A 57,671-nucleotide genomic window follows, 5' to 3' on the forward strand; every position below is an offset into this window, starting at 1 on the left:
GGGGACTGCGTTGGTGACGGGTGGTACGGGTGGTTTGGGGGTGTGTGTTGCGCGGTGGTTGGTGGGTTGTGGTGCTGAGCATGTGGTGTTGGTGAGTCGTCGTGGTGCGGGGGCGGTTGGTGTGGAGGGGGTGCGGGCGGAGCTTGAGGGGTTGGGTGCGCGGGTGAGTGTGGTGGCGTGTGATGTGGCTGATCGGGATGGTTTGGCGGGGGTGATCGCGGGGATCGGGGAGGAGGTGCCGCTGCGCACCGTCGTCCACGCCGCCGGTGTGAACACCGGGACCGTCGCCCTGGAATCCCTGACACGGGAGAGGCTGCACGAGGAACTCGCGGTGAAGGTGGACGGTGCCTGGCATCTGGACGCGTTGACGGCGGGTATGGAGCTGGACGCGTTCGTGTTGTTCTCGTCGGGTGCGGCGGCTTGGGGCAGTGGTGGTCAGGCGGGTTACGCGGCCGCCAATGCCTGTTTGGACTCCCTTGCCGCGCATCGCCGTGCCCGGGGCCGCACGGCCACCTCCATCGCCTGGGGCGCTTGGAGCGGGGCCGGCATGGTCGGGGCCACTCCCGGACAGGACGCCCTTCTCAGGCGGCTCGGGGTCGTGCCCATGCGGCCGGACCTCGCCGTCTCCGCGCTTCAACAGGCCCTGGACGACGACGAGACCGCGATCGTCGTGGCGGACCTGGACTGGCCCCGCTTCCTCCCGACGTTCACCGCGACGCGTCCGAGCCCGCTGCTGTCGGCCCTCCCCGAAGCCGCCCGCCCGGCCGCGCCCGCCGAGGAGGAGAGCCCGGCCGGGGACCCCGGGCTCTCCGCACGCCTCGTGGACCTGTCGGCGCGGGAACGCTCGGTGTTCCTGGTGGAACTCGTCCTCCGGGAGGCCGCCGAGGTCCTGGGCCACACCTCGGGGCAGGCGATCGTCGCCGATCAGACCTTCCGGGACATCGGCTTCGACTCCTTCACCGCCGTCGAACTCCGCGACCGGATCGCCCGGACGACCGGCCTGACCCTGCCCGCCACGACCGTCTTCGACCACCCCTCGGCGCTGCGGCTGGCCGCGCACCTCGGCTCCCTGCTCGACGGCACCGGAACGAACGAGGACACCGCCGCCCCCGGGGCGCCGGTGGGGCCGGCGGCCGACGACCCCGTCGTGATCGTGGGAATGGCCTGCCGGTACCCGGGCGGGGTGATGGGTCCCGAGGACCTGTGGCGGCTCATCGCCGAGGGCACGGACGCGATCACACCGTTCCCGGCCGACCGCGGCTGGGACCTGGCGGCGCTCTCCGCCCCCGGCGGGTCCGGGTTCTCCACCACCCGCAGCGGCGGATTCCTCCACGACGCGGGCGGGTTCGACGCCGACTTCTTCGGCATCTCCCCGCGTGAGGCGCTGACCATGGACCCGCAGCAGCGGCTGCTGCTGGAGACGAGCTGGGAGGCACTGGAGCGGGCGGGCATCGACCCGCGCGCCACGCGCGGCAGCCGTACCGGTGTCTTCGCCGGCGTGACCGACCAGGGCTACGGACCCCCGCTGCACCAGCCGGCCGAGGACGGCGATCCGTACGCGCTCACCGGCACGGCGGCCAGCGTGGCCTCCGGACGGGTCTCCTACGTCCTGGGACTGGAGGGTCCGGCCCTGTCGGTGGACACGGCGTGCTCGTCGTCGCTGGTCGCCATGCACCTGGCGGCGCAGTCCCTCCGGCGCGATGAGTGCTCCCTGGCGCTCGCCGGCGGCGTGACCGTGATGGCGACCCCCGGACCCTTCGTGGCGTTCACCCGCCAGGGCGGCCTGTCACCGGACGGCAGGTGCAAGTCCTTCTCCCAGGAGGCCGATGGAACGGGCTGGTCGGAGGGCGTGGGCATGCTCGTCCTCGAGCGGCAGTCCGACGCGCGGCGCAACGGCCACCGGATCCTGGCGGTCCTGCGCGGCTCCGCGGTGAACCAGGACGGCGCGTCCAACGGACTGACCGCGCCGAACGGCCTCGCCCAGGAGCGGGTCATCCGGCAGGCGCTGGCCGACGCCGGACTGCGGCCGGCCGAGGTGGCCACGGTGGAGGCCCACGGCACCGGGACCCGGCTCGGCGACCCGATCGAGGGGCGCGCACTGCTGGCGACCTACGGTCAGGACCGGCCCGGTGAAGAGCCGCTGTGGCTCGGTTCGCTGAAGTCCAATATCGGCCACGCCCAGGCCGCCGCGGGCGTGGGGGGTGTGATCAAGATGGTCAAGGCCATGGAACACGGGGTGCTGCCGAGGACACTGCACGCGGACCGGCCCAGCTCCGAGGTGGACTGGGCGGCGGGCGCGGTACGCCTGCTGGCCGAGGCGCGCCCATGGGACGGGCCGCGGCGCGCGGGCGTGTCGTCGTTCGGGATCAGCGGCACCAACGCGCATCTGATCCTGGAGGCCGGACCCGACACATCGGTGTCCGCGGAACGCCGCCCCGGTGCCGACGGCCCCCGCGGGCCCGTCCCCTGGATGGTGTCGGGACACACGGAGGGCGCGCTGCGCGACCAGGCGCGCGCCCTGCTGGACCGGACGGGGGAAGCCGACGTCCACGACATCGGGCTCTCCCTGGCCACCACGCGCGCCCTGCTGCACCACCGTGCGGTCGTGGTCGCTCGCGACGCGGAGGGCTTCCGGGCGGGCCTGGCGGCGCTCGCGGCAGGCGATCCGGCGCAGCCCGTCGTGACGACTCCCCCGGCGCCGGGCGGGCTGGGTTTCCTCTTCTCGGGGCAGGGCGCGCAGCTGCCCGGAATGGGGCAGGAACTGGCCGCCGCCTTCCCGGCGTTCGCCTCGGCCTTCGCCGAAGCGAGCGCGGGCGTCGGCGGCGTCTGCGTGGACGACGCGGACGTGCTGCGCGGCACCGCCATGGCGCAACGGGCCCTGTTCGCCTTCCAGGTGGCCCTGTACCGCCTGTGGGAGTCATGGGGCGTGGTGCCCGACGCCGTGATCGGGCACTCCGTCGGCGAGGTGGCGGCCGCACATGTGGCCGGTGTTCTGTCGCTGGAGGACGCGTGCCGTCTGGTCGCCGCGCGGGCCGACCTGATGGAACGGCTGGCCGAGGGCGGCGGCGTGATGATGTCGGTGCGCGCGTCGGAGGACGAGGTGACCGGCACGCTCGCGGACGGCGTGTCCCTGGCCGCGGTCAACGGCCCCCGGTCGGTGGTCCTGTCGGGTGACGCGGAAGCCGTGGAGGCGTACGCCGCCCGCTGGCCCGGCGCCCGTGGACTCCGGGTGAGCCACGCCTTCCACTCCCACCACATGGACGGCATGCTCGACGCGTTCGCCGCCGTCGTCCGCGAGCTGACGTTCCACCCGCCGTCCCTTCCGATGCCCGCCGCGGGTGATGTGTCGGACCCCGATCACTGGGTCCGACAGGTCAGGGAGCCGGTGCGGTTCCTCGACGGTGTGCGTCAGCTGCTGGCACGCGGAGTGCGCACGTTCTGCGAGATCGGGCCGGACGCGGTGCTGACGGGCCTGGGCGAGGAGTGCGCCGACGACGTCCCCGGCGTCCGCTTCGTGCCCAGCGCCCGGCGCGGCAGTCCGGAGGAGATCCGGACGGTGCGGGCACTGGGGGAGCTGGCCGCACACGGAGTGACCCCCCGGTGGGACAGGGTGTTCCCCGGTGCGCGCCCGACCGATCTGCCGACCTACGCCTTCCAGCGCCGCCGCTACTGGCTCGGACCCCGGCAACCGGACGGCGACTTCTGGGCTCTGGTACGACAGCAGGATCTGAGCGCCCTGACCGAGAGCCTGCGTGTCGACGGCGACCCCCGGCTGAGCGAGGTGCTGCCCGCACTGGCGCGCTGGCACCGCAGGGGCGAGGACAGTGCGGCGCTGGGCCGCTGGCGCTACGAACTCACGTGGCACCCCGTAGCCGCCGATCCGCCCGCGGAGGTGACCGGCACCTGGCTCGTCGCACCGGCCACCGCCGGCGACCCGCTCGCGGACGCCGTGGTGCTGGCACTGGCCGAGCGGGGCGCCGATCCGGCGGTGGTACGGCCCGAGGACGTGCCCGCCCGGGTCGCGCGGCGGCCGGTCGCCGGCGTCGTCGTCCTGCTGCCGGCCGCCGACGGACCCGGCGAGGCGGACGGGGGATCCCCCGCGGTGCCCGGTCTCGACGAGGCGGCCGCCACCGTGGAACTGGTGCGGCGGATCGCCGCCGAAGAGACCGGCGCCCCCCTGTGGCTCGTCACCCGGGGCGCCGTCGCCGTCGACGGCGAGGTACCGCTGAGCGGTCCGGGGCACTCGCTGCTGTGGGGCCTCGGCCCGGTTCTCCGAGACGAGCGCCCGGAGCTGTGGGGCGGTGTCGTGGACGTGCCCGCCGAACCGTCCGCCACCGCGGCCGAACTGCTCGTCACCGCGCTCACGTCCGGCTGGGATCAGCTCGCCGTGACCGACGGCGGACTGCGCACCCGCCGCCTCGTCCGTGCCCCCTACGACCGCACGGTCTGGCGCCCGTCCGGGACCGTGCTGGTCACCGGGGGCACGGGGGCCCTGGGCCGGCACGTGGCGCGGTGGCTCGCGGCCGAGGGAGCCGGACACGTGGTACTGGCCGGACGCCGCGGCGGCGACGCCCCCGGTGTCGCGGAGCTGTGCGCGGAACTGACGGCAGGCGGCGTCACGGCGACCGCCGTCAGCTGCGACATACGGGACCGCGCCGCGCTGGCCGAGCTGCTGGACCGCTGTTCGCCGGACGCCGTCGTACACGCGGCGGCCGTCGTCGACGACACCACCCTGGACGGGCTGACCCCGCACCGCGTGGACCAGGTGCTGCGCACCAAGGCCCTCCCGGCCTGGCACCTCCACCAGCTCACCCGGGACCGCCCGCTCTCGGCGTTCGTGCTGTTCTCCTCGGTCGCGGGCACACTCGGTACCGCGGGCCAGGGCAACTACGCGCCGGGCAACGCCTTCCTCGACGCGCTCGCCGCCCACCGGCATGCCCTCGGGCTGCCCGCCACCTCGATCGCCTGGGGCCCCTGGGCAGGGGACGGGCTCGCCGCGGCGGACGCCGTCGCCGGAGCGGCCGGCCGGCACGGCTTCACTCCGATGGACCCGGCGCTCGCCGTCCGGGCGCTCGCGGCCACCGAAGTCCCGTTCGCCCTCGTCATGGACGCCGACTGGGAACGCTTCCCGGCCGAGCGGGCCCCGTCCGTGGTCGCCGGGCTCGTTCCCGACCGCGCGGCGGAGCCGGCACCGGGCCTCCTCGACCGGCTGTCCGGGCTGTCCGAAGCGGAGCAGGCGCGCCTGGTACGGCAGACGGTGCGATCGGCCCTGGCCGCCGTACTGGGCCACCGCGACCCGGGCACCCTCGGCGAGGACCGTACCCTCACCGAACTCGGACTGGACTCCATGACGGCCGTGGAACTGCGCAACCGGCTGCGCGCCCAGACCGGTCTTCACCTGTCCGCGACCCTCGCCTACAACCACCCGACCGCCGAGGAGCTGGCCCGCCACCTGCACGACCGGCTCCGCGAACGGACGGCTCCGGCCGCGTCGTCGGTCACCGCGGAACTGGACCGGCTCGAGGCGGCCGTGGCCGCTCTCCCGCCCGGCGGCGACGAGCGCGGCGCGGTGGCGGAGCGCCTCCGGGCGCTGCTGGGCGAGATCGCGCCGGACCCGGCACACGAGCGTGACCTGGACGACGTCACGCAGGACGAACTGCTGGCCCTCATCGATGACGAATTCGGAAGGTAGCAACCCGCCCATGGCGAACGAAGAACGGCTCGTGGAGTACCTCAAGCGGGTCACCTCCGACCTGCGCGAGGCACGCCGGCAACTGTCCGCACGAAGCGAGCCCGTCGCGATCGTGGGCATGGCCTGCCGCTTCCCCGGCGCGGTGGCGTCCCCAGGACAGCTGTGGGACCTGGTGGCGGGGGAGGTCGACGCGCTGTCCGACGTACCCGCGGGCCGGGCCTGGGACCTGGAGTCGCTGTACGACGCCGACCCGGACGCGCCGGGCCGCTCCTATGTCCGCGCCGGCGGCTTCGTCACGGAGGCGGCCGGATTCGACGCGGACTTCTTCGGCATCTCGCCCCGCGAGGCGACGGCGATGGACCCGCAGCAGCGGCTGCTCCTGGAGACCTCCTGGGAGGCCCTGGAACGCGCCACCGTCGTGCCCGGCTCGCTGCGCGGCGCCCAGGTGGGCGTGTTCGTGGGCACCAACGGACAGGACTACGGCCGTCTGCCGCTCCCCGACGGTCTGGAGGGCTACGTCGGCACGGGCAGCTCCGCGAGCGTGATGTCCGGGCGGATCGCCTACACACTCGGTCTGACGGGCCCCGCCGTCACCGTGGACACGGCCTGTTCGTCCTCGCTGGTCGCACTCCACCTCGCCGCCCATGCGCTGCGCCAGGACGAATGCGAGCTGGCACTGGTCGGCGGCGTGACCGTGATGTCCACCCCGCACGCATTCGTCGGACTCAGCAGACAGCGTGCGCTCTCCGCGGACGGCCGGTGCAAGGCGTTCGCCGAGGCGGCCGACGGCACCGGCTGGGGAGAGGGCGCGGCGACGCTGGTGGTGGAGCGGCTGTCGGACGCCCGGCGGCTGGGCCACCCGGTCCTGGCCGTGGTCCGCGGCTCCGCGGTCAACCAGGACGGCGCCTCGAACGGTCTGACCGCCCCCAACGGGCCCGCCCAGGAACGTGTGATCCGCGCGGCCCTCGCCCAGGCCGGCCTGCGGGCGTCCGATGTCGACGCGGTGGAGGCGCACGGCACCGGCACCCGCCTCGGCGACCCCATCGAGGCCGAGGCGCTCCTGGCCACCTACGGCCAGGAGCGCGACCGGCCGCTGTGGCTCGGGTCGGTGAAGTCGAACATCGGCCACACCCAGGCGGCGGCGGGGCTCGCCGGTGTGATCAAGACGGTGCTGGCCATGCGTCACGGCCTGCTGCCCAGAACCCTGCACGTGGACGCCCCGACCTCGCACGTCGACTGGACCACGGGGCGGGTCGAGCTGCTGACCAAGGCGCGGCCGTGGCCCAAGGCCGACGTCCCGCGGCGGGCCGGGGTGTCCTCCTTCGGCATCAGCGGCACCAACGCCCACGTCATCATCGAGGAACCGACCGAGCCCCCGGCCGAGGAGGCCCCCGTCGGCCGACCGGCTCACGGACCCGTTCCCTGGGTACTGACGGCCCGGGGGAACACCGCCCTGCGGGAACAGGCACGCAACATCTCCGCCCTGGCCGACCGCCACGCCCCCGGCGACATCGGCCACGCACTGGCGACGACCCGGGCGGCCCTCACCGACCGCGCGGTGGTGGTCGCGGAGACCGCCGAGGAGTTCAGGACCGCCCTGTCCGCGCTGGCCGAAGGCAGTGTGCCGCAGAACGTGGTGTGCGGCACCGTCGGCCAGGTGAGCCGGACGGTGTTCGTGTTTCCCGGTCAGGGTGCGCAGTGGGTGGGTATGGCGGTGGAGTTGCTGGAGTCGTCGCCGGTGTTCGCGGCGCGGTTCGCGGAGTGTGAGCGTGCGCTGTCCCCGTTCGTGGACTGGTCGTTGGTGGATGTGGTGCGGGCTGGTGATTTCGGTCGGGTGGATGTGGTGCAGCCGGTGTTGTGGGCGGTGATGGTGTCGTTGGCGGCGTTGTGGGAGTCGGTGGGTGTGCGGCCGGATGCGGTGGTGGGTCATTCGCAGGGTGAGATCGCTGCCGCTGTGGTGGCGGGTGTGTTGTCGTTGGAGGACGGTGCGCGGGTGGTGGCGTTGCGGTCGAAGGCGATCGCTGGGTTGGTGGGTCGTGGTGGGATGGTGTCGGTGCCGTTGCCGGTGGGGGAGGTGCGGGGGCTGTTGCCGGAGGGTGTGTCGGTGGCCGCGGTGAACGGTCCGTCCTCGGTGGTGGTGTCGGGTGATGTGGCGGGGCTGGAGCAGGTGCTGGGGGTCGTGGAGCGTGCTCGGCGGATTCCGGTGGACTACGCCTCGCACTCGGTGCGGGTGGAGGAGATCCGCGAGGATGTTCTGCGGGCCTGTGAGGGGATATCCCCCCGGCGGGCCACTGTTCCGTTCTATTCCACGGTGGACGGTGAGTGGGTCACCGGGGATGAGTTGGACGCGGGGTATTGGTACCGCAACCTGCGGCAGACCGTGGAGTTCGAAGCCGGCGTACGGGCCCTGGCGGATGCGGAGTTCACGACCTTCGTGGAGGTCAGCACCCACCCCGTGCTGACCGTCGGTATCGAGGACTCGGCACCCGGCGCCGTGGTGGTGGGCACCCTGCGGCGGGACCAGGGAGGCCGGGACCGGCTGCTGCGCTCGGCCGCTGAACTTTTCGTACAGGGCGTGCCGGTGGAATGGTCGTCGTTGTTCCCCGACGCGCGGCCGGTGGAGCTGCCGACCTACCCCTTCCAGCACGCGTCGTACTGGCTGGACGGCGTGCCGGGACGTGACGGTGATGTCGGTGCCCTCGGCCTCGCGGCCGGCGGCCACCCGCTGCTGGGCGCGCTCGTCGACCTGGGCGACGAGGGCTGTGTCTGGACCGGGCGGCCGGCGTCCGGGGCACATCCGTGGCTGGCCGACCATGCGGTCGCCGGGTCCGTGTTTCTGCCGGGGACGGCCGTCGTCGAGCTGGCGGTGAGCGCGGGGCGCCGGACCGGGTATCCCCGGCTCGCCGAACTCACCCAGTACGCGCCCTGCGTTCTGCCGGACCGGGGCGGTGTGACGCTTCAGGTCCGCCTGGGCCCGGAGACGGAAGGCGCCCGGCCGGTCGCGGTCCTGTCCCGGCGCGGCGAGGACGACGACTGGACACGGCATGCGGACGGCCTCCTGACCGCGGGTGGCCCGCTGCCCGACGACGGGGAACTCGCCGCGTGGCCGCCGCCCGGCGCGGCGCCCGTCGACACCACGGACCTGTACCGGCGACTGGACGAGGCGGGCTACGGCTACGGGCCCGCCTTCCAAGGGCTGCGCGCCGCCTGGCGACTGGGCGACACGCTGTACGCCGAGGTGGCCGCGCCCGGCGGCGCGGACTCCGGCGGATTCCTGGTGCACCCGGCGGCCCTGGACGCCGCCCTGCACGCCCTCTTCCTCGACCGTGACCTCGACGGGATCCAGGTCCCCTTCTCCTGGAGCGGTGTGGAGCTGAGCCCCGCCGGCCCCGGCGCGCTGCGGGTGCGGCTCTCCGTGCCGGGACCGGACGAGGCGTCCGTGCTCATCGCCGACGACACCGGCCGGCCGGTCTGCTCGGTCGGCCGGTTCGTCGGCCGGCCGCTGTCGGCCGGTCAGCTCGCTGCCGGCCGGACGGGCGCCGCCGACCGGCTCTTCCGGCCGGAGTGGACACCCGTACCGGCCCGGGCGTCCGCGACCCCCGCTCCGGTTCTCCTCGGCCCCGACCTCGACCTGTCCGTGGTGGCCGGCGCACCCGACGCGGTGGTGGCGGCCGTCGGCGTCGCACCGGGGCACGAGGAGGACCCGGTGGGGGCCGCGCACGAGACCGTGCGGCGATTCCTCACCCTGCTCCAGGACTGGTTGGCGGACGACCGGTTCGCCTCCTCCTGCCTCGTCGTCCTGACCCGCCCCGGAGACCTCGTCGCCGGTGCCGTCCAGGGACTCGTCCGCTCCGCGCAGTCGGAGCACCCCGGCCGGTTCGTCCTCCTCGAAGCGGACGGCCCGGACGCGGTGCCCGCCGCTCTGGCCTCCGGCGAGCCGCATGTCGCCGTACGCGGTGACCAGGTGCTGGCGCCCCGTCTGACCCGCGTGACGCACGGCGTCGAGAAGTCCTGCCTCGCCCCGGGCGGCACGGTGCTGATCACCGGGGCCACCGGACTGCTGGGCGGCCTGGTGGCCCGCCACCTGGTCCGCGAACACGGCGTCCGGCATCTGCTCCTGCTGGGCCGCCGGGGCCGGGTGGCGGCCCTGGACGACCTCGATGCCGAGGTGACATGGGCCGCGTGCGACGTGTCGGACCGTACGGCTCTGGCCGACGTGCTGGCCGCCGTACCCGCCGAGCACCCGCTCACCGCGGTCGTCCACATGGCCGGGGTGCTCGACGACGCCACCGTGCTGTCCCTGACCCCCGAGCGGATCGGGCCGGTGCTCGCGCCGAAGGCCGACGGGGCCTGGCACCTGCACGAACTGACCAAGGACCTCGGGCTGGCCGCGTTCGTCCTGTTCTCCTCCACTGCCGGGCTGCTCGGCTCCCCGGGCCAGGGCAACTACGCGGCCGCCAACGGCTTCCTGGACGCCCTGGCCCGGCACCGCCGTGCCGCCGGGTTGCCCGCACAGTCGATCGCCTGGGGACTCTGGCAGGATCCCAGTGCGATGACCGGCCACCTCACGGCGGCCGACATCGCCGGCCGGATGGGACGCAGCGGCGTGCTGCCCCTGACCGCCGAGGCGGGGCTGGCGCTGTTCGACGCCGCACTCACCGTGGACGCCCCGGTGCTCGCCGCCGTCCGCATCGACCCCGCCCGCCTGCCCGACGCGGCGCCGCCGCTGCTCCGCACGCTGGCCGAGGGCGGCGCGGCCGGTACGTCGCGACCTCGTCCGCCCGTCGGCGCGGGCGACTGGGCCGAGGGCTTCCTGCGGCTGCCCGAGGACGAGCGCGAACGCGGCGTCCTCGCCCTGGTGCTCGCCGAGGTCGCCACCGTCCTCGGTCACGACGCCCGGCGCGTGGACCCCCAGCGGGCGTTCAAGGACTTCGGATTCGACTCGCTCACGGCGGTGGATCTGCGCAACCGCCTCAGCGCCGTCACCGGCATCCGCCTGCCCGTCACCCTCGTCTTCGACCACCCCTCCCCGCGCATGCTGTCGAAGTGGCTCGGGGAACAGCTGGAGCGCAACGCGCCGGCCGACCCGCCCGAGGCCGCGCGGACCGTACCCCGCACGCCCGCCGACGAGCCCGTCGCGATCATCGGCATGGCCTGCCGGTTCCCCGGCGGAGTGACGTCGGCGGAGCAGCTGTGGGACCTGGTCCTCGCGGGCGGCGAAGCCATCACACCCTTCCCGCAGGACCGGGGCTGGGACCTGGACGCGCTCTTCGGCACCGGCCCCGACCGGCCCGGACGCAGCCACACGCGGCACGGCGGGTTCCTGGACGACGTGTCCGGCTTCGACCCCGAGTTCTTCGGCATCTCCGCCCGTGAGGCACTGGCCATGGACCCGCAGCAGCGACTTCTGCTGGAGGCCGCCTGGGAGGCTCTGGAGGACGCCGGCATCGACCCGGCCGGACTCCGGGGCAGCCCGACGGGCGTCTTCGCGGGCGTGATGCACCACGACTACGCCGAGCGCCTGCGCGACGCGCCACCGGAGATCGAGCCGTACGTCGGCAACGGCAGCGCCGGCAGCATCGCGTCCGGACGCGTCGCCTACACCTTCGGCTTCGAGGGGCCCGCGCTGTCGGTGGACACGGCCTGTTCCTCCTCCCTCGTGGCACTGCATCTCGCCGCGCGGGCCCTGCGCGCGGGGGAGTGCTCGCTCGCACTGGCCGGCGGCGTCTCGGTGATGGCGACCCCCGAACTGTTCGTGCAGTACAGCCGGCAGCGCGGCCTGTCCGAGGACGGGCGCTGCCGGGCCTTCGCCGACTCCGCCGACGGCACGGGCTTCGCCGAAGGCGTCGGGATGCTCCTGGTGGAGCGGCTGTCCGACGCGCGGCGCAACGGCCACCGGGTACTGGCCGTGGTGCGCGGCAGCGCCGTCAACCAGGACGGCGCGTCCAACGGGCTGACCGCGCCGAACGGCCCGTCCCAGGAGCGGGTGATCCGCGCCGCGCTGGCCGACGCCGGGTTGCGCACCGGCGACGTGGACGTGGTCGAGGCACACGGCACCGGAACCCGCCTCGGCGACCCGATCGAGGCGCGGGCCCTGCTGGCCACCTACGGCCGGGACCGTCCCGCGGACCGGCCGTTGTGGCTGGGCTCGGTGAAGTCCAACATCGGCCACACACAGGCCGCGGCCGGGGCCGCGGGCATCATCAAGATGGTCATGGCGATGCGGCACAACACCATTCCGCGGACCCTGCACGCGGACACCCCGACGAGCCGGGTCGACTGGGACGCGGGTGCCGTGCGACTGCTGTCCGAGACCCGGCCCTGGCAGGGACCGCGCCGCGTGGGGGTGTCCTCGTTCGGGGCGAGCGGCACCAACGCGCACATCATCCTGGAGGGCGCCACTTCCGACGCCGCCGCCGGGGAGAGCGCACAGCGCCCGCGCTGGCCCGCCCCCGACGGGGCGGCCGGCCCGCCCTTGGCTCTGCCGCTGTCCGCGCACGGCCCGGCGGCCCTGCGCGGCCAGGCCGGCAACCTGCTGCCCGCACTGGCCCGGCACGACCCCCGCGATGTCGCGCACTCGCTGGCCACCACCCGCACCACCTTCCCGCACCGTGCCGTCGTCCTCGGCGGCGACCCGCGGGAGCTGCGGCGCGCCCTGGACGCCCTGCACCAGGGAGAGCCGGACGGCAGCCTGGTGACCGGGGAGGCGGTCGCCGACCCCCGGCCGGTCTTCGTCTTCCCCGGCCAGGGCGGCCAGTGGACGGGCATGGCGCTGGAACTCCTCGACCACTCACCGGAGTTCGCCGACCGCATGGCCCAGTGCGCCCGCGCGCTGGCGCCCTACCTGGAGTGCGGCCTCGACGACGTGCTGCGCCGCGCGGAGTACGACCGCGTGGACCTCGTACAGCCCGCGCTGTGGGCGGTGATGGTCTCGCTGGCCGAAGTGTGGCGCGCGCACGGCGTGGAACCCGTCGCCGTGCTCGGCCACAGCCAGGGCGAGATCGCCGCCGCGGTGGTCGCCGGGGCGCTGTCCCTGGAGGACGGTGCCCGCGTGGTGGCCCTGCGCTCGCGCGAACTGGCCGCCCTCGCCGGGCACGGCGGCATGGTCTCGCTCCCCCTTCCGGTGGCCGATGTCCGCGACCTGCTGAAACACTGGCCGGGCCGACTCGACGTCGCCGCAGTCAACGGCCCCCGCTCCACGGTGGTCTCCGGCGACGCGGACGCGCTCATGGAACTCCTCGCCCACGACGAACGGGCGCGCGCGATCCCGGTGGACTACGCCTCCCACTCCCGGCATGTGGAACCGCTGCGCGCCCGCATCCTCGACGCCCTGTCCGCCATCGCGCCGTGCACCGCCGGGATCCCTCTGCTGTCCACCGTCGACGGCGACTGGCCGGACACCGCCGGCCTCGGCCCGGAGTACTGGTACCGCAACCTGCGGCAACCCGTGGAGTTCGAGGCCGCGACGCGCACCCTGCTGGACCGGCCGGGCACCGTCTTCATCGAGATCAGCCCGCATCCGACGCTCGTCGTACCGATCCGGGAGACCGCCGAGCAGGCCGGGACACCGGTGCCGGTGCTCAGCACACTGCGGCGCGACGACGGCGGCCCGCGACGCCTGGCCCTGGCCCTCGCGGACGCCCATGTGCACGGGCTGCCCGCACGGCTGCCCGTGCCGCGGGGGCACCGGGTCGACCTGCCTCGCTACGCCTTCCAGCGCGAGCGCTACTGGCCCGAGCCGCCCAGGGAGCGCGCCGATGTGGCCGGGGCGGGCCTGGCCCCCGCGAACCACCCGCTCCTCGGCGCCGCGGTCGACCTGGACGAGGACGGCTGCGTGCTGACCGGCCGGATTTCTCTGGCCACCCACCCCTGGCTGGCCGATCACACCGCCCTCGGCGTGGTGCTGCTGCCCGGTACCGCCCTGCTGGACCTCGCCGTCAGCGCGGGCCGTCGCGTCGGCCACGGGCGGATCGCCGAACTCACCCTCACCGCCCCGCTGACCCTGCCGGCCACGGGCGCGGTGCGGCTGCGGGTACGTGTGGGATCCGCCGGGCCCGATGGGCGGCCGGTGACGGTCTCCTCCTGCCCGGAGGAGTCGGCCGACTGGACCCGCAACGCGGAGGGCACCCTCGCGCCCGAGCAGCCGCTCACCGGCGCCCTCGCCGCATGGCCTCCGGCCGGGGCCGAGTCCGTCGACGTCGCGGCGCTGTACGACACCTACGCCCGTGCCGGGCTCGACTACGGACCCGCCTTCCGCGGGCTGCGCGCGGCCTGGCGACGTGGGGACGAGGTCTACGCCGAGGTCGCGCACGACGGACTTCCCCGCGAGGAGTTCGGTGTCCACCCCGCCCTGCTGGACGCCGCCGTACAGGCCATGGCCGTCCACGACCGCCGCGAAGCACTGTGCCTCCCCTTCACCTGGCGTGATGTCACCCTCTCCGGAGAGGCACCGACGGCGTTGCGGGTCCGCATCGCACCGGCGGGTGAGAACGCCGTCTCCCTGGAGGCCGCCGACAGCGCGGGCAACGCCGTGGCCTCCGTCGGCTCACTGACCGTCCGGGAGGTCCCCGCGGCGGCATTGCCCGGAGCCGCCCCCGTCGCCGACTCCCTGCTCCGCCGTACCTGGACCGACCTCACCACGCCGTCCGTGTCGCCGCGGCGCTGGGTCGCCGTCGGCGAGGGAGCCTCCGCACTGGCCGCCGCCCTGCCCGGCGCACGTACCGCGGACACGCTGGAGGCGCTGCTCGGCCAGGACGACCTGCCCGACACGATCGTCGTGACGCCGCGGTGCGACGGACCCGATCCCGCCCGGGCCGCGCACCGGGCCACGGCCCGTGCCCTGGCCCTGCTCGGCGCCCATCTGGCGGCACCGGGCCTGACGGACACCAGGATGGTCCTCCTGCTGCCCCGGGACGACCTGGCGGCGGCCGCCGTCGCCGGGCTCGTGAGGTCCGCGCAGACGGAACACCCGGACCGCCTGGTGCTGGTGCACTGTGACCCGGCCGACCCCGTCGACCTGGCGCTGGTGCCCGCGGCGGTGGCGAGTGGCGAACCCGAACTGGCCGTCGAGTCGGGCCGGCTGCGCGCCCCCCGCCTCGTGCCGGCCGTTCCGGCCCCTGAACGGCCCGCTCTCGATTCCTCCGGCACCGTTCTGGTCACCGGAGCGGGCGGTGCGCTGGGCACCCTCGTGACCCGTCATCTGGTGCAGGCGTACGGAGCGCGGCATCTGCTGCTGGTGGGCCGCACGGCTCCCGTGGTTCCCGAGGGGCTGGACGCCGACATCCGGGCCGTCGCCTGCGACGTGGCCGACCGCACCGCCACGGCCGCCCTCCTCCGTACGATCGACACGGCCCACCCGCTGACCGCTGTGTTCCACACGGCCGGTGTGCTGGACGACGCCACCATGACCACCCTCACCGAGGACCGGCTGCACCCGGTTCTCGCACCGAAGGTCGACGGCGCGTGGAATCTGCACGAACTGTGCGGCGATGTCGGTCTGTTCGTGCTGTACTCCTCCGTGGCGGGCCTTCTCGGCGCCCCTGGGCAGGGCAACTACGCGGCCGCCAACGCCTTCCTGGACGCGCTGGCCCTCCACCGGAGGAACCTCGGCCTGGCCGCCCAGTCCCTCGCCTGGGGCTGGTGGGCGGAGACCAGTGGCCTGACCGCCGCCCTCGGCGACGACGGCCGGGCACGGCTGACCGGAGCGGGCGTCGTTCCGATGAGCAGCGAGGGGGGTCTCGCTCTGCTCGACGCCGCGCTCGCCTGCGGCGACGCGCTCCTGGCGCCTCTGCGGCTGGACCGCGCCGTGGCGCGCGGCCTCGACCGGCCGCTGCTCCGTGACCTCCTCGGCGGCCGGCGCCGCACCCACACCCCCGGGACCGGAGCCGCCGGTCCGGAGGAACGGCTGGCGCGGGCCACCGGCCGCGAGCGCGGCCGTCTGCTGCTCGACCTGGTCCGCCGCCGCGCCGCCGCACTGCTGGGACGTTCCGAGGTGCACCCCGCGCGCGGATTCCTCGAGCTCGGTTTCGACTCGCTGACCGCCGTCGAGCTGCGCAACCAGCTCAGCACGGCGACGGGACTGAGCCTGCCCACCACGCTCACCTTCGACCACCCATCACCGGTGGAGCTGGCCGAGCATCTGGACGCCCTCCTGGAGGCCCGTGACCCCACCCGCCCGGACGGTCTGCTGACGACCCTGAGCGAACTGGAGCACCTCGCCGGCTCGCTGCCGCCGGACGACGCGGACCATGGCGAACTGCGGTCCCGGCTGGCCGCCCTGCTCGCCTCCCTGCCGGATGCCGCCCGTGACGAGCCGCCGCGGGAAACCGGCTCCGAGACGTCCGACCTCGACAGGGCGGGTCTGGCGGAGATGCTCGCGATCATCGACAACGAACTGGAGTAGCCGTGCCGCCGCTGAAACTGTCGCCGCCCGGCAGGGTGGGCCGCGTGGGCGGGGCCGTTCGGGTGGCGGGGGTCGTGTCCAGGACGCGTGGCCGCTCGCGGCTGCCCGGGGGATGAGCGAGGAGGCCGCCGAGCGGAGGGAAAGGTGTCAGTCCTGGCGGCTGGGGAGCATGGCCAGGGCCTGGGAGCGCTGTGCGACGAGGTCGTCGTAGGCGCCGTCGCGCTCGGCCCAGCGGTGCACGAGGACGCCCTTCACGAGAATCTCGTGGGGGGTGGGGTCCTGCGAGAGCAGCTGCATGACCTCGGTGGCGAAGTCGTCGAGCGGCAGCGCGTGCGGGTTCACCTTTTCCTGTCCTGCCGTGGCGACGGCCGGGGGGACGAGCTCGACGACACCGACACCGGTGCCGTCGAGCTGCGCGCGCAGTGCCTCGGAGTAGGCGTGCACCGCGGCCTTCGACGCGGCGTAGCTGGGCATGGGCGGGAACGGCAGGAAGGCGATGCCGGAGGTGACGGTGATCAAGGTGCCGGCACCCCGCCGGACCAGGTGCGGGGTGAAGGCGTCGATGACCCGGATGGTGCCGAGCAGGTTGGTGTCGATCGTCGTTGCCGCCGCCTCGAAGTGCGCGGGGTCGCGCAGGTCCTCCAGGAGCATGACGCCCGACATCGTCACCACGGTGTCCAGCTCGGGGTACCGGGCGAGCGCGGTGTCACGGGCAGACGCGACGGAGACACTGTCGGTGACGTCGATGCTGATGGTGCCGAAGCCTTCTTCGGCCAGTTCCGAGAGCGCCTCCGGGCTGCGGCCGCCAACGGCCACGGTGCTGCCCGCCGCGGCGAACCGCCGGGCCAGCTCTCGCCCGATACCCGAGGTTCCACCGACGATGAGAACGGTGCGGTTGGAGAGATCCATGAGGTCTTCCCTTCAGTCCGGGGCGCCGCCGGCGTTCAGGCCCGCGGCGCAGACAAAGACGCTCTTTGCCTTTTTCGAAACAGTGCTTTTCAAAACAGTGCTATCGCAGTCTTGACGGCATCCGCCGGGTGTGGCAGGGCCCCCGTCTTCCCTGGTCCTGCCAGGGCCCCCGCTGAGACACGCGCACCGCATTACGGTGGCGGTATGAAGGATGAGGAATCCGGCAACCGGCTCGGCAGCTACCTTCGCGCCCGGCGTGAGCTGGTCTCCCCGGCGCAGGCAGGACTCCCGGCCGGCGGCAACCGCCGCGTGCCCGGTCTGCGCCGCGAGGAAGTCGCCCTGCTCGCCGGAATCAGTCCCGACTACTACCTGCGCCTGGAACGCGGCCGTGACAAGAACCCCTCACCGCAGGTCCTCGAATCACTCGCGCGCGTCCTGCAACTCGACGACATCGAACGGGCGTATCTGCTCGGCCTCGCGGCGGCACGCCCCAGGGCGCCGCGCCGCAAGCGGCCCGAGCACGTACCGGCGCGGGTGCACGAGCTGCTCGCCCACCTTCAGATCCCCGCGTTCGTCGAAGGGCGCGCGTTCGATGTCCTGGCCTCCAACCCCATGGCGGTCGCGCTCTCCCCTCGCCTGCGGCCCGGCCAGAACCGGCTTCGTTCCCTCCTCCTCGATCCTGAGGAACAAGCCTTCCACCAGGACTGGACGAAAGCCACCGCCGACTTCATCGCCGCCCTTCGCACCACCATCGGGGACGACACCGACAACCCCCGGTTCGTCGAACTCGTCGGAGAACTCGCGCTGTCCAGTCAGCGGTTCCGCACCCTGTGGGCCCGCCACGACGTCCGCAGTCTCGACGGAGGCACCACCACCGTCCACCACCCCGTCGTCGGTGAACTACGCCTCCACCGCGACAAACTCCCCATCGACGACGTCATCCTCGTCGTTTACTACCCCGACAAGGACAGCGACAGCGACGAGAAGCTGCGGCTCCTCGCCGCACTCTCACACACCGGGTCCGCCGGCACAGAGCACGGCAGAAGGGCGGACGACTCGCGCCCAAAGACACCCTGACGAACACATGCCACCCCGGGGTGCCGGTAAGAACGCTGCCACCAGCCGCGGACGACGGGTGTCCGGGTGTCACGCGCGGCGGGGTCGCACTGCGCGACGTGTCGGGGCCGGGGCCGTGTGCCAAAACTGCCGCCCGCGGCCCGATCGCATCTGCACCCACGACAACCCGCACCGCCCCACCGGCGAAGTGGAACCCGGCGCCCACCCGACACGAGAGCCGGGCCCTCACCCTGCCCCAACCCTGGAAAGACGGCACCTCGCAACCGCAAAGTCCCCGTCACCACACCGACGAGGACTCATGAACGATCGAGGCTAGGATGCTGAACAGAGTTGATCGAGGCTGTGCGATGTGGGAGGAAAGCCATGGGCGAGACAAGGGACGGAATCAGTCAGCAGTGGGACCCACAAAGCAGCGGTATCGCGGCCCGCCTGCAAACCCATAGGGCTCACGGAGCACGGGTTTACGACTACATCCTCGGCGGCAAGGACAACTACATCGTCGACCGCGAAGTCGGCGATGCCTCCCTTCAGATCTGGCCCGCCCTGCGTGTTCACATGCAGGAAGGGCGTGCTTTCATGCACCGATCCGCACGGTACCTGGCTACCGAAAAGGGCATACGACAGTTTCTCGACATCGGTACCGGCCTCCCCACCTCCCCCAACCTCCACGAAACGGTCCAGGCGGTCGCCCCCACCTCACGCATCGTCTACGTCGACAACGACCCCATCGTTCTCGCCCACGCGCGCGCCCTCATGCAGGGGAGCTCGGAAGGTAAAATCAGCTACCTCGACGCGGACATGCGGGATCCCGAACGCATCATCAACTCTCCGGAACTGGCCGCTACGCTCAACCTCACCCAGCCCGTCGCGCTGACCATTATCTCCGTAGTTCACTTCATCCTCGATGCTGACGAGGCATATCGCGTCGTCAGGCAACTCATCGACATCCTTCCCTCTGGCAGTTGGGTCGCCCTGACTGTGGCCACCGACGAGTTCGCACCCGAGGTGCTTACCGGGGTCGCGAAGCAGTACGCCGATCACGGTGAGCCACTGGTATGGCGGACAAAGGCCGAAGCCGAACGCTTCTTCGATGGGCTCGAACTCGAAGAACCCGGCGTGGTCCAGATGCACAAGTGGCGCCGCGACCCGGCCGAGATCGCCAACATCGCCGACCAGGACATTGCCATGTACGGAGGTGTTGCCTACAAACCCTGAAGTCGCTCCAGACAAGTACATAGTGCACCGCGACACCAGGTCCAGAAAATCGTGGACGAGGGTCCTCCGCACGGCTGGCTCTTCCGCCCTGAACCGTGGGGCCCCGTACGGTCGCTCGGGCGGTGCTCACCCTCCGCTTCAACTGGCCGTCAAGGCAAGTTGCTTCGTCATCAGGCGCACTCGATCGAGCGGTGGTCCAGTAATCCGGCATTTACCGCGGCACCACCCTGGCGAGCCGTCAGGCGCGCCGGAAGTCCGATCAGCGGAATCGCCGCTACCGCTGATCGCTGTACCGTCGACCCTCGCGCCCGGTCCAGCCCCCAGTGTCACCCTGCGCTCGCAGCCGGTCGTAGGAATCGCGGTGTGCCACCGGGCCGGGCGCGGAGCCACGCGCCCGGCCCGGTGCGCTTACGCGCGGCCGCGCAGCAGCAGCGCGGCCGCCGTGGCCGCGGGAGCCACCATCGCCGCGACGGGCGGCGCCCACACGAGGAGCAGTCCGCCCGCCACGCCGCCCGCGAGCAGGGCGGCGAGGACGGCGGTGCGCAGGCCCGCGTGGGTGCGGTCGCCGCCGGCCAGGCCGGAGACGAGCGACGTGAGGGTGCCGGTCACGAACGTGGTGGTGATCCCGGCCCGGTCCATCCGGCGGGCGGCGGCGGTTTGCAGGCCCATGGCCGCGGCCGACACCAGGATGAGGCCGGCGCCCACGGCGGTGCCGGGGTCGGTGCCCGTCGCAGCCCAGCCGGTCAGGAAGAGCAGGTGCAGGACGAGGGTGCCGTACAGCGCGGCCGAGCCGGTGCGGGCGGGGAGGCGGAAGCCTGCCAGCATGCCCGCCGTGAAGCCGGCGAAGGACGCGGTGCAGCGCAGCACGTCGCCGTGCAGGATCTCCGTCCAGGACTCGCCCCGGCCGGCGGCCATGCCGACCATGACCAGGTTGCCGGTCATGTTGGCCGTGAAGACGCTGCCGAGGCCGAGGAAGGACACCGCGTCGGTGACCCCGGCGGCGAGGGTGAGGAGCAGGAGTGCGAGGTCGGTACGGCGGTGAGCGGCCCGCGCCGGAGAGGGGGGATGATCTCTCCGGCGCGGGCCGGGTCGCGCCGGGGGCCCCGTCGGGGCCGTGGTGGAGGCGGCGGTCATGCGGACTGTATGGCGACCTTCCGCTCGAAGGCCGCGAGCGCCGCGGCACCGACCGCCTTGTCCTGCTCGCCGTTGCCGCCGCTGACGCCGACGGCACCGATCACCTGGCCCTCGTACACCACCGGGAAGCCGCCGACGAACGCGGCGAAGCGGCCGGGGTGCATGTGCTGGATGCCGAACGCCTCGTTGCCGGGCAGGGCCGGGCCCTTCGGCTCCTCGTTGAACAGGTGGGTGGCGCGCTGGTGGCCCGCGGCTGTGAACGCCTTCGCTATGGCGATCTCGACACCCGTCAGCCGGGCGCCGGTCATCCGGTGCAGGGCGATCGGGTGGGCGCCGTCGTCGGCGATGCAGATGGTCTGCCTGACGCCGATCCGGGCGGCCTCGGCCTCGGCGGCCTCCAGCATGATCAGGGCGTCCTCGAGGGTCAGGCGCTGGACGGTGTGCATGGTTCTCCCGTCGGGTGAGGGTGGTTCAGGCGCTTTCGTACGGGCCGTCGTCAGGCCAGGACGTTGCAGTACACGGTCTTGGTGTCGGTGAGGAAGTCGAGCGCGGTGCGGCCCCCCTCGGGGAAGGCGCCGGAGCTGGAGGCGCCCCAGCCACCGAAGGGGGGTGCCACGCCGTTGCCGGTGGTGCGCTCGTTCACCTTGACAAGCCCGCAGCGGGCCTCGCGGACGAAGCGGCCCGCGGTGGCCAGGTCGCGGGTGTGGATGGCGGTGACGAGGCGGTGGTCGTCGGCGTTGATCTCGGCCAGGGCCTGGTCCGGGCCATCGATGGGGACGACGGACAGCAGCGGGCCGAAGATCTCGCCGGTGATCGCCGGATGGTCGGCCGGTACGTCCGTGAGCACCGTCGGAAGCAGCCAGTGGCCGGCCGGGTCGGTGCCGGGGGCGAGGGTGCCCTGGCCGGCGATCTTGGCCCCGGCGGCCGTCGCGGAGTCCAGGAGGGCGGTGATGCGGTCCCGCTGCGCCGCCGTGGCCGCGGGGCCCATCGCCGCGGCCGAGTCGTCGCCACGGCCCGCGGTCAGCTTCGCGGCCAGCTCGGCCAGCAGCTCCGTGAACTCCGCCGCCACCGCGCGGTCCACCAGCACCCGGTCCGTCGCCGTGCACACCTGGCCGGTGAGCCCGAAGGCGCCCGCGGCGACCTCGGCGGCGGCGCGCGGCAGATCCGCGTCCGCGCAGACCAGAGCGGCGTTGTGGCCACCCAGCTCGAACTGGACGCGCACCCCGGGCCGCACCGCGCGGTGCAGCGCGGCGCCGGTGCGGTCCGAGCCGGTGAACGTGACCGCGCGTACCTCCGGGGCGCCGGCCAGCGCCGCCATGGCCTCCGGGTCGTCGCCCTGGACGACGCGCAGCGCCTCCTCGGGCACACCGCCGCGGTGGCAGGCGGCGGCCAGCCGCTCGCCCGCGCCCGGCGTGACCGGCGACGGCTTGAAGACGACGGTGTTGCCAGCCGCCAGCGCCGGAGCGATCTTGCGGGCGGCGAGGGACAACGGGAAGTTCCACGGGGTGATGGCCACGACGACGCCGAGCGGCACCCGCAGCGTCCACGCGGACACCCCGGCCGACTCCGCGGGGTAGGTGCTGCCCTCGGCGAGGAAGGCGAGCTGCGCGGCCAGCCGGAACTGCTCGACGGTTTTGGCGACCTCGGTGCGGGCGGCACCGAGCAGCTTGCCCTCCTCCCGGGAGATCAGCTCGGCCAGCTCCGCCGACTCGGCGGCCAGCTGGGCCGCGGCGCCGTGCAGCGCCTCGGCCCGCTTGCCCGCGGGGGCGGCGGACCAGCCGTCGAAGGCGCTTTGGGCACTACGCACTGCCTCCGCGGCGTCCGCGGGGCCGGCGGCCGGCACCTCGGTGACCAGTTCGGACGGATTTGCCGGGTTATAGGACCTGAGTGCCGTCATGGAGTGGTCCTGGGGGCGGTCTGGTGCGCAAGTAGGTTTCCCGTCAAGATGACCTCCACGTCCTCGTCGGCCGTGACCCGGCGTCGCTGGCTCGTATCGCTGTCTTCGTACGACCCAGCATTCGCCGCGCACGACCGGGCCGCTTCGTACAAACCGCATTTTCGCCGCAGGAGGATGTAGGCAGATGGCACAAGACGTACTGCACAAGAGGGGCTACGAACAGGGGCTTACGGTCGAGTCGCTGCTGGCCGAGCCAGTGCTGCGCGGGCGGCTGCTCGGCGGCAAGGCGGGGCTGAGGCGTCCGGTCACCTGGTGCCTGCCGCTGGCCGAGCTGCCGCCGGGACCCGGCCCGCAGCGGCTGGCGGCCGGGGCGGACCTGGCCGGGATAGCCGTATACGCGACGGCCGCCGAGCTGGTCGCCGCGCCCGACTGCCGGCGGCTGCTGGCCGGGCTCGCGGCGCGCGGGGCGGCCGTGGTGCTGGCCCGGCTGCGGCCCGGGACCGAGCCGGACTTCGGCCCGCTGATGCGGGGGGCGGACAGCGCCGGGCTGCCGCTCGTCCGGCTGGCGCCGGAGGCCGACTACCACCGCGTCAGCCGGCTGGTGGCGGTCAAGGCGATCGCCGACACGGCGCATGTGCTGGAGTACAGCGTGCGCGTGCACCGCACCCTCGGCGAGGTCTTCGCCGCCGGCTCCGGGCTGCCCGCGCTGGCCCGGGCCATGGCCACGCTCTCCGGCGGCTCGGTGATGATCACGGACCAGCACGGCGAGCTGCTGGCCCGGGCCGAGCGAGACCGGGCGGCCTCCGACGCGGAGTGGCAGGAGCTGTCAAAGGCGGTGCACGAGCAACAGGGATACGCCGCCGGGCCGGTGGACGTCCCGCCGGCCGACTATACGTCCGACCACGCGTCCGGGCACGGCCATCCGGGTGCCCACGACCTCGTCGCCGCCGCGCCCTGGGGCGAGCGGCTGCACGTCGTCACCGCACCGGTGCGGGTGGCCGGCGAGCCGTACGGCACCGTCGCCGTCGTCGAGCCCGTGCTGCCGCCCGGGGAGCACGCGCTGGCCCAGCACCGGGTGATCGTCGAGCAGGGCGCGCCGCTGGTGGCGTCCGAGATCCTGCGGCAGCGCTCGGTCACCGAGGCGGAGGAGCGCTCCCGGGACGACTTCCTGGACACGCTGGTGCACGGGCGGTTCACCGACGCGCATGAGCTCCAGGCCCGCTCCCGGCACTACCGGTTCGACACCGAGGCGGCGCACGCGGTTTTCGTCATCCCGATGCAGGCGGTGGGCCCGGCCGCATGGGCGCAGTCGCTGCCGCGCGCGGTGGGCGCGCTGCGCGGGATGTCGGGCTTCACGATGGCGGCGCTGATGGGTCAGCTGCTGGTGGTCGTCGCGGAGTTCGGCGATCTGGGCGAGAAGGCGGAGCTGCGGCGCTTCGGACGGCAGCTGCACCGGCTGGTGGCGGATCGTACGGACGGCGCGGCGCAGGTGGCGTACGGACGGGCGGCGCAGGGCGCGGCGGGGGTGGCCGCGGGCTACCGCGAGGCGCGGATCGCGCTGGAGCTGTCGGGGCGGGTGCCGGTGCCGGAGGTGTGCGGGTACGAGGAGCTGCGGGTGTTCGCGGCGGTCGAGGCGGCCGCGAACTCCGCGCAGGGGCGGGAGTTCGCGGCCGAGGTGCTGGAGCCGCTGCGGCGGGCTGATGGGCAGACCGGGAATCTGGAGGAGGTCGTGCTGGCGTATATCGCGGAGTCCGGGAATTTGAATGCCGCCGCGCGGCGGCTGCAATTGCATCGGAACACGATGCTGTACAAGTTGGAGCGGGCGTCGCGGGCTTTGCAGATGGATGTGCGGTCGGCGGAGACCCAGTTCACGGTGTGGCTGGCCCACCGCATCGAAACCCTCAACGATTCCCTGCGAGTTCTACAGGCCGAGTTGTCGCCGCCGGCGTAGGTGTTGCGGTCAGCCTCTTCGCACGGCTGCGCCGCCCGGTGGCTCGGGCCACCCCTCTTTGGGCGGCTGGGCCGCCCGGAGGGCGGGGGCCGGCTCGTGGGCCTCTTTGCCCGCCCGCCGGTTGTGTGCGCCACGGTCAGTCCCGGTGCCGGGAATGTTGGCGGCCGCCGGAGGCCATGCCCACCCGTTCCGGCCCCCCGGGCGGACCCGTTTGCCCACCGCCCTGGGCGCCGCTGCGCCCAAAGCCTGGGCGACCCCTGCCGTACCCACAGCCTTGGGCGCTACCCGCTCCTCAAGTGGACCGGTTGCCCACAGCCTTGATGTCCATCGCCCCTCCGGCGGGCCGATTGCCCGCGGACGGGGTGGTGCCGCCTGTCTTCGGGGTGGCGAAGAGTGCTGCCGCTGCCGTCAGAGCGGCGCAGGTGAGGTAGACACGGACCAGCGCTGGTGGCGATGTGCCCAGCAGGGCCACGCACGCCGCGCCCAAAGCGCTCGCGCCGAAGCGGGTTGTGCTGAACAGGCCCAGGCCCGCGCCCGTGCGGCCGGATCTGGAGCGGGAGGCGCCCGTGGCCGCGGGGGTCTGGACGAACGCGACGCCCGCGCCGGCCAGGAACAGTGAGGCCACCACCGGTACGGGGCCCGCACGCAGCCCGGTCGCGACGGCGAGCAGCACCAGCGCGGTGACCAGCGCCAGCAGGCCGCAGCACATCACCGGCCGCCCACCGAAGCGCTCGGTGGCCCGTCCGGCAGGCGTAGCCAGGCCCACCATGGCGAGCGGCAGCGCCAGCACGGCCACCCCCGTGGTGGACTCCGCCATCCCCAGGGTGCCGACAAGGTACGCGGGCGTAGCCAGCAGCATCGCCCCCAGCGCGAACATCTGCGTCCCGGCGGCAGCCGACGACCGCAGATAACGCAGCTCCAACAGCTGACGAGGACGCAGGAACGCCGCGGGCCGCCCGCGCTCGACAAGGACGAACGCGACCAGTGCGAGCAGCCCGGCCAAGGCCGTCCCCCACACCACGGGCGCGCCCACCCCCTGCGAGGGCACGGCCGACATCGACACCAGGAACAGCGCGGCGGCACCGGTGATCGTCAGCGCACCCGACCAGTCCAGCCGCAGACGGGGCACCGTCCGGTCGTCGGCGGGGAGCAGCAGCCGTCCACCCAGCACCACCAGCGCGGCCAGCGGCACGATCTGCCAGAACACCGCCCGCCAGCCGAAGAGCTCCGACAGCAGTCCGCCCGTCGTCGGGCCGAGCGCCTGCCCGGCGCCGTTCGCGGCGGCCCACAGCGACATCGCCCGGCCGCGCCGCTCCTCGCCGAGGACCTGCACCACCAGCACCATCACCCCCGGCAGCACGGGCGCCGCGGCCAGCCCCTGCACCATCCGGAAGGCCACCAGCACCGGCAGATTCGGCGCCAGCGCCGCGCCCGCCGCGCCGACGACCATGCACAGCATGGCCGCGGACAGCACCCGCCGGTGCCCGAACCGGTCGCCGAGCCAGCCGGAGAGCGGCATCAGCGCGGCCAGCGTCACCGGGAAGGCGGTGGCGACGAGGACGCCGCGGCTGAGCGGCGCGTGCAGCTCGGCGAGGATCGACGTCATGGGGACGTTGACGACGGTGTTGGCCATCGTCGTGGTGAGCGTCGCGGTGAGCAGCGGGAGCAGCCCCCAGCGGGCGGCGTTCACGGGCGTGTGCCGAAGGGCGCTTGCGATGGTGCGCCGTTACCGTCCACCGCCGCCGTGAGCTCGACCTCGACCGGCGCGCCGCCGGGCAGTGAGCGGACGCCGATGGCGGACCGTACGGGGAGCGCCGCGTCCGGCAGCACCGCGCGCAGACCCGCGGACGCCCCGTCGGCGACCTTCGACAGCTCGTGGAAGCCGTCCGCGCAGGCCACATACACCGTCATACGCAGCAGCCGGCGTATCCGGCCGGGGGCGCCGCCCAGCTCGACGGCGATCGCCGTGACCGCGTTGCGGGCCGCGAGGCCCGCCGCCTCCTGCGCCGCCGACAGGGCGATGTCGAGGCCGACGACGCCGGTGACCGTGAGCCGGCCGTCGACCCGCGGCGTCATCCCGGCGCTCATCGCCAGGCCGCCCTCCACGACGGCGGCCCGGTAGTCGCCCTGCGGGCGGGGAGCCGTGTCAGACACCGAGCGCCACCCCGTCCTGCCGCGAGTCCGCGCCGCCGAGCAGGCAGCCGCTCCCGGCGTCCGCCGAGATCACCATGCCGCTGCCGCCGGCGTCCCAGGCGCCGCTCTCCCGTACGGCGTGCCCGCGGGCGCGCAGCGCGTCCAGCACGCTGCCGCCGAGCCGGGCCTCGCAGCGCAGCTCGTCGGGCCGGCCGAGGACGTCGGCATCGCTGCCGGGGTGGACGGTGAAGCGGGGGGCGTCCACCGCGGCCTGCGGGTCGAGGCCGTGGTCGAGAAGGTGGGAGAGCATCTGGGTGTTCCACTGCACCTGGCCGTCGCCGCCCGGCGTGTTGCCGACGTGCTCCAGCTCGCCGGCGGCGTTCGTCACGAGCCACGCGTTGAGGGTGTGCAGCGGGCGGCGCCGGGGCTTGACCCCGTTGGGGTGGCCGGGGATGAGGTACGCGCCGCGGCCGAGCCGGTTGTTGAGGAGCACGCCCGTGCCGGGGAGCGTCGTCTTCGAGCCGAAGGTGAAGGCGAGGGAGTGGATGAGGCTCACGGCGCGGCCCTCGGCGTCCACCGCGACCATGGAGGTGGTGTCGCCGTCGGCGGCGCGTGCGTACCCGCGGGGGATGTCGCCGAGGGAGATCCGCTTGCGGGCCACTTCGACCGCCTCGGGCGTGAGCGACTCCCGCCAGGTCCCGCTGTCGCTGCCGCAGCGCTCCACCCGCTCGGCGAAGGCCAGCCGCGCGGCGGAGGCCAGCAGGTGCACGGCCTCCGCGCCGAGCCACTCCAGGTCGGCGAGGCGGCCGTCGCAGAGCGCCGCCTGCTGCACCACCATCCAGCCGGGGGAGGGCGGCGGCGTCTGGTGGACGGTGCGGCCCGCGTAGCTCCCGGTAACCGCGGGCTGCGGCGTGACATCGCCGCACAGCGCCCACTCCTCGCCGCTGAACGGCGCGCCCGCGTCCTTGAGCGCGGCGACGGCGCGCTCGGCGAAGGCGCCGGTGTAGAAGCCGGCCGGATCGGCGGCCAGCTCCCGGATCGTCCGCGCGAGGTCCGGCTGCGGCAGCCGCTGTCCGACCTCCGGCAGCCGGTTCCCGGGCAGCAGCGCCCGGGCGGCCCCCACATCGGCCCTGAGCGCCATCACCGTGTCCGCGATGTCGCCGCGGGTCTTCGCGGTGCAGGGCAGGCCCTCCTCCGCCGTGCGCGCCGCCCGCTCCCACAGCGCGGGCAGCTCCCGCGAACCGCTCTCGACGTGCAGCGCGGCGAGCGCGGCCGGCACGCCGGGGACGGCGACGGACAGCGGGCCGGTCGCCGGCACGGCGGTCAGGCCCCGGTCCGTATAGAAGGCGTGGTCGCCGCCGTCCGGCCCGTAGCCGCTGCCGCACACCGTCCACACCCGGCCGTCCGGCTCCCGGACCACCGCGAAGGCGTCGCCGCCGACGCCGCACTGGCCGGGCAGCGCGATCCAGGATTGGGCGGCCATGGCGAGGGCGGCGTCCACGGCGTTGCCGCCGTCGGCGAGGACGGCGGCGCCGGCGAACGTGACGGCGGGGTGGGCGGAGGCGGCCATGCCGCCGGCGGACAGCACCGGGGCGCGCCGGGGAGCGCTGTCCCGCGGCGAGGCGGCGTACGTCTGCGACTCGAACATGCCCGGAGTATCCGCCAGCCCGTCCGCGGGGGGCCATGTGCAGAGTGACCTCGGGTGATGAGACGGGCTGGGCACCGTGCACATTTCGCACCGCTGGAAACCCTCTGGTGCCTCGCGGGAAATACCGCAAAAACACTGGCCCCTTCCGGCACGCACTCTGCACAAATAATCTGCCGGACAATGTGCATCGTCTCCCTGGGGACCCGCGGTACGTCTCGCCAGCATGCCCGTCAACTATTGGACGTCGGCCCCGTACAGCCGGGCGCCGGGTAGGGAGTGCGGATGTGGACCTCACTGCTGCGCACTGGACTTATCTAGCGGGGGTAGTCGTCATCATCGCCGTGATGATCGCTCGCCGGAACGTTGTCGTACCGGCCGTCATCGCGACCTTCTTGACGGCTTGGTTCTACAGCGGCAACCTGATCAAAGGGTTGGCCGCGATCTTTGGCGCGAGCCTGACCGCCGCAGGCGAATTGTTCTCCATCTTCCTGATCATCGCGATCATCACGGCCCTGCTCGGCGGCCTGCGCGCCATGGGCGCGGAGCGGCGCATGGTGCGGCCGTTCCGCGCGCTGATGCGCAACGGCCGCATGGCCTTCCTGACCATCGCGGCCGCCACGTACTTCATCAGCCTCTTCTTCTGGCCGACCCCGGCCGTCCCGCTGATCGGGGCGCTGCTGCTGCCCGCGGCGATACGTGCCGGGCTGCCGGCGATGAGCGGTGCCGCGGTGATGGCCATCGCAGGCCAGGGGATGGCGCTCTCCAGCGACTACGTGATCCAGGTCGCGCCCGGCCTGTCCGCGAAGGCGGCCGGGACGGACACCGGCTCGGTCGCGGACCGGGCCATGATGCTGTCGCTGATCGTGGGCATCGTGGCGCTGGTGTTCGTCTACTTCCGCGGCCGGCGCGGCTTCGGCACCGTCAGCGACGAGAACGAGCTGCGCTGGAGGTCGGAGTCGACGGAGGTACCGCTCGAGATGCAGCTGGGCTCGGCGGGCGACCGGGGCTTCAGCAAGGGCGTCGTGACGGCCAGGGCGGCGCGTGCCGCCACCGCGGGTGGCTCGGGCTCGGGTGGCTCGGGCTCGGCCGGGGGCGACGCCTCCGGCGCCGGCACCACGGTGCTCGCCCCGCCCGGTGAGGGCGACGGCGACGACGCGGTGGGGGAGGGGCATGTGCGGCGCTCGCAGGTCTTCGCCGTCCTGGTGCCGCTGGCCTTCGCGGTGCTCGTCGGCTACATGCTGCTGGGCAAGTTCACCGGCGTGGTCCCCGAGGTGGAGAGCAACGACTCCACCGGGCTGGTCGGCGGCGTGGCGATGCTGCTGCTGTTCGCCACGGTCTTCGCCCGCGACGGCGCCCACGGGCTGACCAGCGCCGCGGGGCACGTCGTGGACGGCCTGGTGTTCGCGTTCAAGGCGATGGGCGTCGTGATCCCGATCGCCGGCTTCTTCTTCCTGGGCAACGCCGACTTCATCTCGCAGATCACCGGCACGCAGGAGTCCAAGCCCCCGTCGCTGCTGTTCGACCTGGTGCAGTCCGTCGACCACTACATCCCGGCCAATGGCTTCATCCTCGGCTTCGCCATCCTCATCATCGGCATGATCACCGGCCTGGAGGGCTCCGGCTTCGCCGGCCTGCCGCTCACCGGGTCGCTCTCCGGCGCGCTCGGCCCGGCCGCGCACACCGACCCGGCGACGCTGGCCGCCGTCGGCCAGATGGGCTCGGTGTGGACCGGCGGCGGCACGCTCATCGCCTGGTCCTCGCTGCTGGCGGTCGCGGGCGTGGCCCGGGTGCCGGTGCAGGAACTCGTACGGCATCTCTTCGTGCCCGTCCTGGTGGGCCTCGCGGCGGCCACGGCGCTGTCGACGCTGCTGTTCTGACGCTGTCGTGAGCTGTTTCTGACGACACGGCACCCTGCACAGAGATCGCCCTCGGACCTGTGCACAAACGCCATCCAATCCTCCACGCGCGCCACCTAGCTTGTAGCTACACGGAACGCGGAAAGGACGCCGCAACATGACCGAACTTCTCTCTCGGGATGCACTCCGCAGCGCGCTCGAAGAGGCCATCAAAGGCCGCGAGGCGAAGAACGCCTCCTTCAGCAAGGCATGGGCGGAAGGTCAGCTCAAGCGAGAGCACTTCGCCCGCTGGGCGGAGAACCACTACCACTACGTGGGTCCGTTCGCGGACTACCTCGGCTACGTCTACGGAAACACCCCGGACGAATTCACCAACGCCAAGGACTTCACCCTCCAGAACATGTACGAGGAGGAAATCGCGGACATCCGCCACACCGACCTCCTCATCCGTTTCGCGGAGGCGTGCGGCACCACCCGGGAGCGCATCGAGGACCCGAGCAACATGAACGCGGTCACCCGCGGTCTCCAGTCGTGGTGCTACGCGGTCGCCATGCGCGAGCACTTCGTGGTCGCCACCGCCGCCCTGGTGGTCGGCCTGGAGTCGCAGGTGCCGAGCATCTACAAGAAGCAGATCATCCCGCTGCGTGAGACGTACGGCTTCACCGAGGACGAGATCGAGTTCTTCGAGCTGCACATCACCTCGGACGTGGTGCATGGCGAGCGGGGATACCAGATCGTCCTCGACCACGCCGACACCCCGCAGCTACAGCAGCGCTGCCTCCAGTTCGTGCGCTGGGGCGCGGAAATGCGCTTCGCGTACACCGCGGCGCTGTACGACCACTACGTACGGCCGGATCTGGAGAACGCCGCGGCGGTCGCGTAAAGCGACGGCAGCAGGCAGGAATGGCGGCGGCCGGGAACGCCGGCCGCCGCCCTTTCCTCTTCACAGCTGTCGTGCCCGACGCTGTCGCATTCGAACGATCCGGAGGAAACCCATGTCCGACTGGGTGGACGTCGCCGAACTCGCCGATCTCGGCAGGCGCCGTAAGAAGCTGGTGACCGTGGGCGAGACCCCCATCGCGCTGTTCTACGCCGACGGTGAGGTGTACGCCTTCGCCGACGCCTGTGTGCACAAGGGCCGTCCCCTCTCCCGCGGCACCGTGCTGCACGGCCGGGTCATCTGCCCCGGCCACCAGTGGGCTTTCGACCTGCGCACCGGGCAGGCCGACGACCGCGAGGAGTGCCAGCCCGGCTATCCGGTACGGATCGAGGCCGGCCGCGTCCAGGTCCGCGCCGACGCCCTCACTCCCGCCCCGCTCGCCCCCGCCCCGCTCGTCCAGGAGTAAGCCATGTCCGACAGCCCCCGCAGCGTCGCCGTCGTCGGCGCAGGACAGACCGCCGCCGTGGCCGCCCGCACCCTGCGCCGGCGCGGCTTCACCGGATCCCTCACGCTCATCGGCGACGAGGCGCACACCCCGTACCAGCGGCCGCCGCTGAGCAAGGAGCTGCTCGCCGGCTCCCAGGAGCCCGCCGACGCCGAGCTGCTCTCCGCGCAGTGGTGCCGCGACAACGACATCGACCTGCGCCTCGGCGCCCCCGCCCGGCGCGTCGACACCGCGACCCGCGTGGTGGAGCTCGAGGACGGCTCCCTGGTGCCCGCCGACCGCGTGCTGCTCGCCACCGGCGCCCGCGCCCGGCGGCTGCCCGGCGTACCCGGGGACGACGACCGGGTCATCCACCTCCGCGGTCTCGACGACGCCCTGCGGCTGCGCGAGCTGCTGCGGCCCGGTGGCCGGCTCGTCATCGTCGGCGCCGGCTTCGTCGGCTCGGAGGTGGCCTCGACCGCGGTGGCCCGCGGCGTCACACCGGTGGTCATCGAGCAGGCGGCGGTACCGCTGGAGCGGGTGCTGGGCGCCGAGATGGGGCAGTTCTGCGCGGACCTCCAGCGGGCGAACGGGGTGGAGCTGCACACCGGGCAGGCCGTCAGTTCGGTACGGACCACCGCCGACGGCGTCGTGGTGCGCACGGACGGCGGGCTCGAGGTGACGGGCGACGCGGTCGTCATCGCTGTCGGCGCGCAGCCGAACACGGACGTCGCGCGCGCCTCCGGGATCTCCGTCTCCAACGGCGTGCTGGTCGACGAGCACTGCCGCACCAGCATCGAGGGCGTCTACGCCGCCGGCGACGTGGCCAACCACCGCCACCCGCTCTATGACCGCTGGCTGCGCGTCGAGCACTTCGACAACGCCAACAAGCAGTCCATGGCCGCGGCCAAGAACATCCTCGGCAGGCCGGTGGTGTACGACGACCCGCACTGGTTCTGGTCCGACCAGTTCGGCCTCAACCTCCAGCACTGCGGCGACGCCCACGGCTGGGACCGCCTCGTCGTGCGTGGCTCGGTCGCCGAGAGCGACTTCATCGCCTTCTACCTCGCCGGCGGCGTGCTGCGGGCGGCCTTCACGGCCGAGCGCGGCGGCGACGTATACGCGGCGAAGGAGCTGATCGCGCGTCAGGCGGCCCCCGATCCACGGCGATTGGCGGACGAGGACGTGGACCTGATGGACCTCATGGACGAGTCACTGGAGGCCGCGGAGGCCGCCCCGTCGGGAGGGAACTGACCATGGAGAGCGAGACGACCTTGGAGAGGGAGGGGGAGAGGGCCGTGGAGTATGTGAGGGTGGCCCGCTCCGGGCAGGTCCCGGAGGGCGTCGTACGCCGCTTCTTCGTCGACGACCTGGAACTCGCGGTGTCCCGCTTCGAGGGCCGCGTGTACGTCAGCGCCAACTACTGCACCCACCTGGCCTGCCACCTCTCCGCGGGCAAGGTCACCGAGGACGGCCTGATGTGCTCGTGCCACGGCAGCATCTTCGACTGGGACACCGGCGAGCCGCTGTCCCCGCCGGCCCTCAAGCCGATCAAGGTGTACCCGGTCCGCGAGGAGAACGGCGAGATCCTGGTCGGGGGCCTGGAGGGCTGACGGTGCGGCCGGTGTCCCGGCACCACCGGCCGCGTACGCCACAAGCACGTCCCGGTCCGCGGACCCAGCGCCCCGACCGGGCGCGCCGCCCTTCCGGCCGCCGGGCTGCCCGCGGTAGCGGGGCCCGAGGAGTATCCGAGCAGAGATCACCGCTACGGCGTTCAGTTCTGCTCGCCGTTGACGTACGTGCCGTTGAGGTCCGCTCAGTCGGCCGCCAGCTCCCAGTCGAGCTCCCAGAGCCGGATGCCGTCGTCTCCCGCCGAGACCAAGTTGCGCAGGTCGGGGGTGAGTTCGAGGTGCCGGATGCGTTGTTGGTGCCCTTCGAGCACGTGCAGACATCGGCCGGTGGCGACCTCCCACATCCGTACGGATCTGTCGTGGCCGGCCGAGAAGGCGAACCGGGCGTCGGGTGTGAACCGCACGGCGGAGACCCAGCCCTCGTGCCCCGCGAACTCGCGTACGGACCGCCCGGAACCGGCGTCCCACAGCCGGATCGGTTCGTCCTCGGCGCCCGAGGACATGACCTGGTGTGTGGACATGGCCAGGCGGCCGTCGGCGCTCAAACACGCCGACAGGATCGGTTCCCCGGGGCCGGTCCAGGTCCGCAGGCAGGCTCCGGTGTCGAGATCCCGCAGCCGGACCACGCCGTTGCTGTCGCCGACCGCCGCGAGCCGTCCGTCCGCGGACGTGGAGATCACGTTGACCGGGCCGTTCCGGGTGATCGTCGTGACGCAGCGGTCGTCGTCCAGGTCCCATCGGCGCAGGACACCGTCGCCGCCGCCGAGCCAGGCGTACCTTCCGTCGCCGGTGAACAGGATGGTCCGCCTCATGTCCCAGTCCGGAGTCAGCCGACGGCACTCGCCGTCTGCCAGTCGCCGCCGAATGATCGCGAGTGGCTTGGTGCCCTCGCACAGGACGTGCCGGCCGTCGTCGCTCAACGCCACCCCGCCGACCCTGCCCGGGTGATCGTCGAGGACACGCGTGCACGCGCCGCTGTCCAGATCCCAGATCCGTACCGTGCCGTCGCTCTGCCCGCTGGCGGCGAGCCGGACACCCGCGGCGACACCGATCGCCGTGATGGCTCCGTAGGAGAGATGGCCGGCGTCCAGCGGCCGCGACCAGGCGGAGCGCAGCCGTACGTGGCGCGCCGAGCGGCCCAGTTCGTGCCAGGCGGCCAGGACCTGGGGCGCGCGCTCGTATCCCGGTATCTCCCGTGCGCGGGTCAGCAGGGTGAGGGCTGACCGGTGTCGGCCGTTCGACATCGCCTGGCGTGCGTCGGCGAGCAGTTCCTCGGCCAGTCCGCCGAGCCGGCTGACCTCCGCGTACTCGCGCGGCTTGAACACGTGCGGCTCGGCGGCGTATTCGGTATGGGGCAACCGCCAGCGATGCATGGGCAGTTCGGGATGTCCGCCGACGGTGCAGCCGAACCGGTCGTCGCCGTCCTCGAATCCGACGTGGTGCATTCCGTACGCGTGGGTGGTGAAGGTCCGCAGACACCGGCCGCTGTTCAGCTCCCAGAGCTGAACGGTGTGGTCGCCGGTCGTTCCCGACAGCAGCAGCCGCCCACCGTCGCCGAAGGCCAGGTGACTGGCCGCGGCGGTCAGTCCCGTCAACGCACGCATCGTACGGACCTGCCGGCCGTCTCCCACATCCCACAACCGGATCACCCGGTCCTCGCAGGCCACCGCGACCATCCGTCCGTCGGGACTGAAACACAGCGCATGCGCCGCCGAGCCGGCGGCCAGCACCTGGCACCGGCCATCGGCCACGCTCCACAGCCGCGCCCCGTCCTCCTCGGCGGTGAGCACATGGCGCCCGTCGGCGCTCACCTCGTACTGCGAGCCGTCCAGGTGGTTGCCCTTGAACGCTTCCCCGAGCAACCACCGGCAGGTTCCGGTCCGCGGTTCCCAGACCTGGACGCGCCCGTCCACACCCTGCCACACCCCGATGCGACCGTCGGCGCTCAACCTGACCGGGCACCCCGTGGCGCGTGCGGCGGAGCGGATGACGCGGGTACACCTGCCCGCCCTGAGATCCCAGAACTGCACCGTGCCGTCGCGGCTCGTGGACAGTGCGTACGAGCCGTCAGGGGTGAGGTCGACCCCGAGCACCTGCGTGCGGTGGCCCTTGACCGCCAACCGCTGTGCGCGGGTCGCCGTGTCCCACAGCCGGAGCACGCCGTCCCAGTGGCCGCTCAGCGCGAGGCGTCCGTCGGGAGCGAACCGGATCGGCAGGTAGCCCATCACCTCGTGCCGGGCGAGCAGTTTCACCGGCGCGAACGGCAGCGCGAACGGCTCGCGGAATTCGCGGGTGCCGGTGTGGCGGGCATCGGCCACGGTCCCGGAGGCCGCCACCCGCAGCGCCGCCCGTACGTCGGTGTCGTCGGGCCGTTCACGGGCGAGGGCGTCGAGCAGGCCGCGTGCCGCCGCGAGGTCGCCGCGTTCGAGGTGGACTCGGGCCAGAAGCAGTTGCACCTGCCAGGAGGACGCGCCGGAGCCGCGCGGGATCGCCTCCAACCGGGCGACGAGTTCCCCATCGGTGATCGCCCCCCTACGCCACCGGAACAGGCCACCGTTGTACACGGCCCCGACGTGGTGCGGGTCGACCGCGAGCGCCTGGTCGAAGGCATGCTCGGCGTCCGCGGCCCGGTCCAGGTCGAGGAGCGAGAGGCCACGGTTGTTGAACTCGTCGGCACGCAGATCGGCGGCCTGCGACGTGGGACGCGGATACGCCGAGCCGGTCGCCTGCTCGTAGATCCCGGTCAGTACATCCGCGATGTCCGCCATCGAGGGCGGCCGGTGGGCCGGGTGCTGCCGCAGGCAGCGCCGGAGCAGGTGGGCGACTTCCGGTGGCGCCGCGAGTGGATTCGAGGGATCGGCCAGGTAGTCCTCCAGCGCGAGACCCGCGACCGAACCAGCCGCCCAATGCACACCGCCGGTGAACATCTCCAGGACCGAGACCGCGAAACTGTAGACATCGCTGCGCCGCCCGACGGGCTCGCCCGCGAGCTGCTCCGGGGACGCGTAGCCGACCGTCATGCCGCCGGCCGCCACCAACACGCTGACACCCGGCGCCACTTGGAGGGTCACGTCACCCGGGGCCGTGGTGGCCTTGGACCGGGCGAGACCGAAGTCGGTGATCTTCGCGGTGCCCGTGCCGTCGAGCAGAATGTTGGCCGGCTTCACGTCCAGGTGCACCAGGTCTCTGCGATGGGCGTGCTCGAGCCCACGGGCCGCTTGGACCGCCGTGTCGAGAACACGGGCGAGGGCCTGCCGCGCGTCCCCGGCGTGGAGCCGCCCGTCGCCGATCCACTCGGCCAGGCTGCCGCCGTCGACGTACTCGGCGAACACGCGGGGGACACCGTCGATCACCCGCACGTAATGGCAGGCGCAGACGTTCGGATGGAGCCCGAGGGACACCCACGCCTCGGCCTCCCCGACGAACAGCTCCTGATCGCCGGGGCTCCGGAACAGCTCGGGCCGTGAACTCTTCACCGCCATGTCGATGCCCCAGGCGAGATGCCGTACCCGGTGCACGATGCCCATCCCGCCCCGGCCAAGCTCGCCGATCACCCGGTACCGGCCGTCGACGGTCTCGCCGGTCATCCAAACGGTCGGCGACGTAGATGCGTTCACTGCGATTCCTCATCGTGAGTGCGGCAGAAGTCGCCGTCCTGGAAGGCCCGGACGCACAAGGCCCCCTGTCAGATTTCGACGAGGGTCAGTATGTGACGTCGTCGATCCTGGTGTCGATGTCTCAGGCTCACCGCGGAGGTGCGGGAGCGCGCCGTTCAGTCCTTCGCCGAGACGCCCGCCGCGGCTACCCGCCTACGCGCCCGGACCCAACCCGGTGGAACTGCCGTGGTCGGCCGTCCGGACGGGTCGAACAATGTTCGAAGTGTCGAGCGCGGTCTTCGCGATCAACCTGCTCGCGGTCGCACGCCATCGCGACCGTCACTCTGTCGCCCGGAAGAAGTCCGACGCCGTCGATGCCGCGGTACCGGCGAACCTTCCGCGAACCGACATGGCCGCCCACCGGCCCCTGCCCGCGGACTCCGAGCTCGTACCGGCCATCGCCGTGCTAGCCCGGGCCCGGCAGGACGCAGTCTGGGGCCGAGGCCGGGCCCAAGATGTGTCCGGTCGGCACTCGCGGCTACCGCTCGCGTTCGCTGTGCGGTCGGCTTTGCGGAAATGAGGGAGGGTGTTATGCAATGAGAGTGCGTGGTCGGATCTCGGAGCTTCATCGCATGGATTCGGGCATGTCTGCGAACGTGTGCCGGGTCGGCCAGTGAGCTGGAAGAACCGAATGGACTCACCGTCATACCCCTCGTCCTCGTCGTCGTTCGACCTGGTCGGTCGCGCCTTGCGGGACTACATCCGGCAGCGCGGATCGAACGCTGCCGACAGCTCCGCGCGATCGGAGGACGACCCGAGCGACATCACGGCCCACTGCCCCGGACGCCCCAGCGACGCCCAGGAGCAGATCCTCGGCGCTGTCAATCTGGACCGGGATCTGCGCATCACTCGCGGCAACCTGGACGTCCCGGCGTTCGAGGGACTGCCTGTGGAGCCCGGGACCGCCTTCGTCGATCTGTTGCCTCCCGGGGACGTACCGACGGTGACGCGCCGGCTGCGGCAAGTCATCGAGACGGGTGAGGCGCATGTCGCCCGCGTCCAGCGCCTGCGCCGGGACGACGGCTCGGAGCTCGTCGTCTCCATGAGCATCCTGCCGGCCGCAACACCTCAGGAGGGCCTCACCGTCTCCCTGATCGCGATGGCCAAGAGGCTGCATCTGTACGCGTCCGAGACCGCGATCGGGACGTCGCTGGACATCGGCGAGACCGCGCAGTCCCTGGCGCAGTCCCTGTTGGCCTGGGGAGACGTGGTCGCCGTCGACCTCGACTACGCCGTATGGTCCGGCGAGGCCGTCATCGAGCAGGCCCAGGGGCGTATTCGGCTGAGGCGCGCCGCCCTGGTACCGGACCGGGTGTGGCCCGCGGGCTACGTGACGCCCGGCGACGACCTTCCCCGTGGGGCCGCCCGTCTGATGTCCACCGCGGTCAGGCGCGACGACGTCGCGCAGGCCATCGTCATTCCCGACCGCGAGACGATCGAGCGCGCGCTCGACGGTCCACGGCTGGTGAGCGCTCTGGTGCCGACCGACCGGCCGGTGAGTGTGGCGTGCGTACCGCTGGTCCTGGACGGTTCCGAGGGCAAGCCGGCCGTCGTACTGGGCGTGGTGGAGGTGTGGCGGCGGCCGGACCGCCCCTTCCACGACAGCGAGCTCCTCGACCTTCAGGAATTGGTGGCCAGGACGGCCCACCACGTCGATCTGGCCCGTCAGCATCAGCGCGAGCACGCCCAGGTGCTGGCGTTGCAGCGTCGACTGCTGCCGCGGGGCCGGGATGACACCATTGAGGTCGCCACCGTCTACCAGCCCACCACACCTGACAGCGCGGGCGTCGGCGGGGACTGGGTGAACAGCTTTCCGCTGCCCGGTGGCCGCACCGCACTCGTGGTCGGCGACGTCGTCGGGCACGGCTTGGGCGCGGCCGCGGCGATGGGCCAGGTCAGCATGGAGGCCCGGGCACTGCTCTCGGCGGGGCTGGCGCCCGACGAGGTGCTGGGGCTCCTGGACGAGACCGTCACGATGCTGGACGACGCGGAGGCCGGCCTGGCGACCGGCTACAGCGCGCTGGGCTCGACGTGCTGCATCGCGGTATACGATCCGGTCAACCACCAGGTGGTGGTGTCCAGCGCGGGCCACCTCCCGCCGGTCCTCGTCCTGCCCGACGCGACCGCCGAGACGCTGACGGTGAACCCCCACCCCGGTCTGGGTGCCGAATTCGCCCTGCGGGAACCGTTTGATGTGCACACATTCGATGCGCCCCCGGGCTCGCTGCTCGCCCTCTACACTGACGGCCTGGTGGAGGATCCCGCGGTCGCCATCGACGAGCGCGTCGGCATGCTGCGGCGGGCGGTGAGCCAGGTGCATCCGTGGGACGACCTGCAACGGGCCGCGCGGCGGGTGGTCACCGAGCTGGCTCCGCCGGGCCGCCAGCGCGACGATGTGACGCTGCTGCTCGCCCGTATGACCGGCCGCCGCGAGCGGGACACCGCGGCCTGGTGCCTGCCCGCCCGCGACGACGCACCCGCCCGCGCCCGCGCGTCGGCGTCGGCGCTCCTACGGAAGTGGAGCGTCAGGGAGGACACCCGTGACAGCGCCCTGCTGCTGATCAGCGAGCTGGTCACCAATGCCGTGCGGTTCGCCACCGGGCCCGTCAGCGTGCGGCTGATCAGGACCGGTCAGGGCCTGCTGTGCGAAGTGGGCGACACCGGCAACGGCCGGCCGCGGCTGCGGCGCGGTGGCCCGTTCGACGACAGGGGGCGCGGCTTGCGCGTCGTCCACAAGCTCACCGTGCGTTGGGGGGTGCGGTGGACCGACGCCGGCAAGGTCGTCTGGGCGGAACTGGCGCGGTAGCGGCACGGGCGTTGCCGTGGCGCCCGACTCGGCACGGTGACCGGCGCGCCCGGCCGGGGCGCCGGGTCACGCAACGCTACGGCGCGCGCACGAGGCGCTCGCCCCAGCCGCTTCCCGCACGGGCTACAGCCACTCCCCATCCACGGCCGTGGCCGTGAGCCCCGGCGCCGCCGCGTACAGCACCGTGCGGCTCCCTGCCTGCTGGCCGGCGTCGTGCGCGCGCCGCAGGATATCGAAGACGGCGGCTCCGCCGCGGTTTCCGCTGGTGTAGCTGTCCCGGCTGTGAGCCAGGAGCCCAGCCGGCCATGCGTCGGGCATGGTCTGCTCCATGTACTCCAGCACCCGGGTCCCGCCAGGGTGCGCGAGCAGCAGATCGGGATGCCAGGGGTGGCCATCGTCCTGGTGGCGCAGGCGCAGCCACTCCCACATCGCGGTGACCGTGTCCTGCACGGCGCGCGGCCCGCGCCGGTCCATCACGAAGTGCGTGCCGTCGGCGCGCGTCTCCAGCCGGTGCAGGTCCTGGGTGCCGGGCAGGGTGTGGTGCCAGGCCGCGTCCAGTCGCAGTACGGACTCCGGACGACGGCGGCCGGTGACCACGGCTGCGACCGCGGTGTCGGCGAACAGCAGGCGGACGATCAAGGACTCCAGGCTGTCGTCCGCGGGCTGGTAGGTGGTGCTCAGCGCCTCGGATATAACGACCAGGACGACCCGGTCCGGATCGTCGGCCACCAGATCGGCTGCCAGTGCCAGGCCCCGGGTCCCGGCGATGCAGGCCCACTGCGTGGCCGGGAGGAGCAGCGTGTCACTGTGCAGCGGGAGTCGGTTGGCCAGTGCCACGTCCAGGCCCGGCAAAGCCGGTGTGGTGGAATTGCTGGTGATCAGACAGTCGACGTCGGCGGGGTCCAGTCCGGCGATCTGCAAGGCTCCGCGTGCGGCTCGCTCGCCGTACGCCCGCACGGCCGCCCAGGCCGGCGCGGTGCGCTCTTCGACGGTCTGAGGCGCAGGTATCGCTTCCAGCGCGGCGATCACGCGTTCCACGTCCTGCTCGGTGAATCCGTCGAGGGCCAGGGCCTCCCGGGCCGATACGGGGCCGGGGGTGCGCAGACCGCTCCCGCTGGTGGGCGCGACAGCGGTCTCCAACGGCACCATCCACCTGCGGGACGTGATGCCTGTGCTGGCGGCGATGCTGTCGATCCGCGACAGCCACGGCGCCTCGGGGTGTCGGACACGCACTTCCGCCAGGATCTGGCTGGTCTCGACGGCGTTCTCACCGTGTATCACCGCAGGAGGGCACAGGTAAGCGGTCAAAATTCACACCTCTCTACACAGAACTACGAAATGCCATGAGCGCTATGACGTAGGTCACCTCGGCGGTTCGCCCTCAAGTCGGTGCCTTCGCCACCCCGCTCAGGGCGTCACCATTCGCATCGAGAATGCACTTAAACGGATATTTCTCCTGTGATCTACGCAACTCGGGCGAGTTTCGATGTGTATGAGATGAAGCACATCGCGTCGCCGGGAATGGCCTGATGCCCTGTCAGGTGTGACACCTGAGGAGATGGACGAGGTCCGCCCGCGTCCGGAGGCGTTAGCCGCGGAGATACCCGGCTCGCTCAGTGCCGGTGATCGTGGCCGATGCCGGCTATGGCCGTAGGGGGTGTCTTCGAGCGTCACATCCATATCGGGAGCGATGCGAGGGTGACAGCTGTTTGGTAGGACTAGTGCAGTCGCAGGTGTCGTCCGCCCTGCGTGGAGCCGGTGAAAGCCGCGGCCTTGACGCGGGGCTCGTGCAGGGCATCGGCGCCGGTCAAGGCCCACCCCGGACACCCGGAACTCTCGCGGCTGACCGCAATCGTTGCCGCACGTGCCCTGATGGCGGCGGGAGCGGCGCCCGCGTACTCCAGATCATCGAGGGCGAAGCCGACCACGGGGCAGCCTGGGGCCAACGCGCTGACGCTGTCACCGCCCATGACGCGGAAGGCGAGGGGGAGTTGCCGCCGGCGAAGACCAGGACCGGTCCCGGGGGAACAGTGGTGTGCCGGATGTCGGGTCGGGGCCCGTGGGCCGGTTGTCGTCCGCGGGATCGATCTGTATGTCGGCGAAGGCGCCGGAGGCAGCCGTTGGGCGAACAGGCGGCACTGGAACGTGGTACGGGCGAGTTCGCTGTTCAGGCGGTCCTCGGTGAGGTGGCGGCGGCCTTGGCCGCGTGGTGCGGCACGGTACCGAGGGTGCTCGGGTTGCTGTGGGGTGATGCCGCCCTGTTCAACTGGGGCCTCGGAGGAGTCAGGTGACGATGTCGTGTGAGGCCATGTCGGCCAGGGTCCATTCCTCGACTTCGGTGAGGTGGATCGCCGCTGCCTCTTGCGCGGCGGCGGGGTTCCGGGCGGCCATCGCGTCCAGGATTTCGAGGTGGCGGTGGGTGGAGCCGGCCAGGCGATGGGGGCCGGTGGCCCCCAGGACTCGGAGCCAGTAGACGAACGGCTCGACGGATTCCCGGGCGGTGATGAGTCGACTATTGCCGGTGGTGGCCACGATGTCGTGGTGAATGCGCGTGTCGGATGCGAAGAAGGGCTCGTAGTCGCCCTGCTCCGCGGCGCGTAGTGCGTTGACCGCTTCGTTGCGCAGATCGGCGATCTGCTCGAGCGGCATGGTCTCGGCCGCGACTCCGGTAGCGAGCCACTCAAGTCCCTTGCGCAGCTGGCACACCTCATGGACGTCCTGACGCGTGGGGCGTGTGACGAACGTCCCCGAGCGGGGTCGGGTCTCGACCAGTCGGTCGTGTTCCAGCCGTGCCAGCGTGTCACGCACGGGCGTACGTGACACGCCGAACTCACTCGCGATGGCCTGCGGGTCCAGCCGGGATCCGGGAGCGTACTCGCCTGAGGTGATCCGCTCGCACAGGATCGAGTAGAGCTGCTCGGAGATCCGCTCCACGACCAGCGTGGTCCTGCCGCGACGGTGATGGACGGACGGTGTGGTCATGGAAAGTGTGCCCTTCTGTCCAACAGACGCTGAAAGCTGCGGCCCGCGCCGTAGCGGCACGTTGGATGCAGCATCTAATCGATCAGATTAGCCTTCTTGAGTGCCGTCCTGATGCGCTCCTTCTCGTCAGCGGTGGCTGGGTGGAAGGGGCGGCGCGGCAGACCGGGGCGGCGGCCCTGGAGCTCGAGAGCCGCCTTGAGGGTGGCCGGCAGGTTGGGGGCGTCGATGGCCCGCCACACGGTGAGAATCCGCTCGTGCAGCTCGAGCGCCTTCGTATGGTCGCCCGCCTGGACGGCTTCCCACAGTTCGACGCTGAGGCGCGGCGTCACGGTCGGTATGGCGGCCAGGGCGCCGTGTGCGCCCATGACGAAGGCCGGGTAGTGCAGGTCGTCGAGTGCGGCGAGCACGGTGAACCGGTCCCGCATCCGGTGCAACAGGTCGGCCAGCAGGTGGATGTCTCCGCCGGACTGCTTGACGGCGACGACCTGGGGGACGTCGCGCAGGAGCTCGATGGTGTCGACGGGGACCAGCGCCCAGGGGACGACGTTGTAGAGGATGATCGGCAGATCGGTGACCTCGCCGATCTCGCGGTAGTGAGCGACGGTCTCCTCGGGGGAGGGGGCGAAGACGTAGTGGACAGGCGTGACCTGGAGGGCGTCGACGCCCGCGTTCTTGAGCGCGAGAGAGTAGCGCTTGGCCTGGGCGGTGGAGTTCTGGATGACACCACCGATCACGGGGACGCGGCCGGCGACCTCGTCAACGACCGTCGCGCAGATCGCGGCGCTCTCCTCCAGTGACAGGGTCTGGCCTTCACCGGTGCTGCCGCAGGCGCAGATGGCCGTTACGCCCTGGTCGAGGAGGTACTTGACCTCGCCGCGCAGGAGGTCGAGGTCGACTTCGTCCTGTGCGTCGAAGGGGGTGACGACGGTGGAGATCATCCCTTCGAGCCGGATGTCCTTCACGTTGCCTCCTGGGGTATTGCCGCACCAACTCTGCGGATGTAATGTCTGATGCATCAGATGTTAGCACGGGTTCCCATGGTGGAGAACTTCACTTTCCGGACACGGTCACCGCCTCGTCATCTGAAGCCGGGGCAAGGCTCGCCGTGTCGTCCGATCCCGGGGCCCTGCGCAAAGTCGTCACCGCCAGCGCCCTGGGCACCACGGTCGAGTACTACGACTTCACGTTGTACGCCACCACCGCCGCGCTCGTCTTCGACAAGATCTTCTTCCCCGATGCCTCACCCCTGATCGGCACCCTTGCCGCCTTCGCCACGTACTTCGTCGGCTACGCGGCCCGTCCGCTCGGCGGCGTCCTGTTCGGGCACTTCGGCGACCGCCTCGGCCGTAAGAACGTTCTGATCATCACCATGCTCATGATGGGACTCGGCACCTTCGCCATCGGCCTCATCCCCTCTTATGACAGCATCGGCATCGCCGCCCCACTCCTGCTCGTGCTCATCCGTCTCGTGCAGGGCCTGGGAATGGGCGGGGAATACGGCGGCGGAGTACTCATGGCGCTGGAGTACAGCCCCTCCTCGCGTCAGGGCTTCTTCACTTCACTGGTCCATATCGGAACCCCGGCCGGCGTCCTGATCCCCGTCGGCCTCGTCGCCGCCCTCGATGCGACGCTGCCGGCCGGTACCTATGACTCCTGGGCCTGGCGCCTGCCCTTCCTGGCCAGCATCCTCCTCATCGCGGTCGGCATCTGGATGCGCCTGCACGTCACCGAAAGTCCCCAGTTCGTCAAGATGCGCGAGGACCGGGAAGTGCAGAGCCTGCCGGTGAAGGAGGTCCTGACCCGGCGCCCCGCAACGGTCCTCTTCTCCATCCTCGCCAAGATCGCGGAAAGCGGCCTGTTCAACATCTACTACGTGGTGGCCATCACCTACGTCACCACCGAACTCGACCTCGCCAAGGGCCCCGTCCTCCTGGCCGTCCTCATTGCCTGCGCCGTCGAGTGCTGCACCCTGCCCTTCTTCGGAGCCCTCTCCGACCGCATCGGCCGGCGCAAGGTCTACATCGCCGGAGCCCTCTTCCAGGCCGCCCTCGCGGTCCCGTTCTTCCTCCTCATGGAAACGGGCCAGTTCTGGGGCTACGCCGTGGGTATGACCCTCGGACTCGGCGTCGGCCATGGCGCCATGTACGGCGCCCAGGGCGCTCTGTTCTCCAACCTCTACCCCGTCAACGTCCGCTACACCGGACTGTCCGTCACCCAGCAGTTCGGCGCCACCTTCGGCGGCGGACTCTCCCCGCTCATCGGGGCCGCACTGCTGTCCGCCGGCGGCGGCCACTGGTCCTGGCTTGTCGCCTACTGCGTCGGCGTCGCCGTCATCTCCAGCCTCGCCGCCACCCGCCTGGGTGCGGGCGAAGCCAATGTCCACAGCCCCGGGCCCGCCGCGCCGGCCGCCCTCGAAAGGACCTGACCTCCGTGAACCGCCTGTTCCTGCCCGAACACGCCGCAGTGGAACAGTCCCTGCGGGGCCTGGCCCTGGCCCACCCTCACCTGATCCGCCTCCACGAACAACCGCTCTACATCACAGCCCGCCACCGGCACCCAGGCCGGCGCGTCGGCCTCGTCTCGGGGGGCGGCTCCGGCCACGAACCCCTGCACTGCGGATTCGTCGGACAAGGCATGCTCGATGCCGCCGTCCCCGGCCGCGTCTTCGCCTCTCCCCACAACCGGCAGATCTACGAAGCGTCCCGGGCCGCTGCCGGCCCCGACGGCGTCCTGCATATCGTCAAAAACTACACCGGGGACCGCATCAACTTCGGCATAGCAGCCGAACGGCTGCGGGCCGACGGGATAGCCGTCCGCCGCGTCCTCGTGGACGACGACATCGCCACCGACAGCGCGGAGACCGCCACTGGACGCCGCGGCACCGCCGCCACCGTCACGGTGGAGAAGCTCCTCGGGGCCGCGGCCGATCAGGGAACCCGACTGGACGATCTCGCCGCACTCGGCACCCACATCGCCTCCGCCTCACGCAGTATCGCTGTAGCGGCACGCGCCCAGACCGCCCCCTTCCGCGGCGGCGAAGCATTCCAGCTCACCGACGGAACACTTGAATACGGGGTCGGCATACACGGGGAACGTGCCGCCTCCACCCAGGCCGACACCGGCTTCGAGCCGCTCGTCGACCGCATGACCCAACAGGTGCTGGCAGCCCTGCCCCCCGACACGGCGCGCGTCCTGGTACTGGTGGGTGGGCTGGGCGCGACAACCCTCCTGGAGCTGTACGCGGTGTACACACAGGTATGCGCACGGCTGGCCGAGGATGGCGTGGACGTGGCGGGCCGACTCGTCGGAACCTTCGTCCCGGCGCTCGACATGAGTGGCTTCTCCCTCTCTCTCACCGCAATGCACGACACGTGGATCGACCTCTGGAACAGCCCCACCCGCACACCCGCCTTCCCCGTGACGGAGTTCCCACGATGAGCATCGACCAGCGGCGACTCATACAGACGTATGCGCACAGCGTGCATATGGCGCATGACACCCTCACCGCTCTCGACCAGCTGTCCGGAGACGGAGACTTCGGCGACAACCTCCGCGAAGGCATCGACCAGGTCACCACAGCCCTGGACGCGGCCCCCACCGAGCCGGCCTTCACCATCGCCGCACGGGTCTTCCTCGACGAGGTCGGAGGAACAAGCGGTCCCCTCATCGGGCTTCTGTTCCAGGAAATCGCCCACGCCCTCGCCGATGACAACAGCGAGGCGGGATGGGCCGCCGGTGTCCGCGAAGGCAAGGCAGCAATCCAGCGAGTCGGTGAAGCCGAAGCGGGGGACCGCACCATGGTCGATGCGCTCCTACCCGCCTGCGATGCCCTGGCCGCCGGCGGAGACGCGCACGCATCTGCCCTGGCAGCCCTCGACGGTGCGAAAGCCACGGCTTCACTGCGCGCACGCCGAGGACGAGCCTCCTACGTCGGAGAACGCGTCCTGGGAGCGCCCGACCCCGGAGCGGTCGGCGTCGCCCTGCTCTTCTGGTCCCGAGCCAAAGTGCTGGAACAGGAACCCGGCGTACTGGCTGACATTCTGTCCCCCGGGCAGGGACTCATCCCCGCTGACCTCGACATGCAGGGTGGGTAGGAAACCTGGGATGGCGGTCCGCCCTGCCCATCGAGTTCTCGCGGTGGACCGTCAGCCCAGGGGAGTCTCCATGAGTGTGTCAAGCTGCCTGCGTGTTCGGCGGGGTCACCGCACGTCCGGAGGTCGGGGCCGGTCCGCGAGGTGTTCCTGGAGCTCGCGGTGCCGGAACTGGTACGCGTCGCCGGACATGCGGAGGAGGCCCAGTGCCGTGCACTCCTCGAGGAACGGCCGCAGCTGGCTCAGGTTGGGGGTGAGCGCCAGGAACACGCCGTAGCGCAGCCGTACGGCATTGAGCATGGACGCCAGCGCCACGGCGACCAGCACCACGGCGAGCCTCGCGAAGGGAGCGATGAAGGCGGCGAAGCCGTCGGGGGGCTCCGCCGCGAAGCCGTTCAACGCCCAGCAGCAGAGTGCCAGAACCGGGATTCCGCTGACGCACAGCGCGAGCATGGTGTTGGCCGCATCGTCGAGCAGCGGACGCGGAGCAGGGCGCACCGGCACCGGTCTGCCCAGCTCCTCCAACCACTCCCTCCGCGCTTCCCGCGCTTCGCGCTCTCCGATGTCCTCGGGCCGCTCACGGGCCAATTCCCGCAGCGCCCGGACAGCCGCGCACACACCTCCGACCGACAGGCCCAGAAGGAGAGGCCGTTCCAAGCCGAGGATCCCGTGGGCCACGAGTGCCGCGGTGACGGCCGCGGGAGCTCCGCACACGGCTCCGGCGCAGAACGCGTCGCGGAGTGGAGGGCGCGCGTGGGTGGGCCGGAGTCGCGTCCAGCCCGCGGCGAAGATGACCCCCACCACGCCCATGAACAACCCCGTGGCGCCGGTGAGGAGCCAACCGTCGCTGCCCAGCTGGGTGATGTGCCAGATGGCGAAGACCGGCATCCACACGATCCCATGCGTGATCGCTGTCGCCAGGAGCCAGAAGACGGGAGGCTCCTCCATGGCCTCGGTACTTGTGGCGAATCCCGCGCCGATGCCCACCCCGAGACCTGCCGAGGCACTGAGGATGCAGAGGAACAGCGCCCACCTCCCCACCCCGCCCGTCAGCGGTATGACCAGCGCTACCAGAGGAACCAGCAGCCCGGCGAACCAGCGGAGCCCGGTCAGCAGACCCCGAACTCCGGGGCGGGGCAGGGAGGCTGTGTCCAGGACTGCCACTGCCCTGGCTTCCAGCCCGGCCACCACCCCCAGCCCGAGGGAGAACACCGCTGCGGTGCCGGTTGCCGCGGCCGGTCCATCCGCCGCCGAGACCCCGACGCCCACGACGATCAGGGCCGTCAGGCCGACCGCTGTCCCCTTCAGCAGCGCCGTCGGCCACGGTCGCCTCAGCGGTGTGCGCACCGTGCGGATCCGCGTCAACGCGGTGCGCTCGGCCCAGCTGACGGCACCGGACAGGACCGCACCGGCCGCCGCGGCGACGGCAGCTCGCAGCGTCCCCGCGCCGAACGCGACCGCCACCGCCCCGGTCATCGTTCCGAACGCGAGGCCGTCGCAGGCGGCACCAGCCGGATGGGAGCGGTTCTCCAGGCGCCGGAGAGCCGGGGCGAAGTACCACACCGCCACGGTCACGACGCCGGCCAGCGTGATGGCCAGGGCGACATGGCTGACCAGGACCAGCACCGTTGACCACAGCGCCAGGCACGAGGCGGCCAGGACGGCCTCGGTCCTCCGTACCCGGCGGACTCCGGCCAGCGGCCACAGCTCGTTCGGGACCATGTCGGTGCCGCTCAGGCGCGTCCCCGAGACGATCCGCGGGGCCCGGTTGTTGTCCTGGAGGTAGCGCGCGAGGACGGCGAGCTTCTTCCAGGTGCTGCCCGCGTGCAGGCGGAGGCGACGCGCCAGATCGGGCTCATCGCCCGACGCGCCCCGGTACGGGAGCCGCACCGCCGCCGCGACGTAGCGGTCGAGGAGATACTCGTGCAGCTCGCCGTCGGCCGCGAGGCGCAGCAGCTCGTCCGGGCTGCGGACGTACTCACCTGCCCTGTTGCGCTCGTCGAAGACGATGGCGGACAGCGTCAGGTGCCAGGGGCTGTCCAGTTCGGCGGCCAGCGCGGCGGCCTCCCGTGGCCCGCCGGGCCTTTCCGCGTCCTCCAGCGTGTCCAGGACGCGGCGCCAACGGTCCAGCCCCACGCGGCTCGTGGCAACCCGTTCCAGGAGGAACGCGCGCGCACGTTCCGCGTCGACGCGCGCGATACGGAGATGCGTGACGTTGGGGGGCAGGTCGTCCGTGTCGAGAAGGTCCTCGTACTCGGCCCGCCTGCACGTGAGCACCACGGGGCACGCCCGCCCTCCGCGCTTGTACCGGCCGATGGCCCCCATGAGGGACCGAGGTGCGGAGATTTCGTCCAGACCGTCGATCAGGGGGAGGACCAGGTCGTGGTCGACGACCGCCGACGCTTCCCGCGGCTTGAGCCGGTAGACCGAGGCGAGGTGCCTGCGCAGCCACCCCCTGATCTCGTCGTGGTTCCATGACGCCGCGGACAACCGCACCGGAACCGGATCCTCCGGGCCGCGGCGCTCCAGGAGCCCGAGAACGAGGCGGAGTTGGAAGACCGTTTTCCCCGCCCCGGCGTCGGCGCGGCCCGCCGCGGCGGGGTTTCCGGTGATCACCAAGCAGTCGGGCCGCTGCCACCGGTACCACGCGGCGACCTCGCCCATCGATCCGCTGACGGGCGGTTCCTGGAGGCGGGTGACCGCGGTGAACGGCAGATCGATGAATCCCGCCGGGGCCCGTCTGCCGGCACCCAGCAGCAGGTCGTGCTGCCGCCCCTCGCGCTCCTTGACCGCTCGGGCGAGGCGTGCGGCGGTCCTGACCGGCGTGGGGGGCTCCATGCTCGCGTAGATGACGCCGGTGTTTGCCACACCGCCCTTTGAAGCCACCGCGTCCCCGGTCCGGCTCACATACACGGGACCGTCCGGGCCCGGGCCATGGGCCAGATGGCCGGAGACCGCGGTGCCACCGTCGACGGCCGAGGCGTCGCCGGTCCCGGTGACGCTCACCTCCGCCCCCTCGGACGCCGACGCGGCTCCCCGCTCCGAGTCCCGCAATGGTGTGCCGTCAGCATGGTGCCCGTTGTCGCGCTTGCGCCAAGGGTGCATCGTGCTCGTCCTTTCCCCCATGCGGGCCCGTGTATGGAAGGGCGGTCTCGGAGCGGTCAGCGGCGCTCCACCCCGGTGTTCGCCCGGCTGCCCGGGCCGTCCGCGGTGGCGTCTCCGGTGCGCTCGGCCCGCAGCCGCCGGCCTCCTGCCTCACGCGGACCCCGGACGCCCGTGGAGGCGTGCCCTCCCGCGGTGGCCCTGGCAACTCCGGTGTCGACCGCCACATCGTCCGCCTCGGGGCCCGTCCTGGTGGGGGAGGACACCAGGGCCCAGATCAGGGAGGCCACTCCGGTGACGCCCTGAACCGAACCGCCGACCATCTGAGCGGTGTCCGGGCCGTTCATCCACCAGACGAAGGGGGTGGAGGCGGCCAGGACGGCCCCGACCGCGATGAGCGTGACTTTCCACTTGTGCGCCATGTCCTCCGTTGCCCTCCTCCGCGGAGCCGGCCCGTGGAAGGCCGGGAGTCCCACCGGTGAACGCGCTCTCCTCCCGGACTCAGACGCTCATTGCAGAACGCCGGTTCCGGAGGGGTATGGGCACCATGGCACAGCTCCGCGGCCGTCGGGAACCACTCCGGATACGCCCGCGGACAGCCTGGCGACCGGTACCGCGCGGGCCCCGGGCATCAGCGAGGCGACCGTCCGAACGGGCGCCTGCTCGCTCCAGCCGTTCCCGATCTCGTCGCCGCTGAGGTCCTGCGGGTCGGGGTGTGGGGTGACGGCTGGTGCTTCCGGCTGGTGGAGGACCGTAGGCGGCCCGCACGGTGGGGGCCCGTAGTACCCCGGAGAGGGCGATCTCCTGCGACGAGTTGCACGTCCTGGGATTCTTCGCTACCGCGTTGTGGACTGCGTGCGCCGACTGGCCTGTAGAGACTCGGCCGCCGTGAGCAGGGAAGCCCCGAGCAACACGATGTCTTTCACCAGGAATTGGCCGGCGAGAGAGAGCTTTGGTTCTCTGCGCTTCTCCTGCCATGCCTCGGGTGTTGTGGCCAGGAAACTGAGAGTTGTGGCGAATATCCCAACAGCCCCCAGGCTTCCTAGCGCCGAGGCTCTCGGCGCGAACGGTCTCGCCGCGATCAATGATCCCGTAATCATCTCTGTTGCACCGATGACCCTGGCCAGTTTTTGTTCGCCGAGTTCGGTGAGGAGCCGTGAGAATAGAGGGCTCGCGGTGACCAAGGGTCGAATGTTCTCGACCTCATAACTTTCGAACTTGAGCCGCCCAATCGACAGGAGATTCAGCGCCAGTCCATAGCGGATTGTTGGGAATCCTGTGTTCTCAAGAACCTGGCCGACCATGGAACGCATTCTCATACGGGTGTCCCTCCACATGTGCACCGCGGAACTCCCTGCGTCTGCTCAGCGTACGCCAGGACCTACCTCATGGCACGCCGACCCCGGGGCCTTTTCCGTATTTGCCAAGACGTCGTTTCAGTTGGTGAGTCGGCGGTAGTTGATGAGGGCTGCGGCTATGCCGACGAAGGCGAGGAAGTGTTCTGCCCTGCGTTCGTGGCGGCGGTGCGGGCGTCGGCAGCCGGCCAGCCAGGAGACCGTCCCAGCGGTGGCGGCCCAAACTGGGCGAAGCGCCGGTAGACGGTGGGCCAGGCAGGCCCGAACACCGGCGGCAACTGCCGCCACGTGCAGCCCGACGTGGCCACGAAAACGATCGCCGCCGGCGCCTCACGGTCACCGGCCCGCCGCCGGCCCCGCCCTGCGGACGCCTCACCTCCGTCGGCGGCACCACCCGCCGGAACAGCACCCACAACTCATCCGGCACCAACCGCTCCACCAAATCCGCCATGCACCGTTCAACGACTGACCACGCCATGAGAAGCGACGTCTTAGAATACGACCGCCAGTGGGACATGGACTGGAAGGGACGTGGCCATGGCCAAGGAGATCGACCCGGGCCTGTGCCTGGAGGTGCCGGAGGGGTTCGACGACTCGGACGCGGAGTCGCAGGTGCACCCGATGGCGCGAAAGCTGTTCCCGGCCAAGACCGCCGCGGATGCCTTGAGGAAGGCGTCGGAGTGGGTGGCGGAGTACGACGTCTTCCTGGTGGACGTCTCCTGGGACTTCGCCCACGACGAGGAAGAGCCGTACACGCTGAGCGCGTACTTCACGTTCGAGCGGGCCCCGGAAGAGGCGTGAGCGGGGCGGGGTCGGGCGCCGTGCACCGGCCGTGTCGTCGTGGCGGCGGGACCGGCCTCACCACCCGCAGTCGATGTCGGCCGATCCCCCACGGACGACCGGATCGCCGCTCGTACCGCTGATGCGCAGAAAACCCCCGCCCCGCCCCCAGCTCAACTCGTACGTGCCCGCGTCGACGGGCCGGTAGCCATCGTCGACCGTCCAGGACGCCGACTCGTGCAGCGCCAGGCCGGTGCGCCCCACCGCGTACGCCTCGCCATTGCCGATCACGAGAAAGGACGTCTCCCGCACCACGGCCGTGCAGCCCCCCGGCCCCGCGGGGCGCAGAACGTGGTACTCCGCGCCGGAGGCCAGGTCGTCCACCGCTCCCCATGCGGTGCCAAGGACCGCCGTGGCGATCAGCAACCTGCTCGCCTTCCGTGCCGACGTCGATCGCTTCCGCGGGAGGCTCGAAGCATCCGCCGGGCGCCCTGCCCGGGTGAGCGCCCATCGGAGAACGAGCGCCATGACCAGGAGAGCCGCGCTCACCCCCCAGCCGGGTACCACCCGCCCCCGCACGACCAGCAGGAGGCTGCTCCAGCTCGCCACGACGGCGAGGGCCAGACTCCCGATGCCCGCTGCCGTGGAGACGGCGGGCGACAACATCACCCTGTGCTGTGTACGTGTTCCGGTCACGGCGGGTACGACTGTCCGGACGCGCCGACAGTTGCGCCGAGAGGCCGAAGCCACTTGAGAGCCCCGGGCCCATGGCGAACCACGGATCCTTCTGCATGCGCAGACCGCTGCCCTCGGCTTGATAGGCAAGCAAATGCTTGCCTATGCTGTGGTCGTGGCCGACGACCTCTTCAAAGCCCTGGCCGTCCCCACCCGCCGCATCATCCTCGACGAGCTCACGGAGAAGTCGGGACAGACACTGTTCGAGATCTGCTCGCGGCTGAGCATGAAGCACCAGCTCGGCATGTCGCGTCAGGCGGTCTCGCAGCACCTCGCCCTGCTGGAGGCCGCCGGGCTCGTCGAAACGAGGCGGGAGGGCCGCTACAAGTTCCACGACCTGAACACGGCCCCGCCGCGGCGGATCACCGAGCGATGGCGTCTGCCCGACCCGTTCGGACCGGAGAAGAGCACCCCATGAAGATCCATCTGACCAGCGTCTTCGTCGACGACCAGGCCAAGGCCGAGCACTTCTACACCGAGATCCTCGGCTTCGTGAAGAAGCACGACGTCCCCTTGGGCGAGGAGGCCCGGTGGCTGACCGTCGTCGCGCCCGACGACCCCGACGGCACCGAACTCCTCCTGGAGCCCGCCGGCCACCCGGCCGTCAAGCCCTACCGCGACGCCCTGGTCAAGGACGGCATCCCACTTGCCCAGTTCGCCGTCCCCGACGTGGAGGCGGAGTACGAGCGCCTACAGGCCCTCGGCGTCCGCTTCACCCAGGAGCCGCTGGCGATGGGCCCTGTCACCACCGCCGTCTTCGACGACACCTGCGGCAACCTGATCCAGATCGCAGCGCAGCCGCGGTAAGCGGTCAGGAGGAGCGGCGAGCACGGGCGGATCGGCCGGGCGCGGCCGGGTGCGGCCGGGCCAGGTTCCGCCCCCTCGCCGTGCAGGACACGGTTCAACTGGCGGGGGTAAAGGACGTCGGCTTGGTTCCGGGCTCGCATCAGTTCCCATTCCAGATCGGCGAGCTCATGGGGCTCCACCACGGGGAGTTCCATGTTCAGTTTCATTTCTCCGGCCTTCACCGCCTGGGAAGCCTGGTTTTGAGCGATCAAAGCTCGCACCGCCAGACCTCCCCGCGTAGACACCTCGCCCTGCCAGCTCCTCGTGAAGGGCGAGGATGTAGTTGCGCGCGGCCGCCGTCAGCGGAACAGGCCCGGAAACACCCCCTGCGGGGAACATGACCGAAGAACCGTAGACGAACAGGATTCCGCCGTCTCCGCGCTCCAGCATCTCCGGCAGCACGTGGTGCACCAATTGCCGGGCTGAACGGGGCGTAGTGAGGAGCTCGCGACGGCGGGCGACCAGCGCGATCCGGTAACCCTCCTGTCCGAAGCGGCGGGCCACCGCCTTCCCCATGCCGCTACCCGCGCCGAAAACCGCGATGGTCTTCGCCATGTGAGATGAGGGGCTAGGTCAAGTTATGTCGTGGAGGTGCCATGCCCGGCCGCCCGCCCTTGCGCGCAGATGCCCGGCGCAACTTGGAGAAGCTCAGGGCCGCTGCCCTTGACGTCTTCCAGGAACGCGGTTTGGGGGCACCTTTGGACGAAGTCGCCAGACGCGCGGATGTCAGCATCGGGACCCTGTACAACCGGTTCAGCAGCCGCCGCGAGTTGATCGACAGCGTGCTCCCCGCGGAGTCGAACAGGTTGAGCTTTCCGCACTTCTACCCGAACCGTTTGCGGGGCCGCAGCGTCAGCAGCGGTCCGAGGTGGATGATGATCCGGTCGGCTGCGGACTTCGAGACCCTGGGCAAAGGAGTCAGCTGGCGCGGCGTCGGGTTCGTCCGCGCAACGGAGTCGCTGGGCTATCTACGCTGGCATGGTGTCCGAGGAGGCCGGGCCGGTGACGCGGAGCACGAGTTTGGTTCCGCCGGTGAGGCCCTTTGAGGACCGGTCGAAGGCGCCTGGGCCTTCATCAAGGGGAAGCACCTCCGTGGGCAGGTCGAGTACGCCGTCGCGGAGCTGGTCGGCGAGGACAGCGAGAGCCTCTGCGTCCGGACGGACGTAGAGATCGGTCGAAGCGAGTTCGGCGCTCGCGGCCGGGGCGTCCGAGGTGATGGAGCACAGTCGGCCACCCGGGCGGACGAGTTCCGCGGCGGTGGCGGCCGTTCCGGGGGCTGCGGTGAGCGCCGCGTCGAAGACGCGCCCGACCTCGCGCGGCCAGGCGGGGCGGTGGTAGTCGATGACGTCTGTCGCGCCCAGGTGGCGCAGCCGGTCAAAAGAGCGGGGAGACGCTGTCGCCGTCACCTGGACTCCGGCCGCGACCGCGAGTTGCAGGGCGAGGGCTCCGGTCACTCCCGCTCCGTTCGTCACCAGCAGGTGCATGCCGCTGGACAGGTCCAACCAGTCCAAAGCCTGGCAGGCGGTCAGACCGTTGACGGGAAGTGCCGCCGCCCGCGCCGGGTCCAGGCCCTCGGGCAGAGGTGCCGCGTCCGCGGCTCGCAGCAGCACCTGCTCGGCCCACAAACCGCTGTGGCCGGGCAGCGGAGCGCTGTGGGCCAGCACCAGGTCACCCACGGCAGGGGCCGTGACATCCGGCCCCACGGCGACGACACGACCTGCGCCCTCCACCCCGAGGGCCGCCGGAAGGCGCAGGCCCACGTCCCAGCTGCCTGAGGCAGGCAGCAGGTCCCAGGGGCCGACCCCGGCGGCCAGGACGTCGAGCAAGATCTCGCCTGGCCCGGGTGGCCGGGGCCTGGGCAGCCATAGCGACTGAACCGCACCGGACTTCTCGGCGACCCCGCAGGCCCGCATCCGTGCATCAGCTGGTTCCGACTGCGGCATGACGCCTCCCGGGAGAATGGGGCTCGACGCGAGTATGCATCGCTGTGCTGACGCGGCGCCGGTCGCCACGCGTATCAGCTGTGAGGCGTCTCACCCTGAACGCTTTAGTCGGCATCACCCATCGGTTGCCGGACAGCGCTTAGCTGACTCGCCACCGAAACCCGCAGGTGTTTCACCGCCGCCAACGTCAGGCCCACATCCTCCTCGGATACCTCGGCGGCCCGCGCCCCCTGCTGCATCCTGTGCTGTTCCCTGGGTGAGTGCGGTTGCCAGGGCGGCGAGGCGGTCATGTTCCTCGCCACTGTGTGCCGGGTCATCCAGCGCCTTGGTCCGCTGCTCGCGCTCGAGCCGGTGCGGAGGCCGCGGCAGGCGGCCGACCGGTTGTGGACCGTGGACGGACGTTGGTCCCGGTCCGCGATCGGACCCGTGGGCACGTCTTCGCGCAACTACCGGTTCTCGGCGAACGTGCAGGTCATCGTGGACGCGGACACACGCCTGGTGATTGCTGTGGCTCGCCCGGTACCGGACGCCACGGCGCATGCGAAGGCATGGCGGGAGTCCGGTCCGCATGTGATCGGCCGGATGAAGAACCACAAGATCCTCCGCGACTGCCGACAGCACGGCAACGGCCTCAACCCGCCTTAGCGGCCGAGGGCTTGTCGCACGGTCAGGTTGTGGTGCTTCCGCAGCCGGTACAGTTCCCAGCACGACAACACCGTCACCGACACCGGAGCGCCGAGCAGGAACACGATCCGGGCAAGGACGGGAACCTCGGCGTTCTCGTTGTTGATCACGTCGAGGGCGGCCATCACCCACACCAGCAAGGTGGCGAGGATCGGCGGCAGCACCTCGTGGATGTCGGCGGTGCGGAACACGTGCATGAGGCACAGCGCGATCCCGTACAGGGCGAACCCCAGCGACCACGCGCAGAGGGTGATGAGGATGACCATGCCGGGGGTCCCGATGGCGTCACGGAAGCCGGCGGTCGCCGAGTCGGGCGCGACGGCGAGGGGGAACGTGGCCATGGACCCCATCAGAGCGGCCACTGCCCCGAAGGACTTCAGGGACCGACGCAGGTAGAGCCCGCGCAGCGCACCCTGCGCGGCGAACGCGAACAGGGCGATCGCGAAGGGGAAGGCGCACACGAGGACGAGTGTGCTGATCCAGCTCTGGTTGAACTTGTCGTCCGCGACGGTCTCGACGCCCTTGGCCGTGTCGACCGGTTTGTACGACATGATCAGCACGAGCCAGGCGGCGAGGCCGAGCCCGGTCCGCCACATCTGGATCTTGCGCACCGTCAGATCCTCGACGGTGTCCGGGCGCGAGGGGCGGAAGGCCCGCTGGGCGGCGTAGAACGGGTTGTAGACGCACTTGAGGATCCGCTGCCCGCGCGTGAGCGGCGGCCGGGGCGGGCGCGGGAACGGCGGCTGCGGGCCACCGCCGGGCGGCTGTAGCGGGTACGGGCCCTGCGGATGCCCCGGGTACCCCTGCGGCGGCACGGGCGCGGGCTGTGGCGGGTAGGGCCCGACGCCGGGTCCGCCGGGGTGCGGGTGGTGTCCGGCCCCGGGGTAGGGCTGATGGCCGGGACCTTGGCCCGGCTGTCCACCGGGTCCGGGTCCGCCCGTCGGACCCCAGTAACCATTGCCGTTCGTACTCATGCCGTTCCCCCGATGTTTGCTCTGTGCCGTGCGCGGCGTGGCTCGAACCGCCCGCTCAGCGTGCGGCGTGATCTTACCCACCGCAAAGGCCGAGAAGCACACGTTTCGGGACCGGGCCTGACACCGGTGGGTAACGACCTGGGGTGCGATAGGGAGTGGCAGCGTTCCTCCGGCAGACCTGAGCGCCCGACCCTGCCTGTCATTCCGGAGCGGCTGAGGCCCTGTTCGCCTCGGCCGACCGGTGAGCGTCCGGCGGCTTTCTCGCCTCTGGGTGCTTCGGCGATCGAGCCGTCGTCGGCGATCTGGTGCCTTCAGCACTACGCGGCGAAGCCGGGCGACCGGAGGTGACGGCCGGGAAGAGGTAGCGGGCGCGGCGCTTTCGGCCGGAACGTTGAGCCTGGCCGGGACCGGCAGCCATGCTCGGATGGCGGTGGCGAAGCACGGTGTAGGTTCCGGCACAAGGTCGGCTCCTCGGGTTCGCCGTCGCCCGGTTTCGGCGAGGTCGCCGCGTGTGCTGCTGCGCCGAGGGCGGCCGCGAACAGCGCGGCTGCTCCGGTGATGAGGCCCGCCATGTAGGGGACGCCCTCGCGACCAGCGTCACGGGTGTTCGGCGCCCCCCATCGGTCCGACGATGTATGGCCGCATCATCTCGTTGTCCTCGTGCTCGATGATGTGGCAGTGCCATACGTATCGCCCAGGCAGGTCGAAGAGTGCCCTGATCCGGGTGATCTCCCGGGTCTGGCCGGGCCCGGGCGGCAGGGCTACCACCGTGTCGAGGAAGCCGCTTTCCTGCGGGGCCGGCGGCTGG

Annotated in this window: 36 protein-coding genes and 5 pseudogenes (1 of these 41 running past the window's edge); 20 read left to right on the forward strand and 21 right to left on the reverse strand. The window is 71.9% G+C overall.

Features of this window, described 5'->3' with window-relative positions:
- Both AB0E24_RS42585 and AB0E24_RS42590 read left to right on the forward strand, forming a co-directional pair.
- Nucleotides 1-5,692 (forward strand): type I polyketide synthase (locus tag AB0E24_RS42585; protein WP_435865389.1); only part of this gene is annotated, 5,692 nt, incomplete at its 5' end.
- 10 nt (nucleotides 5,693-5,702) lie between these two features.
- Nucleotides 5,703-16,094 carry an SDR family NAD(P)-dependent oxidoreductase gene (locus AB0E24_RS42590; protein WP_359385163.1) on the forward strand — a complete coding sequence of 3,464 codons (10,392 nt, stop codon included), beginning with the start codon at nucleotides 5,703-5,705 and terminating at the stop codon, nucleotides 16,092-16,094.
- A 147-nt stretch (nucleotides 16,095-16,241) separates the two neighbouring features.
- Here AB0E24_RS42590 and AB0E24_RS42595 read toward each other — a convergent pair whose 3' ends face one another.
- Nucleotides 16,242-17,003 (reverse strand): SDR family oxidoreductase, encoded by a 762-nt coding sequence (locus AB0E24_RS42595; RefSeq protein ID WP_359385165.1) that lies wholly within the window; start codon nucleotides 17,001-17,003, stop codon nucleotides 16,242-16,244.
- A 204-nt stretch (nucleotides 17,004-17,207) separates the two neighbouring features.
- On the opposite strand from AB0E24_RS42595, the gene AB0E24_RS42600 reads away from it, so the two are divergent.
- Nucleotides 17,208-18,080, forward strand: a complete 873-nt coding sequence (locus AB0E24_RS42600; protein ID WP_359385167.1) for a helix-turn-helix transcriptional regulator — start codon at nucleotides 17,208-17,210, stop codon at nucleotides 18,078-18,080.
- 363 nt (nucleotides 18,081-18,443) lie between these two features.
- Entirely contained in the window at nucleotides 18,444-19,295 is an 852-nt protein-coding gene (locus tag AB0E24_RS42605) for an SAM-dependent methyltransferase (RefSeq protein WP_359385169.1), read from the forward strand.
- 408 nt (nucleotides 19,296-19,703) lie between these two features.
- Here the strand turns inward: AB0E24_RS42605 and AB0E24_RS42610 are convergent, their stop codons facing one another.
- Genes AB0E24_RS42610 through AB0E24_RS42620 form a run of 3 tightly spaced genes read right to left on the reverse strand, consistent with a single transcriptional unit; the run spans nucleotide 19,704 to nucleotide 22,326 of the window.
- Entirely contained in the window at nucleotides 19,704-20,429 is a 726-nt protein-coding gene (locus AB0E24_RS42610; RefSeq protein ID WP_347236038.1) for a YoaK family protein, read from the reverse strand.
- Nucleotides 20,426-20,875, reverse strand: a complete 450-nt coding sequence (locus AB0E24_RS42615; RefSeq protein WP_093706447.1) for a GlcG/HbpS family heme-binding protein — start codon at nucleotides 20,873-20,875, stop codon at nucleotides 20,426-20,428. Before AB0E24_RS42615 ends, AB0E24_RS42610 begins: the two co-directional genes overlap by 4 nt.
- 50 nt (nucleotides 20,876-20,925) lie before the next feature.
- On the reverse strand, nucleotides 20,926-22,326 hold the full coding sequence (locus AB0E24_RS42620) for an aldehyde dehydrogenase family protein (RefSeq protein WP_359385172.1): 1,401 nt from the start codon (nucleotides 22,324-22,326) through the stop codon (nucleotides 20,926-20,928).
- Between the two features lie 184 nt (nucleotides 22,327-22,510).
- Between AB0E24_RS42620 and AB0E24_RS42625 the strand changes: the two genes are divergently transcribed.
- On the forward strand, nucleotides 22,511-24,277 hold the full coding sequence (locus AB0E24_RS42625; protein ID WP_359385174.1) for a PucR family transcriptional regulator: 1,767 nt from the start codon (nucleotides 22,511-22,513) through the stop codon (nucleotides 24,275-24,277).
- Nucleotides 24,278-24,569: 292 nt separating this feature from the next.
- Here the strand turns inward: AB0E24_RS42625 and AB0E24_RS42630 are convergent, their stop codons facing one another.
- From AB0E24_RS42630 to AB0E24_RS42640, 3 genes are read right to left on the reverse strand one after another with little or no spacing between them, the layout of a single operon-like run.
- Nucleotides 24,570-25,967 carry an MFS transporter gene (locus AB0E24_RS42630; RefSeq protein ID WP_359385176.1) on the reverse strand — a complete coding sequence of 466 codons (1,398 nt, stop codon included), beginning with the start codon at nucleotides 25,965-25,967 and terminating at the stop codon, nucleotides 24,570-24,572.
- Entirely contained in the window at nucleotides 25,964-26,431 is a 468-nt protein-coding gene (locus tag AB0E24_RS42635) for a RidA family protein (protein ID WP_359385178.1), read from the reverse strand. Before AB0E24_RS42635 ends, AB0E24_RS42630 begins: the two co-directional genes overlap by 4 nt.
- Nucleotides 26,424-28,058 (reverse strand): gamma-glutamyltransferase family protein, encoded by a 1,635-nt coding sequence (locus AB0E24_RS42640; protein WP_359385180.1) that lies wholly within the window; start codon nucleotides 28,056-28,058, stop codon nucleotides 26,424-26,426. Before AB0E24_RS42640 ends, AB0E24_RS42635 begins: the two co-directional genes overlap by 8 nt.
- A 344-nt stretch (nucleotides 28,059-28,402) precedes the next feature.
- Here AB0E24_RS42640 and AB0E24_RS42645 point away from each other — a divergent pair, with 344 nt between their 5' ends.
- The 5 genes from AB0E24_RS42645 (at nucleotide 28,403) to AB0E24_RS42665 (ending at nucleotide 32,891) form a co-directional block, all read left to right on the forward strand.
- Complete coding sequence (locus AB0E24_RS42645; RefSeq protein ID WP_359385181.1) at nucleotides 28,403-29,935, forward strand: hypothetical protein; 1,533 nt, start codon at nucleotides 28,403-28,405, stop codon at nucleotides 29,933-29,935.
- A gap of 136 nt (nucleotides 29,936-30,071) precedes the next feature.
- Nucleotides 30,072-30,797, forward strand: coding sequence for an iron-containing redox enzyme family protein (locus tag AB0E24_RS42650; protein WP_069871021.1), 726 nt, complete (start codon nucleotides 30,072-30,074; stop codon nucleotides 30,795-30,797).
- Between the two features lie 112 nt (nucleotides 30,798-30,909).
- Entirely contained in the window at nucleotides 30,910-31,260 is a 351-nt protein-coding gene (locus tag AB0E24_RS42655; protein ID WP_359385183.1) for a Rieske (2Fe-2S) protein, read from the forward strand.
- Between the two features lie 3 nt (nucleotides 31,261-31,263).
- Nucleotides 31,264-32,532, forward strand: coding sequence for an NAD(P)/FAD-dependent oxidoreductase (locus tag AB0E24_RS42660; RefSeq protein WP_359385185.1), 1,269 nt, complete (start codon nucleotides 31,264-31,266; stop codon nucleotides 32,530-32,532).
- A gap of 2 nt (nucleotides 32,533-32,534) precedes the next feature.
- Nucleotides 32,535-32,891, forward strand: a complete 357-nt coding sequence (locus AB0E24_RS42665; protein ID WP_079255691.1) for a Rieske (2Fe-2S) protein — start codon at nucleotides 32,535-32,537, stop codon at nucleotides 32,889-32,891.
- Between the two features lie 203 nt (nucleotides 32,892-33,094).
- Here AB0E24_RS42665 and AB0E24_RS42670 read toward each other — a convergent pair whose 3' ends face one another.
- On the reverse strand, nucleotides 33,095-36,526 hold the full coding sequence (locus AB0E24_RS42670; protein ID WP_359385187.1) for a protein kinase domain-containing protein: 3,432 nt from the start codon (nucleotides 36,524-36,526) through the stop codon (nucleotides 33,095-33,097).
- Nucleotides 36,527-36,755: 229 nt separating this feature from the next.
- Between AB0E24_RS42670 and AB0E24_RS42675 the strand changes: the two are divergent.
- Nucleotides 36,756-37,007 (forward strand): annotated as a pseudogene (locus AB0E24_RS42675) (IS110 family transposase); the annotation flags it as partial.
- A gap of 189 nt (nucleotides 37,008-37,196) precedes the next feature.
- Entirely contained in the window at nucleotides 37,197-39,371 is a 2,175-nt protein-coding gene (locus AB0E24_RS42680) for a SpoIIE family protein phosphatase (RefSeq protein ID WP_359385188.1), read from the forward strand.
- A gap of 123 nt (nucleotides 39,372-39,494) precedes the next feature.
- Here the strand turns inward: AB0E24_RS42680 and AB0E24_RS42685 are convergent, their stop codons facing one another.
- The 3 genes from AB0E24_RS42685 to AB0E24_RS42695 all read right to left on the reverse strand — a co-directional run bounded on the left by AB0E24_RS42685 (nucleotide 39,495) and on the right by AB0E24_RS42695 (nucleotide 43,315).
- Complete coding sequence (locus AB0E24_RS42685; protein ID WP_359385190.1) at nucleotides 39,495-40,679, reverse strand: beta-ketoacyl-[acyl-carrier-protein] synthase family protein; 1,185 nt, start codon at nucleotides 40,677-40,679, stop codon at nucleotides 39,495-39,497.
- A 975-nt stretch (nucleotides 40,680-41,654) separates the two neighbouring features.
- Nucleotides 41,655-42,353 (reverse strand): GntR family transcriptional regulator, encoded by a 699-nt coding sequence (locus tag AB0E24_RS42690; protein WP_202544023.1) that lies wholly within the window; start codon nucleotides 42,351-42,353, stop codon nucleotides 41,655-41,657.
- 74 nt (nucleotides 42,354-42,427) lie between these two features.
- A complete protein-coding gene (locus AB0E24_RS42695) occupies nucleotides 42,428-43,315 on the reverse strand; it encodes a dihydrodipicolinate synthase family protein (RefSeq protein ID WP_093703613.1) in 888 nt (295 codons plus the stop codon).
- A gap of 143 nt (nucleotides 43,316-43,458) precedes the next feature.
- On the opposite strand from AB0E24_RS42695, the gene AB0E24_RS42700 reads away from it, so the two are divergent.
- The 3 genes from AB0E24_RS42700 to AB0E24_RS42710 are packed head-to-tail and all read left to right on the forward strand — an operon-like array spanning nucleotide 43,459 to nucleotide 46,447.
- Nucleotides 43,459-44,778 (forward strand): MFS transporter, encoded by a 1,320-nt coding sequence (locus AB0E24_RS42700; RefSeq protein ID WP_359385193.1) that lies wholly within the window; start codon nucleotides 43,459-43,461, stop codon nucleotides 44,776-44,778.
- Nucleotides 44,779-44,783: 5 nt separating this feature from the next.
- On the forward strand, nucleotides 44,784-45,791 hold the full coding sequence (locus AB0E24_RS42705; protein ID WP_079255685.1) for a dihydroxyacetone kinase subunit DhaK: 1,008 nt from the start codon (nucleotides 44,784-44,786) through the stop codon (nucleotides 45,789-45,791).
- Nucleotides 45,788-46,447: a DAK2 domain-containing protein gene (locus tag AB0E24_RS42710; RefSeq protein WP_359385195.1), complete on the forward strand. Its 660-nt coding sequence runs from the start codon at nucleotides 45,788-45,790 to the stop codon at nucleotides 46,445-46,447. Before AB0E24_RS42705 ends, AB0E24_RS42710 begins: the two co-directional genes overlap by 4 nt.
- Nucleotides 46,448-46,552: 105 nt before the next feature.
- On the opposite strand, the gene AB0E24_RS42715 is transcribed toward AB0E24_RS42710, so the two are convergent.
- The 4 genes and pseudogenes from AB0E24_RS42715 to AB0E24_RS46110 form a co-directional block, all read right to left on the reverse strand.
- Complete coding sequence (locus AB0E24_RS42715; protein WP_359385197.1) at nucleotides 46,553-49,450, reverse strand: hypothetical protein; 2,898 nt, start codon at nucleotides 49,448-49,450, stop codon at nucleotides 46,553-46,555.
- 155 nt (nucleotides 49,451-49,605) lie between these two features.
- Entirely contained in the window at nucleotides 49,606-49,968 is a 363-nt protein-coding gene (locus tag AB0E24_RS42720) for a hypothetical protein (RefSeq protein WP_359385199.1), read from the reverse strand.
- A gap of 414 nt (nucleotides 49,969-50,382) precedes the next feature.
- The gene (locus tag AB0E24_RS42725; protein ID WP_359385201.1) at nucleotides 50,383-50,850 is read right to left on the reverse strand and encodes a YkgB family protein; all 468 of its coding nucleotides are present in this window, start codon (nucleotides 50,848-50,850) and stop codon (nucleotides 50,383-50,385) included.
- A 272-nt stretch (nucleotides 50,851-51,122) separates the two neighbouring features.
- Nucleotides 51,123-51,352: pseudogene (locus tag AB0E24_RS46110) on the reverse strand (transposase); the annotation flags it as partial.
- An 86-nt stretch (nucleotides 51,353-51,438) separates the two neighbouring features.
- Between AB0E24_RS46110 and AB0E24_RS42735 the strand changes: the two are divergent.
- Entirely contained in the window at nucleotides 51,439-51,702 is a 264-nt protein-coding gene (locus AB0E24_RS42735; RefSeq protein WP_100809596.1) for a hypothetical protein, read from the forward strand.
- A 57-nt stretch (nucleotides 51,703-51,759) separates the two neighbouring features.
- Here the strand turns inward: AB0E24_RS42735 and AB0E24_RS42740 are convergent, their stop codons facing one another.
- Complete coding sequence (locus AB0E24_RS42740) at nucleotides 51,760-52,350, reverse strand: hypothetical protein (protein ID WP_359385204.1); 591 nt, start codon at nucleotides 52,348-52,350, stop codon at nucleotides 51,760-51,762.
- Nucleotides 52,351-52,531: 181 nt separating this feature from the next.
- Between AB0E24_RS42740 and AB0E24_RS42745 the strand changes: the two genes are divergently transcribed.
- Both AB0E24_RS42745 and AB0E24_RS42750 read left to right on the forward strand, forming a co-directional pair.
- Nucleotides 52,532-52,834, forward strand: a complete 303-nt coding sequence (locus AB0E24_RS42745; protein WP_359385206.1) for an ArsR/SmtB family transcription factor — start codon at nucleotides 52,532-52,534, stop codon at nucleotides 52,832-52,834.
- On the forward strand, nucleotides 52,831-53,223 hold the full coding sequence (locus AB0E24_RS42750; protein ID WP_069870989.1) for a VOC family protein: 393 nt from the start codon (nucleotides 52,831-52,833) through the stop codon (nucleotides 53,221-53,223). Before AB0E24_RS42745 ends, AB0E24_RS42750 begins: the two co-directional genes overlap by 4 nt.
- Nucleotides 53,224-53,388: 165 nt before the next feature.
- Here the strand turns inward: AB0E24_RS42750 and AB0E24_RS42755 are convergent, their stop codons facing one another.
- Nucleotides 53,389-53,817: an SDR family NAD(P)-dependent oxidoreductase gene (locus AB0E24_RS42755; protein ID WP_359385209.1), complete on the reverse strand. Its 429-nt coding sequence runs from the start codon at nucleotides 53,815-53,817 to the stop codon at nucleotides 53,389-53,391.
- A 41-nt stretch (nucleotides 53,818-53,858) separates the two neighbouring features.
- Here AB0E24_RS42755 and AB0E24_RS42760 point away from each other — a divergent pair.
- A pseudogene (locus AB0E24_RS42760) lies at nucleotides 53,859-54,032 on the forward strand (helix-turn-helix domain-containing protein); the annotation flags it as partial.
- 59 nt (nucleotides 54,033-54,091) lie between these two features.
- Here AB0E24_RS42760 and AB0E24_RS42765 read toward each other — a convergent pair.
- Nucleotides 54,092-54,208 (reverse strand): annotated as a pseudogene (locus AB0E24_RS42765) (IS5/IS1182 family transposase); the annotation flags it as partial.
- A gap of 22 nt (nucleotides 54,209-54,230) precedes the next feature.
- On the reverse strand, nucleotides 54,231-55,205 hold the full coding sequence (locus AB0E24_RS42770; RefSeq protein WP_359385211.1) for an NADP-dependent oxidoreductase: 975 nt from the start codon (nucleotides 55,203-55,205) through the stop codon (nucleotides 54,231-54,233).
- 297 nt (nucleotides 55,206-55,502) lie between these two features.
- On the opposite strand from AB0E24_RS42770, the pseudogene AB0E24_RS42775 reads away from it, so the two are divergent.
- A pseudogene (locus AB0E24_RS42775) lies at nucleotides 55,503-55,850 on the forward strand (IS5/IS1182 family transposase); the annotation flags it as partial.
- Here the strand turns inward: AB0E24_RS42775 and AB0E24_RS42780 are convergent.
- Both AB0E24_RS42780 and AB0E24_RS42790 read right to left on the reverse strand, forming a co-directional pair.
- Nucleotides 55,847-56,704 (reverse strand): hypothetical protein, encoded by an 858-nt coding sequence (locus AB0E24_RS42780; protein WP_359385213.1) that lies wholly within the window; start codon nucleotides 56,702-56,704, stop codon nucleotides 55,847-55,849. The pseudogene AB0E24_RS42775 and the gene AB0E24_RS42780 sit on opposite strands and share 4 nt — an antisense overlap.
- Nucleotides 56,705-57,460: 756 nt before the next feature.
- Nucleotides 57,461-57,671 carry the final stretch of a multicopper oxidase family protein gene (locus tag AB0E24_RS42790; RefSeq protein ID WP_359385216.1) on the reverse strand. Its footprint extends 1,766 nt past the window's final position, so the window shows 211 of its 1,977 coding nt (coding positions 1,767-1,977); its start codon lies off the right edge, out of view; it ends in the stop codon at nucleotides 57,461-57,463.

This window comes from Streptomyces malaysiensis subsp. malaysiensis, from assembly GCF_040653035.1.
In the GTDB taxonomy this organism is placed as follows: domain Bacteria; phylum Actinomycetota; class Actinomycetes; order Streptomycetales; family Streptomycetaceae; genus Streptomyces; species Streptomyces malaysiensis.

Excerpts from the sequence above, each read along its gene's own strand:
- AB0E24_RS42755 (WP_359385209.1), bottom strand. The coding sequence starts at position 53,817 with ATGGCGAAGACCATCGCGGTTTTCGGCGCGGGTAGCGGCATGGGGAAG.
- AB0E24_RS42665 (WP_079255691.1), top strand. The coding sequence starts at position 32,535 with ATGGAGAGCGAGACGACCTTGGAGAGGGAGGGGGAGAGGGCCGTGGAG.
- AB0E24_RS42595 (WP_359385165.1), bottom strand. The coding sequence starts at position 17,003 with ATGGATCTCTCCAACCGCACCGTTCTCATCGTCGGTGGAACCTCGGGT.
- AB0E24_RS42690 (WP_202544023.1), bottom strand. The coding sequence starts at position 42,353 with ATGACCACACCGTCCGTCCATCACCGTCGCGGCAGGACCACGCTGGTC.
- AB0E24_RS42750 (WP_069870989.1), top strand. The coding sequence starts at position 52,831 with ATGAAGATCCATCTGACCAGCGTCTTCGTCGACGACCAGGCCAAGGCC.
- AB0E24_RS42590 (WP_359385163.1), top strand. The coding sequence starts at position 5,703 with ATGGCGAACGAAGAACGGCTCGTGGAGTACCTCAAGCGGGTCACCTCC.
- AB0E24_RS42680 (WP_359385188.1), top strand. The coding sequence starts at position 37,197 with ATGGACTCACCGTCATACCCCTCGTCCTCGTCGTCGTTCGACCTGGTC.
- AB0E24_RS42645 (WP_359385181.1), top strand. The coding sequence starts at position 28,403 with ATGATCGCTCGCCGGAACGTTGTCGTACCGGCCGTCATCGCGACCTTC.
- AB0E24_RS42625 (WP_359385174.1), top strand. The coding sequence starts at position 22,511 with ATGGCACAAGACGTACTGCACAAGAGGGGCTACGAACAGGGGCTTACG.
- AB0E24_RS42605 (WP_359385169.1), top strand. The coding sequence starts at position 18,444 with ATGGGCGAGACAAGGGACGGAATCAGTCAGCAGTGGGACCCACAAAGC.
- AB0E24_RS42725 (WP_359385201.1), bottom strand. The coding sequence starts at position 50,850 with ATGGTCGGCCAGGTTCTTGAGAACACAGGATTCCCAACAATCCGCTAT.
- AB0E24_RS42640 (WP_359385180.1), bottom strand. The coding sequence starts at position 28,058 with ATGTTCGAGTCGCAGACGTACGCCGCCTCGCCGCGGGACAGCGCTCCC.
- AB0E24_RS42615 (WP_093706447.1), bottom strand. The coding sequence starts at position 20,875 with ATGCACACCGTCCAGCGCCTGACCCTCGAGGACGCCCTGATCATGCTG.
- AB0E24_RS42655 (WP_359385183.1), top strand. The coding sequence starts at position 30,910 with ATGTCCGACTGGGTGGACGTCGCCGAACTCGCCGATCTCGGCAGGCGC.
- AB0E24_RS42650 (WP_069871021.1), top strand. The coding sequence starts at position 30,072 with ATGACCGAACTTCTCTCTCGGGATGCACTCCGCAGCGCGCTCGAAGAG.
- AB0E24_RS42600 (WP_359385167.1), top strand. The coding sequence starts at position 17,208 with ATGAAGGATGAGGAATCCGGCAACCGGCTCGGCAGCTACCTTCGCGCC.
- AB0E24_RS42710 (WP_359385195.1), top strand. The coding sequence starts at position 45,788 with ATGAGCATCGACCAGCGGCGACTCATACAGACGTATGCGCACAGCGTG.
- AB0E24_RS42660 (WP_359385185.1), top strand. The coding sequence starts at position 31,264 with ATGTCCGACAGCCCCCGCAGCGTCGCCGTCGTCGGCGCAGGACAGACC.
- AB0E24_RS42735 (WP_100809596.1), top strand. The coding sequence starts at position 51,439 with ATGGCCAAGGAGATCGACCCGGGCCTGTGCCTGGAGGTGCCGGAGGGG.
- AB0E24_RS42610 (WP_347236038.1), bottom strand. The coding sequence starts at position 20,429 with ATGACCGCCGCCTCCACCACGGCCCCGACGGGGCCCCCGGCGCGACCC.
- AB0E24_RS42620 (WP_359385172.1), bottom strand. The coding sequence starts at position 22,326 with ATGACGGCACTCAGGTCCTATAACCCGGCAAATCCGTCCGAACTGGTC.
- AB0E24_RS42770 (WP_359385211.1), bottom strand. The coding sequence starts at position 55,205 with ATGCCGCAGTCGGAACCAGCTGATGCACGGATGCGGGCCTGCGGGGTC.
- AB0E24_RS42720 (WP_359385199.1), bottom strand. The coding sequence starts at position 49,968 with ATGGCGCACAAGTGGAAAGTCACGCTCATCGCGGTCGGGGCCGTCCTG.